49 protein-coding genes are annotated in these 56,594 nt (G+C 72.5%); 22 read left to right on the top strand and 27 right to left on the bottom strand.

Going from position 1 to position 56,594, the window contains the following annotated elements; all coding sequences use genetic code 11:
- Window positions 1–142 precede the first annotated feature (142 nt).
- The 6 genes from ACIF8S_RS32280 to ACIF8S_RS32255 all read right to left on the bottom strand — a co-directional run bounded on the left by ACIF8S_RS32280 (window position 143) and on the right by ACIF8S_RS32255 (window position 8,678).
- Window positions 143–1,243, bottom strand: a complete 1,101-nt coding sequence (locus ACIF8S_RS32280; RefSeq protein ID WP_400003976.1) for a calcium:proton antiporter — start codon at window positions 1,241–1,243, stop codon at window positions 143–145.
- A 308-nt stretch (window positions 1,244–1,551) separates the two neighbouring features.
- Window positions 1,552–2,553 (bottom strand): TerC/Alx family metal homeostasis membrane protein, encoded by a 1,002-nt coding sequence (locus ACIF8S_RS32275; RefSeq protein ID WP_400003974.1) that lies wholly within the window; start codon window positions 2,551–2,553, stop codon window positions 1,552–1,554.
- Window positions 2,554–2,837: 284 nt separating this feature from the next.
- Window positions 2,838–4,832, bottom strand: coding sequence for a TerD family protein (locus ACIF8S_RS32270; RefSeq protein ID WP_400003972.1), 1,995 nt, complete (start codon window positions 4,830–4,832; stop codon window positions 2,838–2,840).
- An 82-nt stretch (window positions 4,833–4,914) separates the two neighbouring features.
- Window positions 4,915–5,493, bottom strand: coding sequence for a TerD family protein (locus ACIF8S_RS32265; RefSeq protein WP_024882439.1), 579 nt, complete (start codon window positions 5,491–5,493; stop codon window positions 4,915–4,917).
- A gap of 133 nt (window positions 5,494–5,626) precedes the next feature.
- Window positions 5,627–7,774: an excinuclease ABC subunit UvrB gene (uvrB, locus tag ACIF8S_RS32260; protein ID WP_400003970.1), complete on the bottom strand. Its 2,148-nt coding sequence runs from the start codon at window positions 7,772–7,774 to the stop codon at window positions 5,627–5,629.
- A gap of 40 nt (window positions 7,775–7,814) precedes the next feature.
- Window positions 7,815–8,678, bottom strand: coding sequence for an MHYT domain-containing protein (locus ACIF8S_RS32255; RefSeq protein ID WP_400003968.1), 864 nt, complete (start codon window positions 8,676–8,678; stop codon window positions 7,815–7,817).
- A 279-nt stretch (window positions 8,679–8,957) separates the two neighbouring features.
- On the opposite strand from ACIF8S_RS32255, the gene ACIF8S_RS32250 reads away from it, so the two are divergent.
- Window positions 8,958–9,833, top strand: a complete 876-nt coding sequence (locus ACIF8S_RS32250; protein ID WP_400003966.1) for a glycerophosphodiester phosphodiesterase — start codon at window positions 8,958–8,960, stop codon at window positions 9,831–9,833.
- A 64-nt stretch (window positions 9,834–9,897) separates the two neighbouring features.
- Window positions 9,898–10,452 carry a methylated-DNA--[protein]-cysteine S-methyltransferase gene (locus ACIF8S_RS32245; protein ID WP_400003964.1) on the top strand — a complete coding sequence of 185 codons (555 nt, stop codon included), beginning with the start codon at window positions 9,898–9,900 and terminating at the stop codon, window positions 10,450–10,452.
- A 133-nt stretch (window positions 10,453–10,585) separates the two neighbouring features.
- Here ACIF8S_RS32245 and ACIF8S_RS32240 read toward each other — a convergent pair whose 3' ends face one another.
- On the bottom strand, window positions 10,586–11,014 hold the full coding sequence (locus tag ACIF8S_RS32240; RefSeq protein WP_349793749.1) for a VOC family protein: 429 nt from the start codon (window positions 11,012–11,014) through the stop codon (window positions 10,586–10,588).
- 99 nt (window positions 11,015–11,113) lie between these two features.
- Between ACIF8S_RS32240 and ACIF8S_RS32235 the strand changes: the two genes are divergently transcribed.
- The 3 genes from ACIF8S_RS32235 (at window position 11,114) to ACIF8S_RS32225 (ending at window position 14,426) form a co-directional block, all read left to right on the top strand.
- Window positions 11,114–12,025 carry a pseudouridine-5'-phosphate glycosidase gene (locus ACIF8S_RS32235; protein WP_400003962.1) on the top strand — a complete coding sequence of 304 codons (912 nt, stop codon included), beginning with the start codon at window positions 11,114–11,116 and terminating at the stop codon, window positions 12,023–12,025.
- Window positions 12,007–12,939: a carbohydrate kinase family protein gene (locus tag ACIF8S_RS32230; protein ID WP_400004006.1), complete on the top strand. Its 933-nt coding sequence runs from the start codon at window positions 12,007–12,009 to the stop codon at window positions 12,937–12,939. The genes ACIF8S_RS32235 and ACIF8S_RS32230 overlap by 19 nt, the downstream gene beginning before the upstream one ends.
- Window positions 12,940–13,307: 368 nt before the next feature.
- The gene (locus ACIF8S_RS32225) at window positions 13,308–14,426 is read left to right on the top strand and encodes a magnesium and cobalt transport protein CorA (RefSeq protein ID WP_400003960.1); all 1,119 of its coding nucleotides are present in this window, start codon (window positions 13,308–13,310) and stop codon (window positions 14,424–14,426) included.
- A 42-nt stretch (window positions 14,427–14,468) separates the two neighbouring features.
- Here ACIF8S_RS32225 and ACIF8S_RS32220 read toward each other — a convergent pair whose 3' ends face one another.
- Window positions 14,469–14,897 carry a CBS domain-containing protein gene (locus tag ACIF8S_RS32220; protein ID WP_400003958.1) on the bottom strand — a complete coding sequence of 143 codons (429 nt, stop codon included), beginning with the start codon at window positions 14,895–14,897 and terminating at the stop codon, window positions 14,469–14,471.
- Between the two features lie 225 nt (window positions 14,898–15,122).
- Window positions 15,123–15,755 (bottom strand): uridine kinase, encoded by a 633-nt coding sequence (locus ACIF8S_RS32215; RefSeq protein ID WP_400003956.1) that lies wholly within the window; start codon window positions 15,753–15,755, stop codon window positions 15,123–15,125.
- 218 nt (window positions 15,756–15,973) lie between these two features.
- Here ACIF8S_RS32215 and ACIF8S_RS32210 point away from each other — a divergent pair, with 218 nt between their 5' ends.
- Window positions 15,974–16,456 carry a DUF1772 domain-containing protein gene (locus ACIF8S_RS32210; protein WP_400003954.1) on the top strand — a complete coding sequence of 161 codons (483 nt, stop codon included), beginning with the start codon at window positions 15,974–15,976 and terminating at the stop codon, window positions 16,454–16,456.
- A gap of 166 nt (window positions 16,457–16,622) precedes the next feature.
- On the top strand, window positions 16,623–18,113 hold the full coding sequence (locus tag ACIF8S_RS32205; RefSeq protein ID WP_400003952.1) for a glutamate synthase subunit beta: 1,491 nt from the start codon (window positions 16,623–16,625) through the stop codon (window positions 18,111–18,113).
- A gap of 120 nt (window positions 18,114–18,233) precedes the next feature.
- On the opposite strand, the gene ACIF8S_RS32200 is transcribed toward ACIF8S_RS32205, so the two are convergent.
- The 3 genes from ACIF8S_RS32200 to ACIF8S_RS32190 form a co-directional block, all read right to left on the bottom strand.
- The gene (locus tag ACIF8S_RS32200) at window positions 18,234–19,037 is read right to left on the bottom strand and encodes an SAM-dependent methyltransferase (RefSeq protein WP_400003950.1); all 804 of its coding nucleotides are present in this window, start codon (window positions 19,035–19,037) and stop codon (window positions 18,234–18,236) included.
- A 153-nt stretch (window positions 19,038–19,190) separates the two neighbouring features.
- Window positions 19,191–19,475, bottom strand: a complete 285-nt coding sequence (locus ACIF8S_RS32195) for a DUF397 domain-containing protein (protein ID WP_093766710.1) — start codon at window positions 19,473–19,475, stop codon at window positions 19,191–19,193.
- Entirely contained in the window at window positions 19,476–20,336 is an 861-nt protein-coding gene (locus ACIF8S_RS32190; protein ID WP_400003948.1) for a helix-turn-helix transcriptional regulator, read from the bottom strand. It abuts the gene before it with no gap.
- Between the two features lie 223 nt (window positions 20,337–20,559).
- Between ACIF8S_RS32190 and ACIF8S_RS32185 the strand changes: the two genes are divergently transcribed.
- Together ACIF8S_RS32185 and ACIF8S_RS32180 are read left to right on the top strand one after the other, a co-directional pair.
- The gene (locus ACIF8S_RS32185; RefSeq protein WP_400003946.1) at window positions 20,560–21,237 is read left to right on the top strand and encodes an ATP-binding protein; all 678 of its coding nucleotides are present in this window, start codon (window positions 20,560–20,562) and stop codon (window positions 21,235–21,237) included.
- On the top strand, window positions 21,234–21,686 hold the full coding sequence (locus tag ACIF8S_RS32180) for a hypothetical protein (protein ID WP_400003945.1): 453 nt from the start codon (window positions 21,234–21,236) through the stop codon (window positions 21,684–21,686). The genes ACIF8S_RS32185 and ACIF8S_RS32180 overlap by 4 nt, the downstream gene beginning before the upstream one ends.
- A 29-nt stretch (window positions 21,687–21,715) precedes the next feature.
- Here the strand turns inward: ACIF8S_RS32180 and ACIF8S_RS32175 are convergent, their stop codons facing one another.
- From ACIF8S_RS32175 to ACIF8S_RS32165, 3 genes are all read right to left on the bottom strand, one after another.
- Window positions 21,716–21,901: a hypothetical protein gene (locus ACIF8S_RS32175; protein ID WP_024882458.1), complete on the bottom strand. Its 186-nt coding sequence runs from the start codon at window positions 21,899–21,901 to the stop codon at window positions 21,716–21,718.
- Between the two features lie 156 nt (window positions 21,902–22,057).
- Window positions 22,058–22,747 (bottom strand): DUF899 domain-containing protein, encoded by a 690-nt coding sequence (locus tag ACIF8S_RS32170; RefSeq protein WP_400003943.1) that lies wholly within the window; start codon window positions 22,745–22,747, stop codon window positions 22,058–22,060.
- A gap of 130 nt (window positions 22,748–22,877) precedes the next feature.
- Window positions 22,878–24,242, bottom strand: coding sequence for an amidohydrolase (locus tag ACIF8S_RS32165; protein ID WP_400003941.1), 1,365 nt, complete (start codon window positions 24,240–24,242; stop codon window positions 22,878–22,880).
- A gap of 135 nt (window positions 24,243–24,377) precedes the next feature.
- On the opposite strand from ACIF8S_RS32165, the gene ACIF8S_RS32160 reads away from it, so the two are divergent.
- A complete protein-coding gene (locus ACIF8S_RS32160; RefSeq protein ID WP_400003939.1) occupies window positions 24,378–25,328 on the top strand; it encodes an endonuclease/exonuclease/phosphatase family protein in 951 nt (316 codons plus the stop codon).
- A 131-nt stretch (window positions 25,329–25,459) separates the two neighbouring features.
- Here ACIF8S_RS32160 and ACIF8S_RS32155 read toward each other — a convergent pair whose 3' ends face one another.
- Window positions 25,460–27,553: an FUSC family protein gene (locus tag ACIF8S_RS32155; RefSeq protein ID WP_400003937.1), complete on the bottom strand. Its 2,094-nt coding sequence runs from the start codon at window positions 27,551–27,553 to the stop codon at window positions 25,460–25,462.
- Window positions 27,554–27,902: 349 nt separating this feature from the next.
- Between ACIF8S_RS32155 and ACIF8S_RS32150 the strand changes: the two genes are divergently transcribed.
- Entirely contained in the window at window positions 27,903–28,805 is a 903-nt protein-coding gene (locus ACIF8S_RS32150) for an MIP family channel protein (protein WP_349793722.1), read from the top strand.
- Between the two features lie 39 nt (window positions 28,806–28,844).
- Window positions 28,845–30,362 carry a glycerol kinase GlpK gene (glpK, locus tag ACIF8S_RS32145; protein ID WP_400003935.1) on the top strand — a complete coding sequence of 506 codons (1,518 nt, stop codon included), beginning with the start codon at window positions 28,845–28,847 and terminating at the stop codon, window positions 30,360–30,362.
- An 83-nt stretch (window positions 30,363–30,445) separates the two neighbouring features.
- On the opposite strand, the gene ACIF8S_RS32140 is transcribed toward glpK, so the two are convergent.
- Window positions 30,446–30,637, bottom strand: a complete 192-nt coding sequence (locus tag ACIF8S_RS32140) for a hypothetical protein (protein WP_024882465.1) — start codon at window positions 30,635–30,637, stop codon at window positions 30,446–30,448.
- Window positions 30,638–30,830: 193 nt separating this feature from the next.
- Here ACIF8S_RS32140 and ACIF8S_RS32135 point away from each other — a divergent pair, with 193 nt between their 5' ends.
- Complete coding sequence (locus ACIF8S_RS32135; protein ID WP_400003933.1) at window positions 30,831–31,967, top strand: glutathione-independent formaldehyde dehydrogenase; 1,137 nt, start codon at window positions 30,831–30,833, stop codon at window positions 31,965–31,967.
- A gap of 16 nt (window positions 31,968–31,983) precedes the next feature.
- Here the strand turns inward: ACIF8S_RS32135 and pip are convergent, their stop codons facing one another.
- On the bottom strand, window positions 31,984–32,949 hold the full coding sequence (pip, locus tag ACIF8S_RS32130; RefSeq protein ID WP_400003931.1) for a prolyl aminopeptidase: 966 nt from the start codon (window positions 32,947–32,949) through the stop codon (window positions 31,984–31,986).
- A gap of 32 nt (window positions 32,950–32,981) precedes the next feature.
- On the bottom strand, window positions 32,982–33,704 hold the full coding sequence (locus ACIF8S_RS32125; RefSeq protein WP_400003929.1) for a uracil-DNA glycosylase: 723 nt from the start codon (window positions 33,702–33,704) through the stop codon (window positions 32,982–32,984).
- Window positions 33,705–33,826: 122 nt separating this feature from the next.
- On the opposite strand from ACIF8S_RS32125, the gene ACIF8S_RS32120 reads away from it, so the two are divergent.
- On the top strand, window positions 33,827–34,519 hold the full coding sequence (locus tag ACIF8S_RS32120; RefSeq protein ID WP_400003927.1) for an RNA-binding S4 domain-containing protein: 693 nt from the start codon (window positions 33,827–33,829) through the stop codon (window positions 34,517–34,519).
- A gap of 16 nt (window positions 34,520–34,535) precedes the next feature.
- Here the strand turns inward: ACIF8S_RS32120 and ACIF8S_RS32115 are convergent, their stop codons facing one another.
- The gene (locus ACIF8S_RS32115) at window positions 34,536–35,222 is read right to left on the bottom strand and encodes a class I SAM-dependent methyltransferase (RefSeq protein WP_400003925.1); all 687 of its coding nucleotides are present in this window, start codon (window positions 35,220–35,222) and stop codon (window positions 34,536–34,538) included.
- 150 nt (window positions 35,223–35,372) lie between these two features.
- Here ACIF8S_RS32115 and ACIF8S_RS32110 point away from each other — a divergent pair, with 150 nt between their 5' ends.
- Complete coding sequence (locus ACIF8S_RS32110; protein WP_349793710.1) at window positions 35,373–35,636, top strand: DUF6343 family protein; 264 nt, start codon at window positions 35,373–35,375, stop codon at window positions 35,634–35,636.
- A 62-nt stretch (window positions 35,637–35,698) separates the two neighbouring features.
- On the opposite strand, the gene ACIF8S_RS32105 is transcribed toward ACIF8S_RS32110, so the two are convergent.
- The 4 genes from ACIF8S_RS32105 to rpsA all read right to left on the bottom strand — a co-directional run bounded on the left by ACIF8S_RS32105 (window position 35,699) and on the right by rpsA (window position 39,450).
- Window positions 35,699–36,079 (bottom strand): M48 family metallopeptidase, encoded by a 381-nt coding sequence (locus ACIF8S_RS32105; RefSeq protein WP_145825220.1) that lies wholly within the window; start codon window positions 36,077–36,079, stop codon window positions 35,699–35,701.
- A 50-nt stretch (window positions 36,080–36,129) separates the two neighbouring features.
- Window positions 36,130–36,741, bottom strand: coding sequence for a dephospho-CoA kinase (gene coaE / locus ACIF8S_RS32100; protein WP_400003922.1), 612 nt, complete (start codon window positions 36,739–36,741; stop codon window positions 36,130–36,132).
- A 45-nt stretch (window positions 36,742–36,786) separates the two neighbouring features.
- Complete coding sequence (locus ACIF8S_RS32095) at window positions 36,787–37,725, bottom strand: PAC2 family protein (protein ID WP_400003920.1); 939 nt, start codon at window positions 37,723–37,725, stop codon at window positions 36,787–36,789.
- A gap of 225 nt (window positions 37,726–37,950) precedes the next feature.
- Window positions 37,951–39,450, bottom strand: coding sequence for a 30S ribosomal protein S1 (rpsA, locus tag ACIF8S_RS32090; protein WP_145825223.1), 1,500 nt, complete (start codon window positions 39,448–39,450; stop codon window positions 37,951–37,953).
- A gap of 363 nt (window positions 39,451–39,813) precedes the next feature.
- Here rpsA and ACIF8S_RS32085 point away from each other — a divergent pair, with 363 nt between their 5' ends.
- Together ACIF8S_RS32085 and ACIF8S_RS32080 are read left to right on the top strand one after the other, a co-directional pair.
- Window positions 39,814–40,626 carry a class I SAM-dependent methyltransferase gene (locus ACIF8S_RS32085; protein ID WP_400004004.1) on the top strand — a complete coding sequence of 271 codons (813 nt, stop codon included), beginning with the start codon at window positions 39,814–39,816 and terminating at the stop codon, window positions 40,624–40,626.
- 4 nt (window positions 40,627–40,630) lie between these two features.
- Window positions 40,631–43,228, top strand: a complete 2,598-nt coding sequence (locus ACIF8S_RS32080) for an ATP-dependent RNA helicase (RefSeq protein ID WP_400003918.1) — start codon at window positions 40,631–40,633, stop codon at window positions 43,226–43,228.
- Window positions 43,229–43,301: 73 nt separating this feature from the next.
- Here the strand turns inward: ACIF8S_RS32080 and ACIF8S_RS32075 are convergent, their stop codons facing one another.
- Window positions 43,302–45,095: a lytic transglycosylase domain-containing protein gene (locus ACIF8S_RS32075; RefSeq protein WP_400003916.1), complete on the bottom strand. Its 1,794-nt coding sequence runs from the start codon at window positions 45,093–45,095 to the stop codon at window positions 43,302–43,304.
- Between the two features lie 322 nt (window positions 45,096–45,417).
- Between ACIF8S_RS32075 and ACIF8S_RS32070 the strand changes: the two genes are divergently transcribed.
- Window positions 45,418–46,281, top strand: a complete 864-nt coding sequence (locus tag ACIF8S_RS32070; protein WP_400003914.1) for a DUF4184 family protein — start codon at window positions 45,418–45,420, stop codon at window positions 46,279–46,281.
- Here the strand turns inward: ACIF8S_RS32070 and ACIF8S_RS32065 are convergent.
- A complete protein-coding gene (locus tag ACIF8S_RS32065; protein WP_400003912.1) occupies window positions 46,199–46,624 on the bottom strand; it encodes a hypothetical protein in 426 nt (141 codons plus the stop codon). The genes ACIF8S_RS32070 and ACIF8S_RS32065 overlap by 83 nt on opposite strands.
- 607 nt (window positions 46,625–47,231) lie before the next feature.
- Window positions 47,232–49,958: a DNA polymerase I gene (gene polA / locus ACIF8S_RS32060; RefSeq protein WP_400003910.1), complete on the bottom strand. Its 2,727-nt coding sequence runs from the start codon at window positions 49,956–49,958 to the stop codon at window positions 47,232–47,234.
- Between the two features lie 798 nt (window positions 49,959–50,756).
- On the opposite strand from polA, the gene ACIF8S_RS32055 reads away from it, so the two are divergent.
- The 4 genes from ACIF8S_RS32055 (at window position 50,757) to ACIF8S_RS32040 (ending at window position 56,440) form a co-directional block, all read left to right on the top strand.
- A complete protein-coding gene (locus ACIF8S_RS32055; RefSeq protein ID WP_400003908.1) occupies window positions 50,757–53,036 on the top strand; it encodes an FdhF/YdeP family oxidoreductase in 2,280 nt (759 codons plus the stop codon).
- 60 nt (window positions 53,037–53,096) lie between these two features.
- Complete coding sequence (locus ACIF8S_RS32050) at window positions 53,097–53,579, top strand: PaaI family thioesterase (RefSeq protein ID WP_400003906.1); 483 nt, start codon at window positions 53,097–53,099, stop codon at window positions 53,577–53,579.
- A gap of 307 nt (window positions 53,580–53,886) precedes the next feature.
- Window positions 53,887–54,312 carry a hypothetical protein gene (locus ACIF8S_RS32045; RefSeq protein WP_400003904.1) on the top strand — a complete coding sequence of 142 codons (426 nt, stop codon included), beginning with the start codon at window positions 53,887–53,889 and terminating at the stop codon, window positions 54,310–54,312.
- A gap of 892 nt (window positions 54,313–55,204) precedes the next feature.
- Window positions 55,205–56,440 (top strand): branched-chain amino acid ABC transporter substrate-binding protein, encoded by a 1,236-nt coding sequence (locus ACIF8S_RS32040; RefSeq protein WP_400003902.1) that lies wholly within the window; start codon window positions 55,205–55,207, stop codon window positions 56,438–56,440.
- Window positions 56,441–56,594 lie beyond the last annotated feature (154 nt).

Below are 56,594 nucleotides of genomic sequence, written 5' to 3'. Positions count from 1 at the left end.
CGGTCTATCACGCCGCGCCGAGGTGGCGTACGCGCTGCCGCCCCCGCCGACTCCCGCCCACCGCGGGCGCCCGGGCCTCCCGGCGGCATGGTCGTCCGGGCGGCCCGGGCACTGTCACGGGCGGGCGCGGCTCGTGCCGCCGTCAGGGGTTGATCGCGAGTTCCAGATAGGCGGCGAGCAGCACCAGGTGCACGCCGCCCTGGAGCGGTGTGGCCCGGCCCGGGACCACCGTCAGCGCGCTCACCACCACGGTCAGGGCCAGCAGCACCATGTGGGTGCTGCCGAGGCCGAGGATCAGCGCGCCGGGCAGCCAGAGGGTGGCCACCGCGACGGCGGGGATGGTCAGGCCGATGCTGGCCATGGCCGACCCCAGCGCCAGGTTCATGCTGGTCTGCACCTGGTTGCGGTGTGCCGCCCGCACGGCGGCGATGGTTTCCGGCAGCAGCACCAGCAGGGCGATGATCACACCGACGACGCCGTGGCCGAGACCGGCCGCCTCCACCCCGGACTCGATCGTCGGTGAGACGCCTTTGGCCAGACCGACGACACCGACCAGGGCCAGGAGCAGCATCCCCAGGCTGATCAGCGCGGTGCGCGTGGAGGGGGCCTCGGCGTGCGCCTCGGGAGAGGGCTTCTCCCCTTGCTTCACCACCGGCAGGAAGTAGTCCCGGTGCCGCACGGTCTGGGTGGCGACGAACAGTCCGTAGAGGGCCAGCGACGCGACGGCGGCGAAGGTCAGCTGGACGGTGGAGAACTCGGCACCCGTCTTGCTCGTGGTGAAGGTCGGTATCACGAGGCTGAGCGTCGCCAGCGTGGTCACGGTGGCGAGGGCGGCCCCGGTGCCCTCCGAGTTGAAGACGGCCGTCTTGTGCCGCAGCGAGCCGACGAGCAGGCTCAGTCCGAGGATGCCGTTGCAGGTGATCATCACGGCGGCGAACACGGTGTCCCGGGCGAGCGTCGCGCTCTTGTCGCCGCCGTCGAGCATCAGGGTGACGATGAGCGCCACCTCGATGACCGTGACGGCGACCGCCAGGACCAGGGAGCCGAACGGCTCACCTACCCGGTGGGCGACCACCTCGGCATGGTGCACGGCCGCCAGCACCGCCCCCGCCAGGACCACGGTCACCACCACGACGATCCCGCCGGGCAGGTCCCTTCCCCAGGTTAGGGCGAGCAGTACGACAGCGAGCACCGGAACGGCGAGTGTCCATCGTGCGGCCATGGACTTGATCCGATCCGTCATGCGGCGATCGTCCCCGGCATGAGGGAGCGCGGCATTTCGAGGACTTTCGACCACCGGGCGATCGTGGAGGGCGTCGGATGTGTCACCGCCGTGCGGCGACCCCTTCCGCTCCGCGATCCTGATCGTCTCGGGGTCATCATGGTCACGCATGGCCTCCTTCTAAGAGTCGAGTGCGGTCTGCGCCGCCCGCGGACGGCGCGGTGAACATGCGGGCCCGGGAGCGTCGGCCGGCGACGTGCTGTCCTGCGCTCCCGGTACCCGGTGTTCCTGATGTGCGGTGCCCCGATGTCGGACGGTCGTCCGACGGATCAGGCGTCGACGTCGGTCTTCGCCGAACTCTCGCCCCGGTCCGTGGCCGCCTCGGCCTCCGCCTTCTTGCGGGACGCCCGGAGGCTGGTGATCGTGGTGACGATCAGGACCGAACAGATCACGCCCAGCGAAACCGGAATGCTGATCTCGGGCACGTGCACCCCGGACTCGTGCAGGGCGTGCAGCACCAGCTTCACGCCGATGAAGCCCAGGATGATCGACAGCCCGTACGACAGGTGGACCAGCTTCCTGAGCAGTCCGCCGATGAGGAAGTACAGCTGCCGCAGACCCATCAGCGCGAACGCGTTGGCCGTGAACACGATGTACGGGTCCTGGGTGAGACCGAAGATCGCCGGGATCGAGTCCAGTGCGAACAGGACGTCGGTGGTGCCGATGGCGAGCATCACGACGAGCATCGGGGTCATGACCCGCTTGCCGTTCTGCTGGATCCACAGCTTGGTGCCGTGGTACCGGTCGGCCACGCCGAAGCGACGCTCGGCCGCCTTGAGGAGCTTGTTCTCCTCGAACTCCTCGTCCTCCTCGTCGGCCCTGGCCTCCTGGATGAGCTTCCAGGCGGTGTAGATCAGGAACGCGCCGAAGATGTAGAACACCCAGGAGAAGCTGGCGATGATGGCGGCACCGGCGGCGATGAATATCGCGCGCAGAACCAGGGCGATGAGCACGCCTACCAGCAGCACGCGCTGCTGGTACTGCGAGGGCACCGCGAACTTCGCCATGATCAGCACGAAGACGAAGAGGTTGTCGACGCTCAGCGACTTCTCGGTGATGTAGCCGGCGAAGAACTCGCCCGCCGGCTGGCCGCCTCCGAAGACCAGCAGCCCGAGCCCGAAGAGCCCGGCCAGGACGATCCAGACGACGGTCCAGATCCCGGCCTCCTTGACGGACACGTCATGAGGTTTGCGGCCGATGAAGAAATCGACAGCGATCAGGGCGCACAGGCCCACGATCGTCAAGACCCACAGGGTCAGGGAAACATCCACTGCGCCTCCGGCAGATACGTCACACGGCAAATGTCAGCGTCGTCGCTGCCGGAGGTCTCTTCCACCCAGACCTGGACGCTTGCTGCGCCCGGACGGTCGTTGGGCCGACGCCCCGGGATCTGGCCTGATCCGTATTGACGGGGTCGCCGCACAGACAGGGAGTACTCCCCTCCGTGCGGCCAAGACTACCCAATCACCAAGGATTGGTAAAGGGAACGGTAAAGAAAGACACAAAGCCCCTGGTCAGATGGCTTTACACGTCCTTGGTCAAAGAAGTTGCAGGCTCACCTGTTCCACGTCCGGCGGGCCTGTACGACCTGGGTGAGCACGTGACTCAGCACCTGGCTGCCCGGTGGCACGACCGGCGGCTCGTAGGTCCAGGCGTGCCCCACCCACGGGTCGGCGAGGTGATCGTCCGGCACCGCGGTCAGTCGCAGCAGCGAACGCCACAGCGGGTCGAGCAGCGGCCCGTACCCCGCGGACTCCTCGCGGTCCGCGACCATCATGAGGTGGACGCCGACCGACGGCCCCTCGTCGACGAGGTAGCGCAGCTGGTTCACGGCACGGTCGTCGAAGCCGTGCGGGAAGTCGTTGACGATCAGCAACTGCTGCGAGGTGTCGAACCCGGGCGGCAGCGCGTCGGGTGCGCCGCCGCGCAGCGCCATCTGGACCAGGTCGACGCGCTGCGTCAGCCGGGCCAGTACCTCCGTCACACCCGCGGCGCCCTGGGCGGGCGGGGCGGCGAGGACGCCGGTCCGGGTCAGGGGCGCGAGCGCCTGGGCCCCGGATCCGGCCGGATCGATGACGTGCACGGTGAACTCGCCCGCAGGGTAGACGGCGAGCAGCCGGGCCGCGTGCGCCACCGCGGTCTCCATGGCCAGGCGTCGCATGTCGTGGGAGTCCGTGAACGACCCGTCCAGGGCGTCGGTGGGCCCGCTGTCGATCCACAGCCCGCGCTCCAGCGGCAGCCTGAGCAGCATGGGAATGCGGATCGACTCGGCCTCGGGAAGCCGGAGGTCGCCCAGACGCAGCGCCATGGGTATCTCCATCGGCACCCGGTAGGCGTGCCAGCAGGGGTTGTCCCAGCGGGCGAAGGCCGGGGGCAGGGCCGGCTCGACGACCTCGGCCTCGGCCACGAGCTGGGCGACGTCCCGGTCGAGGGACGCCCGCGCCTGGTCGACGAGTTGCGCGTACCGGGTACGGGCCGCCTCCCGGGCGGCGTCACCCTGTCCGCCGATGCGGCTGCGCGGGTCGGACAGGGCCTGCTCCAGCTCCTTGTCCATCCGCGACTCGGCGAAGTCCACCGCGCTGCGGTACGCGGCGGTGGTGCGGGCCAGGTCCTCGAACATGCCCCAGACCTGGTTGTAGAGCCGCTCCTCCATGGACCAGCCGGTCGCGTCGCCGGCCACCGGCCGCGCGGGCTGTCCGGGCTGCGCCGGAAGTGCCGCGGGCGGGGGCGGAGGCGGGGCGGAGGTCTGCCTGCGGGGGTGGCTGTAGTTGACGGGACCGCCGCCGGTGGTGGCGTGCGGGTCCGCGGTGCCGTAGGCGGGCTGCGGCCCGCCCTCGGCCTGGCCGCCGACCGGCTGTCCGCCGAACGACGGCACGGGGCCGGGGGCACCCTGCGGCGCGGCGCCCTGGTCGGGGCCGACCGCGGGGGCGGCCGCCTGCCGGGAGCGGTCTCCGTCGGCCGGACGGGGCGGGGGCGCCTGGACGGAGCGGGCGAGGCCCCGGGCGACCGCCTCGTCGATGCCGGCCGCGAGCTGCGCCGCCTCGGGCAGCCCTTGGTCGGCGAAGAGTTCGGCCAGTCCGCCCGCGTAGCCCTGGCCCACGGCGCGCACCTTCCACGCGCCCTGACGCCGGTAGAGCTCCAGCGCGACGACGGCGGTCTCGGCCTCCAGGCCGGTGATGGTGTAGCTGGCGACCTCGGTGCCGTCGAGTCCCGTGACGGCGACGAAGGGGGCCGCCACGGCCCCGAAGCGGGCGGGCCCCGCGCCGCCGTTCGCGGCGGGCAGGGCGAGCAGCACGCTGACACGGTGGACCGCGTCGGTCATGGCGTCGAGGTCCACCGCGAGACGGTGGTCGGCGGCCGCCTGGCGCGACACCTCCAGACCGGGCTGCACGGGTGCGCCGGGGTGGGCCACCCACTCCGTGCCGTGGATACGCCCGTTCTCGTCACTGAGCGCGGCGGCTGCCGCGACCGGTGTGCCGGCCGAGATCCGGACTTCCAGACGGGACTGGGACAGCGGGTGGTTCTGCCCCCGCACCAGCTCGGCCGTCATCGCCTTGGTCCCCCTGCGTCGCGTTGATGTGTCGGGTGGCCGCGAACCGGCCCCGGGCGGGGGCCGGTTCACCTCCGGGTACTCAGAGGACCGGCAGGATGGCCGGCATCAGGTCCTGGAAGGTGCGGCCGTTGGCCGGGTTGCCGAGGGCCGTCATCGACCAGCCCGATCCGACGCGGTGCACCTTGGCCATGATCTGGGCGGTGAAGGCGCCTCCGCCGGCGAGCGTGTAGCGGGCGAGCTCCTGGCCGTTGGTCTCGTCGACCAGGCGGCAGAAGGCGTTCTGCACCTCCTGGAACGTCTGGCCCGTGAAGGAGTTCACGGTGAAGACGATCTGGTCGATGTGGACCGGGACGCGCGACAGGTCGACGAGGATCGCCTCGTCGTCGCCGCCCTGGCCGACACCGCCGACGAGGTTGTCACCGGTGTGGCGCACGGAGCCGTCGTCGCTCACCAGGTGGCGGAAGAAGACGACGTCGACCGGCTGCTTGTCGGCGAACAGGACGGCGGAGGCGTCCAGGTCGATCTCCCGGGTGCGCGAGCCGAACAGGCCGCGACGGGGAGCCGCCTGCCAGCCGAGACCCATGCGCACCGCGGTCAGGCTGCCGCCGTCGTTCTTCTGCAGACTGATGGCCTGACCCTTGGTCATGTTGACGGTCACGCGCTGATTCCCCTCTCGGACGTCCCCTGTTGCCGCGAAGACCGCGGTTGCCGAGAACCCTACGCAGGTGCACTGACAGTGACGTACCCCGGTCCACACTTTGTGTCGGTCTTGCAACACATGCCGGTGGACGTCAGGACAGGCCCGCCTCCTGCATCTGCCGCAGTTCCTTCTTCATCTCCGACACCTCGTCGCGCAGCCGTGCCGCGATCTCGAACTGCAGGTCGGCGGCGGCGGCCCGCATCCGTGTGGTGAGCTCCTCGATCTGCCCGGCGAGCTCGGCCGCGGGTCGGTCGGTGGGCACGGTCTCGGCGGCCTTGGCCTTGGCACCCTTGGCGTTCTTCGCGCCCTTGGCCGCCTTGCCGAGGGCCGGCACGGGCGTCCTGGTGCCGCCACCGTCCTTCTTGGCCTGGCGATAGCCCGACCCGAGCAGCTGCTCGGTGTCGATGTCCTCGCGGGCGATCTGCGCGACGATGTCGTTGATCTTCTTGCGCAGGGGCTGCGGGTCGATGCCGTTCGCCTTGTTGTAGGCGATCTGCTTCTCCCGGCGGCGGTTGGTCTCCTCGATGGCCCGCTCCATCGCCGGCGTGATCTTGTCGGCGTACATGTGGACCTGTCCGGAGACGTTGCGCGCCGCGCGGCCGATGGTCTGGATCAGCGACGTACCGGACCGCAGGAAGCCCTCCTTGTCGGCGTCGAGGATCGCCACCAGGGAGACCTCGGGCAGGTCGAGCCCCTCGCGCAGCAGGTTGATGCCGACGAGGACGTCGTACTCGCCGCTGCGCAGCTCGCGCAGGAGCTCCACGCGGCGCAGGGTGTCGACGTCGCTGTGCAGATAGCGCACCTGGATGCCGAGCTCGAGGAAGTAGTCCGTGAGGTCCTCGGCCATCTTCTTGGTGAGCGTGGTGACCAGGACGCGCTCGTCCTTCTCGACGCGGGTGCGGATCTCGTGGACCAGGTCGTCGATCTGGCCCTCGGTGGGCTTGACGACGACCTCGGGGTCGACGAGGCCGGTCGGGCGGATGATCTGCTCGACGAAGCCGTCGGAGCGGGAGAGCTCGTACTGCCCGGGGGTGGCCGACAGGTAGACGGTCTGGCCGACGCGCTCCTGGAACTCCTCCCACTTCAGCGGGCGGTTGTCCAGGGCGGAGGGCAGCCGGAAGCCGTGGTCGACGAGGGTGCGCTTACGGGAGGCGTCGCCCTCGTACATGGCGCCGATCTGCGGGACGGTGACGTGCGACTCGTCGATGACGAGCAGGAAGTCGTCCGGGAAGTAGTCCAGCAGGGTGTTGGGCGGGGAGCCCGGGGAGCGGCCGTCGAAGTGCATCGAGTAGTTCTCCACGCCGGAGCAGGATCCGATCTGGCGGAGCATCTCGATGTCGTAGGTGGTCCGCATGCGCAGCCGCTGGGCCTCCAGCAGCTTGCCCTGCTTCTCCAGCTCCGTGAGGCGCTCGACGAGCTCCTTCTCGATGTCGTTGACCGCGCGCTCCAGGCGCTCGGGGCCGGCGACGTAGTGGGAGGCGGGGAAGACGTAGAGCTGCTGGTCGTCGCTGATGATCTCGCCGGTGAGCGGGTGCAGCGTGGACAGCGCCTCGATCTCGTCGCCGAACATCTCGATGCGGACGGCGAGCTCCTCGTAGACCGGGAAGATCTCGATGGTGTCGCCCCGGACGCGGAAGGTGCCTCGGGTGAAGGCCATGTCGTTGCGCGTGTACTGGATGTCCACGAAGCGGCGCAGCAGCTCGTCGCGGTCGAACTCGTCGCCGACACGGAGGGGCACCATGCGGTCCACGTACTCCTGCGGCGTGCCCAGGCCGTAGATGCAGGAGACGGAGGCGACCACGACGACGTCGCGGCGGGTGAGCAGCGAGTTGGTCGCCGAGTGCCGCAGTCGCTCGACCTCCTCGTTGATCGAGGAGTCCTTCTCGATGTAGGTGTCCGACTGGGGGACGTACGCCTCGGGCTGGTAGTAGTCGTAGTACGAGACGAAGTACTCGACCGCGTTGTTCGGCAGCAGTTCGCGGAACTCGTTGGCCAGCTGGGCGGCCAGGGTCTTGTTCGGTGCCATGACCAGGGTGGGGCGCTGGAGCTTCTCGATCATCCACGCGGTGGTGGCGGACTTTCCGGTGCCGGTGGCGCCGAGCAGGACGACGTCCTGCTCGCCCGCCTCGATGCGCCGGGCGAGCTCGGCGATGGCCGCGGGCTGGTCGCCGTTGGGCTGGTAGGGGCTGACGACCTCGAAAGGCGCCACCGTGCGTTCGATCTTGGAAACGGGCCGCATGCCATCCACGGTACGACCCCCCACTGACAACGGGTCCGGGTCAGCGCCGCTGGGGCGTGCGGGAGCGGTGTTCCACGGGCCCGCGGGCGCTCAGCCAGGCGCGCGGTGAGGGGTGGTGGGCCGGGGAGTGGGCGGGGATGCCGGGGCGGGGGTCGGTGGCGGGCGCCGGGGGCCGGCCCATGACCACCAGCGGGTCGAAGATGACCACGATGCCCGCGAGGACGAGGACGGCGAGCGGGCCGACCATCATGGGGCCGAGCAGCGCGGCCGCGGACTCTCCCGTCTCGGGCGCAGCCGTGCCGTGCACGTGGACGTCGACGGCGGCCATGCCGAGGTAGTGCATCCCGGTGACCGCGAGACCCATGACCAGGCTCGCGCCCACGCTCCACAGGAAGCCCCGGGCCTGGCCCGCCGCCCACAGGGCGGCGCTGGCGGCGGCCATGGCCACGGCCACGGAGGCGGCGACGGTGAGGGTGTTGTACTCCAGTTGTCCGTCAAGGCTCATGCCGGCCATGCCGAGGTAGTGCATGGAGGCCATGCCGAGACCGGTGACGGTCCCCCCGGTGAACAGGGCCGTCCCGGTGGCCCCCTTGTAGCCGACGATGAAGATGCCGATGCCCACCATGACGACGGCGACGGCCAGACTCGCATAGGTCATCGCGCGGTCGTAGCGGATCGGCGTCCCCTCGACGGTGAAGCCCATCATCGCGATGAAGTGCATCGTCCAGATGCCCGCGCCGATGGACGCCGCGCCCAGGGCGAGCCAGCCGGGACGCCAGGAGCGGGGCGCCAGCCCGGCCCGGGCGGTGCAGCGCAGCCCGAGCGCTCCACCGAGGCAGGCCATGAGATAGGCCACCAAGGGTGTGACCATGCCGTAACTGAATCCGTCGACCGTGCCTTGCATGCGCGGCTGCCCTTCCCGCCCTGTACGTCCCGCGTTGACCCGTTGTGCGCCCCCTCCCAGGACCGCATCGGCGGCCAGGGTGTCGCAGAGAGTATGACCCCCACCGGAATGGTCGAACGACTATCCGGCAAAGAAACACGTCCTTGCCCCAGGTGTGTGGCACCGGTGTGCGGGGTCGGGGCGCCGGCGTCCCGTTTGTGGCCGTTCCGCGCCCGTCTCGCGTTGACCCTCTGCTGTCACAGTGGTTCTGACCGTGACCGTTCGACGCGAGGAGTCCGCATGCACCTACGTGCTGTCGCCGCATCGACCACCGCGCTCCTGGGAACCGCCGCCTTCCTGCTCCCGCTCTCCCCCGCCCGGGCCGCCGACGGCACCGCCACCGCTCCGGTCGTCGTCGCCCATCGTGGCGCCTCCGGGTACGCCCCGGAGAACACGCTGGCGGCCGTCGACAAGGCGGCCGCCCTGGGCACCGCCTGGGTGGAGAACGACGTCCAGCGCACCAAGGACGGTGAGCTCGTCGTCGTCCACGACGACAGCCTCCAGCGCACCACCGACGTCGAGGAGGTCTTCCCCGACCGGGCGCCGTGGAAGGTGAAGGACTTCACCGCCGCCGAGATCGCCCGCCTGGACGCCGGCGGCTGGTTCGACCCCGCGTACGCGGGCGCGCGCGTGCCGACGCTGAAGCAGTTCGTGCACCGGGTCGACCACCACCGGCAGAAGCTGCTGCTGGAGATCAAGAATCCGGAGCTGTACCCCGGCATCGAGCGGGACATCCTCAAGGTCCTCGACAACGAGGGGTGGCTCGACCGCGCGCACGTGCAGCAGCGGCTGATCGTGCAGAGCTTCAGCGCGGACAGCGTACGTACGGTCCACGAGCTGAAGCCCGACGTGAAGACCGGCTTCCTCGGGACGCCGCCGGTCGCCGACCTGCCCGTGTACGCGGCCTTCGCCGACCAGATCAACCCGTCGCACAGCTCCCTCACCGCCGCCTACGTCAGCGCGGTGCACGGCTTCGAGGGCGCGCACGGCAAGCGGCTGGAGACGTTCACCTGGACGGTGAACGACGCGGCCGCCGCCCGGCGGGTGGCCGGGTTCGGGGTGGACGGGATCATCACCAACCGTCCCGACGTGGTGCGCGACGCAGTGGGGGGCTGAGCTTCCGGCCCTGGGTCCGCCCGGCCCCGGGGCGTTGTCGGTGACGGGCCGTACGGTGGGGCGCATGGACAGCGATGGGCGGTACGAGCAGCGGGTCGTGTGGGCCGTCGTGGACAGCGCCATCGGCCCGCTGCTGCTGGCCGCGACTCCCGAAGGCCTGGTCAACGTCGTGTTCCACGCCACCGACGAGGTGCGCGACAGGACGCTGGAGCGGCTGGCGTCCCGGCTCGGCCGCCAGCCCGTGGAGGAACCCGGCTCACCCCTGTTGGCCGAGGCGATACGCCAGTTCCGCGCCTACTTCGCGGGTGAGCGGAACTCCTTCGAGCTGCCGCTGGACTGGTCGCTGATCTCGGGATTCAACCGCGAGGTGCTGCGGGAGCTGGCCACGGGGGTGCCGTTCGGCACGGTGGTGGGGTACGGCGACCTGGCGGGGCGGGTCGGCCAGCCCGGCGCCGCGCAGGCCGTGGGCATGGCGATGGGCGCCAATCCGCTGCCGGTGGTCGTGCCCTGTCACCGGGTCGTGGAGAGCGGGGGCGGCATCGGCGGTTTCGGGGGCGGGCTCGAGACGAAGAGGCGGCTGCTCGCTCTGGAGGGTGTGCTGCCCGAGCCGCTGTTCTGACGGCGGCGCGACGACCGCGAGGCGGGCGGGCGCTGCCACCCGCCCGCCCGCCTGCCGTCGTTCGTCGCCGCGCGTGCTCGTTGCTGCCGTGCCCGCGTCCTCGTGGCGCGCCTCAGTCTCGGTGCGGGGCCTCTCAGTCGTAGTGCCGGGCCTCGAAGACGTTGCCGTCGGGGTCACGGAAGTAGAAGCTGCGCTTGGCCGGGCCGCGCGCCCCGAAGGAGTCGTGCGAGACGTCCGACACCGGCACTGACCGCTCCCGCAGGCGGTCGAGGAGCGTGTCGAAGGCGGCCGCGGTCAGGGACAGGCAGACGTGGTTGACGGGGTGGCCGGAGCTCTCGGCGGCCCCGGGGAGCATCGCCATGCGGTCCGCCTTGGACCGCGGCATGAGGTCGAGGATCGTCTCCCCGTTGACGCGTACCGAGGGGAAGGGCGCCTCTCCGGCCGAGAAGGCGTCGAGCCTGACCGGCTCCAGCCCCACGGCCTCCTCGTAGAAGTGCGCGGCGGCGATGGGATCGCTCACCCACAGGACGACATGGTCGAGCCGGGTCTCGTGGTCCGTCATGGTGACAGCCTCCGTGACCCCTGTGACGGGCCGCAAGGGTTTGGCCCGGTGTGGCGCTCGCCAGAGATGGAGGGAGAGGCGGCAGACGGGAGGCAGCGCGTGGTGCTCATGGTGTCGGAAGAGGTACAGGAGGCGCTCGCGGCGGGCAGGCCGGTGGTGGCTCTGGAGTCCACGATCATCGCCCACGGACTCCCGCGACCACGCAATCTCCAGGTGGCGCGGGAGCTGGAGGCCGTGGTGCGACGGGAGGGCGCGGTGCCGGCGACGATCGCCGTGCTGGACGGGAAGCCACGGGTCGGCCTGGACAAGGAGCAGCTGGAGCGGGTCGCGAACGAGGACGGCATCCGCAAGCTGGGCCACCGTGATCTGCCGCTCGCGGTGGCCGCGGGGGCGAGCGGGGCGACGACGGTGTCGGCGACCGCGATGCTCGCGGCGCTCGCGGGCGTCCGGGTGTTCGCCACCGGTGGGCTCGGGGGTGTGCACCGGGAGTGGACCGTCACCCAGGACGAGTCGGCCGACCTGGGGCTGCTGGCACGCACCCGGATCACCGTGGTGTGCGCGGGGGTGAAGTCGATCCTGGACGTGCCGGCCACCCTGCAGCGGCTGGAGACGCTGGGAGTGGCGGTCGCCGGGTACGGCACGGACCGCTTCCCCGGCTTCTACCTGTCGGACTCGGGGCATCCCGTGGACTGGCGGCTGGACAGCCCGGAGCAGGTGGCCCGGGTCATGCGGGCGCAGGACGCGGTGGGCGGACCGGAATCGGCGCTGATCGTGGCCAACCCGGTGCCGGAGGAGGAGCAGCTGGATCCGGGGGTGCACGCGCGGGTGCTCGGCGAGGCGCTGCGGGCGTGCGAGGAGGCCCGGGTGACCGGGCAGGGGGTCACCCCGTTCCTGCTGGACCACCTGGTGCGGCACACCGACGGCGCCTCCCTGGAGGCCAATCTGGCGGCGGTGCGGGGCAACGTACGGCTGGCGGCCCGGGTGGCGGCGGCCTGGACCGCCGCGGAGTGACCGGGAGGGCGCGGAGCGGGGCGCTACTGGTCGTCGGGGACGTGATCACGGACGTGGTCGCGCGGCACCCGGGCCCGCTCGCTCCGGGCACGGACACCGCAGCCGTGATCCGCACGGTGCCGGGCGGGGCGGGCGCCAACGTCGCCTGCTGGGCCGCGCACCGGGGTGGCTGCGAGGTACGCCTGCTGGGTCGGGTGGGCTCGGACGCGGCGGCGTGGCACGAGCGGGAGCTGATCGCCGGCGGCGTGCGCCCGCGGCTGGTCGTGGACGACGAGGTGCCGACGGGGACGGTCGTCTGCCTGGTCGACGGGCAGGCGGAGGCCGAGCGGACCTTCCTCACGGACAGTGGGGCGTCGCTGCGGCTCGGTCCCGAGGACTGGTCGGACATGCTGCTGGAGGGGGTGGCGCGGCTGCACCTGTCGGGCTATCTGCTGTTCGGCGACAGCAGCCGCGCCCTCGTGGCGGCGGCGCTGAAGGCGGCAGCGGCGCGCGGGATTCCGGTGAGTACGGACCCGGCGTCGGCCGGGTTCCTCGCCCGGCTGGGCCCGGACCGCTTCCTGTCGCTGGTGGAGGGCGTGGACGTCCTGCTGCCCAGCCGGGACGAGGCGTGCCTGCTGGCGGGTCGCTCCGACGTGGCGGAGGCGGCGGCGCGACTGAGCCGGCGGATCCCGCTGGTGGTGGTCAAGCAAGGCGCGGAGGGTGCGCTGCTGGCGCGGTCCGGCGAGGTGTGGGCCCGTGTGCCGGCCGTGCCGGTGACGCCCCGGGACACCACCGGTGCCGGAGACGCCTTCACGGGAGCCTTCCTCGCGGCTCTGCTCGCGGGCACGCTGCCCGAGAAGGCGGCGGAGGAGGGGTGCCGGGCCGGAGCTCGGGCGGTGGAGCGGACCGGAGCGCGGCCGCCGGCACGGGGCTGAGCGGGCAGCGGTATGCGCTGGGCGGCGGGGCGGTACTGGATCGTCCGGCTCTCGGCCCACGACCGGCCGCCCGCTCCGTCGACCCACGACCGGCCGCCGCTCCGTCGACCCACGACCGGCCGCCGCTGCGTCGACCCAGGACCGACCGCCGCTTCGGGACCGGCCGTCGGCCTGCGCGGCACCCCTCGACGGCATGCGCGGCACCGGCCGTGCCGGTCGACGGGGGAGCCGTCGCCCTGTTGTCCACAGGCGGGAACCAAGCGGAAGTTGACGTTTCCACAGGCCCGGACGAGGACGGCCGGTGGCTGGCAGACTGGCGCGGCAGGGCCGACGAGCAGGTCGGTAGGGGATCAGGCAAGGGGGACCGAATGTCGATGGCGGGGAATCTGCGGAAGGTCAGGGGTCTTGGCCGGGTCGGCAGGCTGCGCAGGCTGGCGCGCCGCCGTCCCCGGGTCGATCTGAGCCACCCCGCCCGGTCCCCACTGGGCTCCTCGGTGGTCAACTGCGTGACCTACCGGGACGGTCACCGGGTTTCCGTGCCCGGGGAGGCGGCCGACGCCGTCAAGTGGGTCCGCGAGAGCGGGGAGGGGTTCGTCTGGCTGGGGCTGCACGAGCCGACGAGCCGGGAGTTCGCCGGCATCGCCGAGCTGTTCGACCTGCATCCGCTGGCGGTGGAGGACGCCGTCGAGGCCCACCAGCGGCCCAAGCTGGAGCGGTACGGCGAGACCCTGTTCGCCGTGTTCAAGACGGTCTGCTACGTCGAGCACGAGGAACTGACCGCGAACAGCGAGGTCGTGGACACGGGCGAGATCATGGTCTTCGTCGGCCCCGACTTCGTGGTGACCGTGCGGCACGGGCGGCACGGCTCACTGGGGCCGCTGCGCGAAGGGCTGGAGTCCGATCCCGGGCGGCTGGTCCAGGGGCCGTCCGCGGTGCTGCACGCCGTCGCGGACCAGGTGGTCGACGACTATCTGAGCGTGACCGACTCGGTCCAGGAGGACATGGACCAGGTCGAGACGGACGTTTTCGCGGAGCACGGCGCCCGGGTCGATCCGGGCCGCATCTACCAGCTCAAGCGCGAACTGCTGGAGCTGAAGCGGGCGGTGGTGCCGCTCGGCCGGCCGCTGGAGGAGCTGGCCACGCGGCCGAGCCGGGTGATCGCCCCGGACATACAGGCGTACTTCCGCGACGTCGCCGACCATCTGCAGCGGGCGACCGAACAGATAGCGGGATTCGACGAGTTGATCAACTCGATCCTCCAGGCCCACCTGGCGCGGGTCACGGTCGCCCAGAACGAGGACATGCGCAAGATCACCGCCTGGGCGGCGATCGTCGCGGTGCCGACCATGGTGTGCGGGGTGTACGGCATGAACTTCGACCACATGCCGGAGCTGCACTGGCGGTACGGCTACGGCATGGTCCTCGCGGTGATATCGGTGGCCTGCGTGCTGCTCCACCGGGCGTTCCGGCGCAGCGGCTGGCTGTGACGTCCGCCGGTCCGCCGGCCACGCCACCGGCGGGCGGCGGGGTCAGCCCGAGGCGGACCGGGCGTAGACGCTCTCGGCGAAGGCGGCGATCTGTTCGTCCGTCAGGTGCCGGGCCAGGTCGGCCTCGCTGATCATGCCGACGAGGCGCTTGTCGTCGATGACGGGCAGGCGGCGGATCTGGTGGGTCCGCATCTCGTTGAGCACGTCGTCGACGTCGGCGTCGGACGCGATCCAGCGTGGTGTGCCCTTGGCCATCTCGCCCGCGGTGACCCGGGCGGGGTCGTGGCCCATGGCGACGCAGCCGACGACGATGTCGCGGTCGGTGAGGATGCCGCAGAGCCGCTCGTTCTCGTCGCTGATGGGCAGCGCGCCGACGTTCAGCTCGCGCATCAACTGTGCCGCGCGGTCGAGGGTTTCGTGCGCGGGGATCCACTGGGCGCCGCGGTGCATGATGTCTCCGGCGGTGGTCATGAGGTACCTCCCGGTGCCGGACGGCCGGCGCGGCGCGGGGGCGCGCCGCGAGTCCCGACGCCCTTCATTGTCGCCGGGTCGTCGGCGGACGGCACCCGCAGCGGACGGCTCCGCGAGCGGCGCAACCTGGCCCGCGAACGACGCCCCTGGTCTGCGAACGGCGCACCAAGTCCGCGAGCGGGGCCCCTCGGGCCGCCCAGGTCCGCGACCGGTGCCCGCGCGGTCTCAGTCGCGCCAGGCCGGACGGCGGGGGTCGTCGGCCCGTACCAGCACGTCGGCCGTGGCGGCCGGGTCGGTCTCCTCCTCGTAGCGCTCGAAGGCGGGGAGTGTCCAGTGCTCGGTCTCGGGGGTCCGGCGGCGCAGCGCACCGGGCGAGAGGAGGACGTGGACACTCAGATCGAAGGGGAACCAGTGACGCAGCAGAAGCGGTCCGTGCAGCAGCAGCACGCCGCCGGGTGGCAGCTGGACGTAAGGGCTGCGCGTGGCGCGGTCGGTGGCCGGGTCCCAGAGGTCGGGCAGCACCCGGCCGCTGCCGCCGGGCCCGAGCGGGTCGAACACCTCGCGCCACAGGGCGCCGTTGTCGTACCAGCCGTCGTAGTAGGACTCCAGGTCCTGGTGGCCGTACTCCAGCCGGACGGAGGCGGGGCGCAGGAAACCGTCCGTGCCCACGACCAGGCTGGGGCGGCCCCGCGTGCGCAGTGCCTCGGCGAGGAGTTCGGCGAGGTCACCCGGGCGGGCGGCCGGGGCGCCGTCGAGGGCGACGCGGGGCCAGGGGGAGCCGTCGGCCGTCCCGAGCTCCAGCAGACGCTCGGCGAGCGTGTCGACGAGCCGGTCCCAGGTGATCGCTTCGAGTCGCACAGGGCCATGATGCGTCACGTCCCCGGCGGCTTCCGAGGCGCCGGGAGAGTCAGGGCCCGGCACCCGTGGTGCCCAGGGGCGGGCGCGGATCGTGGACGTTCCCGCATGGCCGTGCGCTGCTCGGCCATGGCCCGCGGTGTGTGGGGCGCGTTGACTGGTGCTGACGGCAGCCGGGAGGGAGTTCCGGTCCGAGGGACGAGGGACGGGGGTGACCGCACATGGGCGACGGGCCGTATCTGGTGCTGACGATGCTGGGTGTGCTCGGGACCGGGGTGGTGGCCGGGGTGTTCTGCGCGTTCTCGACGTTCGTCATGCGGGGGCTCGCTGCGCTGCCGCCGGCGCGGGGCGTGGCCGCGATGCAGGCGATCAACGTGGCGGCGCTGCGGCCGCCGTTCATGCTGGTGTTCCTCGGCTCGACGGTGCTGTGCGCGCTGCTGACCGCGGTGACGTGCGTGGTGTGGCCGGGCGAGGGCGCGGTCGCGTCGCTGGTGGGCGGTGCGCTGTACCTGTGCGGGTCGTTCGGGCCGACCGTGGTGGCGAACATACCCCGCAACGACCGGCTGGCCCGGCCGGCGGCGGACAGCGCGGAGGCGGCCGCGTACTGGCCGGTGTACGTGCGCGGCTGGACGCGGTGGAACCACGTCCGCGCCCTTGCCTCGGCCGGTGCGGCGCTGGCGTACCTCCTCGCCCTGACCGGCTGACGTACCGGCGCCCGCACCGGGTCCCACCTGCACCGCGCGGGTCGGCAGGGTGTCGGGCGGACGCCGTCGGGCGCGCTGCGGGCGGGTGTGGGCGGACGTATCGTGTGCGCAGGAGTGCCGCCCGACGGCGCACGGCCTGTCACCCGCCCACGCAAGGAACACGGCCATGGCCGATCCCAAGGGTTTCCTCACCACACCCCGCCAGGACTGGCCGCGCCGGCCTGTGGAGGAGCGGGTCCGCGACTGGGACGAGGTGTACGTCCCCGGGGGGCTGCTGCCGATCGTCAGCACGCAGGCGGACCGGTGCATGGACTGCGGTGTGCCGTTCTGCCACGAGGCCTGTCCGCTGGGCAATCTCATCCCGGAGTGGAACGACCTGGTCTCACGGGAGGACTGGCGGGCGGCGGCCGAGCGGCTGCACGCCACCAACAACTTCCCCGAGTTCACGGGGAGGCTGTGTCCGGCTCCGTGCGAGGCGGGCTGTGTGCTCGCCATCAACCAGCCGGCGGTCACCATCAAGAACGTCGAGTGCGCGATCGCCGACCGGGCCTGGGAGGAGGGTTTCGCGGCACCGGCCCCGCCGGACCGTCTCTCCGGCCGTACGGTCGCGGTCATCGGCTCGGGTCCCACCGGACTGGCCGCGGCCCAGCAGCTGACCCGGGCCGGGCACACGGTCGCCGTGTACGAGCGGGACGACCGGATCGGCGGGCTGATGCGCTACGGCATCCCCGAGTTCAAGATGGAGAAGCATCATCTGGAGCGGCGGGTGGAGCAGATGCGGGCCGAGGGGACGAGGTTCCGCACATCCGTCACGGTGGGCCGGGACGTGGACGCGGCGGAGCTGCGGAGCCGTTACGACGCGGTGGTGATCGCCACGGGGGCGACGGCGTGGCGGGAGCTCGCGGTGCCGGGACGTGAGCTCGCGGGAATCCATCAGGCCATGGAGTACCTGCCGCTGACGAACCGGGTGCGCGAGGGTGACCTGGAGACGTCGCCGCTGTCCGCGGAGGGCCGGCACGTCGTCATCGTCGGGGGCGGCGACACGGGCGCCGACTGTCTGGGCACGGCGGTACGGGAGCGGGCCGCGTCGGTCACCCAGCTCGACATCTACCACCGGCCGGGCGCCGAACGCGACGAGGAGGCCGAGCCCTGGCCGACCTATCCGAAGCTGTACCGGCTGTCGGCGGCGCACGAGGAGGCGGGCGCGCTGCGGACGGCACCGGCGGCGGACGCGGACGCGCGGCTGTTCGCGGCGTCGACGCTGCGTTTCGACGGGGACGCGGCGGGGCGCGTGAGCGCGCTGCGTCTGGTGGAGGTGGACGCGGGTCGTCGTCCCGTGCCGGGCACGGAGCGGGCGCTGCCCGCCGACATGGTGCTGCTCGCGCTCGGTTTCTCCGGGCCCGACCAGCGGGACGGGCTGACGGCCCAGCTCGGCGTGACGCTGGAGGCCCGCGGCACCGTGGCGCGCGGGGCGGACTTCGCCACGAACGTGCCGGGGGTCTTCGTGGCGGGGGACGCCGCAAGGGGGCAGTCGCTGATCGTGTGGGCCATCGCGGAGGGCCGGGCCGTGGCGGCGGCGGTGGACGGCTACCTGACGGGCGGCACATCCCGCTTGCCGGCACCGATCGGCCCGTACGACCGGCCGATGACGGCCTGACGGATCCCCGGAAACCGCCACCTCCCCCTCTTCGGCAGCCGGCCCCGCCGACACCCGCACGCACGCCGACGCCCCCGTCCTCCCGGGGTGGACCGGGCGTACGGGGGCGGGCGCGCGGGACTACGGCTTGCGGGCCACCGCCCCGTAGCCGGGGATGACCCCGTCCTCCTGGCCGGGGACCGGGTCGCCCAGTTCGGGGTGCCACAGGTGCGGCACCTCGACGCCCGGCTCCACGAGGTCCAGGCCGTCGAAGAAGCTCGTGAACTCCTCGCGGCTGCGCAGCGCCAGCGTGACGCCCGCGGCCTTGAGCTTCGCGACGGCCGCCTCCGACTCCTCGGGCGTGAAGTCGGCCGTGGCGTGGCTGATCACCAGGTGGCTGCCCGAGGGCATCGCGTCCAGCAGCCGCCGCACCAGCTCGTGCGCGCCGTCCTCGTCGGGGACGAAGTGCAGCAGGGCGATGAGCGAGAGACCGATCGGCTCGTCGAAGTCGAGGATCTTGCGCGCGCCCTCCAGGATCGTGTCCGGGTCCCTGACGTCGGCCTGGAGGTAGTCGGTGACCCCCTCGTCGGTGCCGCGCAGCAGTGCCGCCGCGTGGGCCAGCACGATGGGGTCGTTGTCGCAGTACACGACGCGGGCGTCCGGCGCGATGCGCTGGGCCACCTGGTGCAGGTTCGGTTCGGTGGGTATGCCCGTGCCGACGTCCAGGAACTGACGCACGCCCTGCCCGGCGAGCCAGCGCGTGGCCCGCTGCATGAACGCGCGGTTCACGCGTGCCATGACCGGCACCCGCGGGTCCAGGGCCAGCATCTGCCGGCCCATGGCCTCGTCGACCGGGTAGTTGTCCTTGCCGCCGAGGTACCAGTCGTACATCCGCGCGGGATGCGGCCTGGTGGTGTCGATGTCCACAGGGTGCTGCCCGGTCATGACAAGCTCCGTAACTGTCCGCAAACCTTAGTGATCAATTCAGTGCCAAGTGCTGAGTGATGACTGCTGAGTGCCAAGTGCCAAGTGCCAGATGCTGAGCGCGAAGTGCCACGTGCCAAAGGGGAAGAAGCAAAGTAGTGCGGCAAGCGGGGGTCAGGACAGCAGGAAATCCGCCTCTCCGGCCTTGGCCCCCTCGATGAAGGCCGTCATCTCGGCGGAGGTGTAGATGAGCGCCGGCCCGTCCGGGTCGGTGGACTGGCGGACGGCGATGCGGCCGTCGTCGAGCTTCATCGCCTCCAGGCAGTTGCCGCCGTTGCCGCCGCTCCAGGGCTTGTGCCAGCCCTCGCTGCCCAGCTCCCGCGCGGGCATGCCGTTGTAGATCCTCCCGGCGTGCGCCCGCGCACGCGGCTGGGTCTTCGGGGGCTTGATGAGTTCCATTCACAGCTCCTTGCGGAGATCCCGGAGGATCTCCTTCGTGCGATGTGCCGTGGCGGCCTGGGCCGCCATGCGGTCCATGACCTCGAGGTGGGTCGCCACCTCGGTGCGCGCGTCCAGGTAGACGGCGCCGGTCAGGTACTCGCTGTAGACCATGTCCGGCAGTTCGGGCATGGCGAATCGGAACAGCACGAACGGCCCGTACGTGCCGGGGTGCGGCCCGCTGTCGAAGGTCGCGACCTGCAGCGTCACATTGGGCAGCGCCGCCGCTTCGAGCAGCTTGTCGATCTGTGCACGCATCACCTCCGGGCCGCCGACCCGGCGGCGGAGCACGGTCTCGTCCATGACGACCCACAGCCGGGGCGCGTCCTCACGGGTGAGCAGTTCCTGCCGTTGCATGCGCAGGTCGACGTGGCGCTCTATGTCCTCGGGCCGGGTCTGCCCTATGGCACCGGAGCGCAGCACGCCGTGCGCGTAGTCCTCGGTCTGCAGCAGTCCGGGGACGAAGTGGGGTTCGTAGCTGCGGATGAGGGAGGCCGCGCCCTCCAGGCTGACGTACATGGAGAACCAGCCGGGCAGGATGTCGTGGAAGCGCTGCCACCAGCCGGGCCTGTTGGCGTCCTCCGCCAGCTGCACGAAGGCGTCGGCCTCCTCGTCGGAGACGCCGTAGGCCTTCAGCAGCAGCTGGAGGTACGGGATCTTGAGCGCGACCTCGGCCATCTCCATGCGGCGTACGGTGGCGGGGGCGACGCGCAGGATGCGGGCGGCCTCCTCCCGCTTGAGACCGGCGCGCTCGCGCAGGTCCAGCAGGCGGCGCCCGAGGACGACCTGCCCCACCGTCGGCGCGGACCGGGGTTCACTCACGCTCCACCTCCCTCGAACAAATCCTGACAGCTCGGCGGCGCCATTCGATGACCAGCCACGAAGACCATTCGAACCGAACACACATTCGAATCAATCTCCGGCGATCCCAACTGGCGCCGCGCGAGGTCCTGTTGCGAGCAGTGTGCCACGCCAGTCCAGACCGTCACACAGCACTCTGCATTTTTCAGAGTGACACTTGCCAAGTGTTCACGGCGGGGCGATAGTGGCAAGCGTGATTCCGTCCGCGCCCTTAGGAACAGACGCCGCCGCGGCCTCCGTCGGCCTTGGCGCCGCCCCGGCCACCACCCCTTCGGGGGGCGACGCCGCGCGCCGGTTCCGTTTCGAACTGGCCGCCCACCCGGGTTCCCCTGCCCGGGCCAGACGGCTGACCCGGGCCCGGCTGTCCGGCTGGGCGGTGTGCGAGGACACCTGCGACACGGCGGCCCTGGTCGTCACCGAACTGGTCACCAACGCCATCGTGCACACCGCGAGCAGCAGCGTCGTCTGCGAGCTGCACGACGGTGACGACCTGGTGCGCATAGCCGTGCGGGACGAGGGCTGCGCCCCGGACCGGCCCCGGGCGAACACCCGGCAGCGGCCGGAGGAGGAGCACGGGAGGGGACTGCTGCTCGTCGACGCCCTGTGCCACGCGTGGGGCGCCCACGAGCACGGTCCCGGCCTGCTGGTCTGGGCGGAACTCCCGCGCCGGGCGGACACCCCGCACGAACCCGCCGAACCCGGCAACGACCTCGGCTGGGGCGCCCGGCCCAAGCCCGGCCCGGCCGGCGGCTCGGGGGACGGCGACAGCGACGGTGACGAGAGCACCCGTTCGCATCCGGCGGAGAAGAGCCTCGGCATACCCGCGGAGCGGCATCCCGGCCGGGACGGAGGACGCGCGTGACGGGCGCCGGCGGTACACGCGTGCTCAGTCTGGACTCACTGGTCCGTTTGCAGCGCGGACGGACGGCCCCGGACGCGCCCCGGCGCCTTCCGGTCCCCGACGGCATGACCGCCCCGATGGGCTGCGACGCGGTGGCGGTGCCTGCCCGCCTCGGCCCGCTGGTCCTGCCCCGGCTGCCCCGCGTGGGGTGCGTCTACGCCGATGAGGCGCACTGGTGGTGGCTGGTCCCGTCCGACTCCGACTACGCCCTGGACTGGCCCGCCCCCGCGCACTACGCGGCCGGCGCGATTCTCCCCGACGGTCCGGCCGCCACGGGCGACGCCGGCCTCCCGGGCCTCATACACCGCCCGGACGGCACGCTCCCCTACACGCCGCCGATACCGCTCTACCTGGCCCTGTGCCGGCTCACGGGGACCACCCCCGACTGGTCACGCCCCGTCACCGCCTGACGGCCTCCGACGGCCCCTCGCGGGACCGCTCACGCCACCGCCTCACCGCCGGCGCGCTCGCCGCGGACGATCACCAGGAACATGTCGGTCGCGAGGTCCATGACAACCTCGGCGGGCAGGCCCTCCAGGCGCCGCGCGTGCGCGAACTCCTCCGCGGGCCATGAGCCGCGCGGTCCACCTGCGGGAAAGCGTTCGAGCACTGTTCGCCCGTTCACCCTGCCACCTCCATGTAGCGCTGTACTCGTAGAGTTAAACGCCAACCATGGGGCGAACGCCTCGTCCGGTGACGGTACTGAGACGTAGTTGACACCCGTTCACTGCCAAGTGTGAGCGCGCTCTCAGCTTTTCGGAGTAATCCGTCACCGTCCGTGTCAGAGGTCGTACTCGTCGTGGTAGCGGAGGTGCTCCTGTGCCACGGGTGCTCCGACGGCCCACGCGCGCCCCTCGGGTTCCTCCCACGGCTCCTGCCTGCCGAGCGCGGTGAGGTCCAGCAGGCTGGTGGTGGAGCCCAGCCCCTCCAGACCGCGCCCGTAGGCCGAGTAGGTGTGGAAGACGCGGTCGCCCTCACGCAGGAAGCAGCTCACGCCGGGCCGCTGGACGGGCGTCCCGCCCTCTTCGGAGAACACCTCGAAATCCGCGTCGAAGTCACCGGGGTACGACGAGTACCAGGGCACCGTCCACCCCATCCGCGCCTTGAACGGCAGGATCCTGGTGAACGGCGCCCGCGAAACGGCCACGAACGTGGTGCGCCGGGCCTGGAGGTGCGCCAGGTGCCCGATCTGGTCCAGGAACGCCGAGCAGCAGCGGCACCCGGTCTCCCACTCCGGGGCGAACTCGAAGTGGTGCACGACGAGCTGCTGCCGGCCCTGGAAGAGGTCGAGCAGCGTGGCCTTGCCGTCGCCGCCCGCGAAGACGTATTCGCGGTCGACCGGGACCATCGGCAGCCGGCGCCGTTCGGCGCGGAGGGCGTCGAGCGCGCGGGTGACGGCCTTCTCCTTGTCCAGCAGTTCTTCGCGCGCCGCGCGCCACTCGGCGCGCGAGACGATCTCCGGAAGCGACATGGTTCCTCCTGTGCGACGGTCCCGTTGCGAGGGGTGACCGGGCGGCCGCTCGGAACTCATCGTTCGCATCCAAGATCTTTCGCGCCGGGGCCCGTCCGCGCCGGCCGCGCGAGGGCGGTCGCCCGCCGGTTCAGGTGTCGTACCGCTGGACGCGGCGGCCATGGCTCCGGTCGGTCAGGGCGGGCAGGCGCTCCCCCAGCGCGCGTACGGTCTCGGGGACGTCGACGGTGAGCAGGCGCCGGTCACGCATGAGGATCCGGCCGTCCACCACGGTCGTACGGACGTCGGCGGCGCGGGCGCTGTGCACCAGGGTCGCCGCCAGGTCGTGCACCGGCTGGGTGTGCGGGCCCGTGAGGTCCACGAGGACGATGTCGGCGCGGTGGCCGGGCGCGATCCGGCCCACGCTCCCCTCCAGGCCGACCGCGCGGGCGCTCTGCAGGGTGGCGTGGTGCAGCGCCTGACGGGAGGTCAGCCACCGCGGGTCACCCTCCACCGACTTCTGGATCAGGGAGGTGAGCGTCATCGACTCCCACACGTCCAGGGAGTTGTTGGAGGCGGCGCCGTCCGTGGCGAGGCCGACCGGCACGCCGATGTCCCGCAGCGCCCGCACGGGCGTGGTGCTGGGCCAGGCGAACTTGAGATACCCGCGGGGCGCGGTCGCCACCGCCGTACGGCCGTCCGCCCGTTCCAGCAGCGGCAGGTCGCTCTCGACGATGCCGGTGCCGTGGGCGATGAGCACGTCGGTGTCCAGGACGCCGGTGCGGGAGAGGACCTCGACAGGGGTGACACCGTGCCGGGCGAGGGAGACCTCGGTCTGGTCGCGGTTCTCGGCGGCGTGCAGATGGACGGGCAGGCCGTGCGCGCGGGCCAGCTCGGCGGTGGCGGCGAGGTCGGCGTCGCCCACGGTGTAGGGGGCGTGCGGGGCGAGCGCGGTGGTGATCCGTCCGCCGGCGCCCCCCTGATGCCCGAGCGCGAACTCCAGGGACCGCTCGCGCCCGCCGGGGCCCTGGGAGGAGAAGTACGCCTCCCCCAGCAGCGCCCGCATCCCGCTCTCGGCGACCACCCCGGCGACCGCGCCCATGCCGAAGTAGTGGTCGGCGAAGCAGGTGACGCCGGCCCGGATCATCTCCGCGCAGGCGAGCCGCGCCCCGAGGGTGACGTCCCGCTCGGTGAGGCTGGACTCCACCGGCCAGACGACGTCGTTGAACCACTCCTCGGTCGGCAGGTCCTCGGCGAGTCCGCGCAGCGCCACCATGGGGGCGTGGGTGTGACAGTTGATCAGGCCGGGCAGCGCGACCTGCCCGCGCGCGTCGATCCACTCGTCGGCCGCCCGCCCGGCGACGGCCCCGGCGTCCGTCACCTCCGCCACGGCCCCGTCGCGCACCACGACGGCGGCGTTCTCACGGAAACCGACGCGCTCTTGATCGTCGTGCGTGAGGACGGTGCATCCGGTGATGATGAGCCCGGCGGGACTCTCCACGGCAGAAGGCGTCATCACGTCAACGTACGACGGGACCCTGACCCGGGGTGAGCCGAACCGCGACATCCCGTCGCGGCACTGTCGCGGGGCGGGCCGGGCGCGCACCCTGGCTCCGACCACGAGCCCGCCCACGGCTGAAAGGGGCCCGCCTTGCTCCTCGGCACCTGGAACCTGGAGAACCTGTACCGGCCCGGTGGCCCGTTCGGGCCCGACGACGAGGCCGCGTACACGTCGAAACTGGCCGCGCTCGCCGCGGTGATCACGGAACTGGATCCGGGGCTGCTCGGCGTGCAGGAGGTGGGCGACCCCGGCGCGCTGGAGGATCTCGCCGGACTGCTGGACGACGGCTGGCACGTCGCGCTGTCCGAACACGCCGAGAGCCGGGGCATACGGGTGGGGTTCCTCAGCCGTACGGAGATGACGGTGGTCGCCGACACGGCGGTGTTCCCGGCGCGGGTCCTGCCGGTGCAGGCGGACGACACGGGACTGACCGCCGGCCGGGCCGGGCGGGGGTTCCTCGCGGTGGAGGTCGCGGGCGAGCGGGGGCCGTTGCGGGTGGCGGTCTGCCATCTGAAGTCGAAGCTGCTGTCGTACCCCGACGGCCGTTTCCAGCCGCGCGACGAGGGTGAACGGGCCCGGTACGCCGCCTACGCGCTGTACCGGCGGGCGTCCGAGGCGGCGGCGCTGCGCGCGCTGGCGGACGAGTTGCTGGAGGGTGACGGGCGGGAGCGGGACGTGGCCGTGGTCGGCGACCTCAACGACGAGGTGCGGGCGGCCACGACGCAGATACTGCTCGGGCCGCCCGGCTCGGAGATCGGCACCCCCGGGTACGACCGTCCTGACCGGGGGGACGGGTTCCGGCTGTGGGACGTGGCCCCGCTCATCCCCGCGGCGGAGCGGTACTCGCGGGTGGACTCCGGGCGCCGGGAGCTGATCGACCATGTGCTGCTCAGTCACCGGCTGGTGCGGAGGGTGTCGGTGGCGGGGACGGGGCTTCCGGGGGACGGGCCGCCCCGTCTGCCGTCCGTGGGGACGGATCCCGGGGAGCGGCGGGGGGTGGCGGGGTCGGATCATGCGCCGGTGTGGGTGCGGGTGGGGTGAACGCGGGGCGTTCTTCGTTGGGGGCTGGCCCCTGCGGGGGGCTGCGCGAGATTGCGGGTGCCGGTTCGCTCGGGCTGGTCGCGCAGTTCCCCGCGCCCCTTGAGGGGTCTGGAGCGGGCGGCGGTGGACGGTCACCCCCGTGATGAGCGACCGGGCGCCGTGTCCGCTGGTGCAGGTGGGTGGGGGCTGGTCGCGCAGTTCCCCGCGCCCCTTGAGGGGTCTGGAGCGGGCGGCGGTGGACGGTCACCCCCGTGATGAGCGACCGGGCGCCGTGTCCGCTGGTGCAGGTGGGTGGGGGCTGGTCGCGCAGTTCCCCGCGCCCCTTGAGGGCTCAGCGGGCGGTGATGTGGCGTCGGCGTTGGTGAGTTGGCTCGGACGGCGTGGGACGAATGGCCGGGCTGTGTGTGCTCGGGGGCGAGGTTGTTCTGGAGGGTGGTGAGGCGGTGCAGGTGGTGGGGGTCGAGGTGGCCGGTGTCGTCCAGGTGGACGGCGCAGGCGGTGGTGGTGTCGACGAGCAGTTCGAGGGTCATGGCGATCTCGTCGGCGCCGTCCGCGTGCCGGGCGAGCGGCGGGAGTTCGGCTGAGGCGAGGGCGATGGCGGCGCGGGCCTCCGCGAGGGTGCGGTAGGCCTCGCGGCGCAGCGCCCAGCGGGCCTCGCGGTCCTCGGACTCCCCCAGTACGTGGCCGAGGTACTCCTGCGCGGCCCCGCTCGCCTCGGTGAGCCGGGCCCGGATGGCGTCGCCGCGCCGGCCCGGTGTCGGCAGGTGTCCGACGACCAGCACGATGGCGCAGGCGAGCAGGGTCTCGCCGATCCGGGCGAAGGACGCCTGCGGTTCGCCTCCCGCCATGACCAGGGCCAGCACGAGCACGGTAACGACGGCGGTCTGCGCGGCGAAGTGCCGGGTGGCGAGGGGGATCAGTGCCCCGCAGACGGTGACGACGGCGACGAGCCCCTCCGGCCGGGGCAGCACCGCGGCGAGCCCGGCGAACAGCAGGGCCCCTAGGACCGTTCCGGCGGCGCGGGACAGCACCCGGGAGGCGAGCGGCCCGAGGTCGGGCTTGACGAGGAAGACGGCGGTGGCGGGCAGCCAGTACCAGTGCTCGTGCTGCCCGTACCAGCGGGCGTGATACAGCGCCTGGGCGACGGCGGCGCTCACCCCGAAGCAGAGGGCCACCCGCATCCCGTACTCCCGGCCGCGCGCCCCGAGGACGGTCCGCAGGACGGCGGCCCGGGACCGCCTGCGGCCGTGCAGCCGCCCGCCGTCGGCGCGGTCGAACGCCTCGGCCGCGTACAGGAGGGCGTCGTCCAGGGCGCGCAGACCCGGCGCGTGGCGGGAGGGGGCGGGCAGCGGGCCGGTGGGGGCGCCGTTGCGTACGGCCGCGGCCAGGCGGCGCGGTCCCTCGGAGGCACGGTCCGGCACCTCCTCCCCCGCCCAGGCCAGCGCGGTCGCGGCCTCGGCGAGGGGCAGGGCCGCGGCGTACCGGGCGTGCAGCCGGCGCTCGGCCGCGGAGGAGGGCCGACGGCGCAGCCGGGGTCCGGCGAGCGCGTCCTGTGCCTGGTCGAGGGCCGCGGTGAGCGCGGCCCGCCGTACGGTCGCCCGGCTTGAGCCCGTGGCGTCGAGGAGTGCGGCGATCGCCTCGTAGACCCCGGCGACGGCGGCGCGTTCCCCGTCGAAGCGCAGGCCGGACCGGAGGTCCCCGGCGAGCGAGTGGGAGGTGGGCAGTACGAGCCGCAGCAGGAGCAGCCAGCCCGCGCCCGCGACGAAGGCGAACGCCCGCAGCCATCCCGGCTCGGGCAGCGGCATGCCCGCCCCGACGGCGGCGCCGACCAGCAGCTGGGTGCCGACGGAGGAGCCGACGGGTCCCAGCGCGCTGATCCCGCCGGCGAGCAGGCCGAGGGCGGTGAGGAGCAGGGTGAGCGGCACGGCGGGGGCGTGGTCCCCGGCGAGGGTGCCGGTGAGCAGTCCGGCCGCGCCCGCGAGGGCGGGGGTCCCGATGCGTGCGACGGAGGCGCGGCGGCTGCCGGGCCGGTCGTTGATCCCGGCGAACATGGCGCCGATCGCGGCGACCACCCCGAGGGCGGGCCGCCCGGCGAGGACGGCGGCCAGCAGCAGCGGCCCGCCGCTCAGCGCCCCGCGCAGCAGCGCACTCCAGGAGACCGGCCCGCGCTGGGACCGCAGGGCGTGGGCGAGCCACGGAGGTACGGCGGGGGCGGTGCGGGTCACGGGGCTCCAGTCGTCCGGTCGAGGCGAAGTGGGCCTTCGGGCGACGGTGGCCGAGCGGATTGCCTGCCCCCACGGTAGGCCGTCCCGTGGGACGGAAGCGCACGGGTGTGTTTCCGGCGTGTGACATCACGGGCGGACGGCCCGCCGACGCCCCGGCCGGTCGCGTCCGTACCCCAAGGGCCCGGCATCCCGCGCGACCCCGCAGTATTCGCCGCGGACGCCCCGGCCGCTCCTCGAATTGGGCTGTTGGTGGGAAAGCCCGCTCTCCGCGCGCCCGGCCACCCCGTTGCACCTACGCTGCCGACATGGGGAGGGCAAAGTCCGCGCCATTTCAGTTCGAGGAGAGCCGATGGCTGAACGCATTGCACCTGCGCGCCGACGCGGTTATCGCGAGGGCCTCGGCGGTGAGATGCTCGCTGAATTCCTGGGGACTTTCGTCCTGATTCTGCTGGGTATCGGATCCGTCGCCGTCGCACTCGTGGGTCTGCCCGGTTCCGGGCGCCAGTTCGTGGACTTCGGCCCGGCGAACTGGCTCATCATCTGCTGGGGCTGGGGCTTCGGCGTCATCTTCGGCGTCTACGTGGCGGGCGGCATCAGCGGCGCCCACCTCAACCCGGCGGTGACCCTGGCCTTCACCGTACGCAGGGACTTCCCCCTGAAGAAGGTGCCGGCCTACTGGCTGGCCCAGCTTCTCGGTGCCTTCGTGGCCGCCGCGCTCGTCTACGCCTGCTACCACTGGGCGATCGACGCCGCCGACGCGAAGGCGGGTCTCGCCCGCGACCAGTCGTTGGGCACCTATTCCATCTTCGCCACTTTCCCCGCGGAATACTTCGGGGATTCCTGGTGGGGCCCGCTGCTCGACCAGATCGTGGGTACGGCAATTCTGCTGCTGCTGATCTGCGCGCTCATCGACATGCGCAACACGGCGCCCCTGGCGAATCTCCACCCGTTCCTCATCGGCCTGGTGGTCGTCGCCATCGGTATGACCTTCGGCACGAACGCCGGTTACGCCATCAATCCCGCGCGTGATTTCGGCCCCCGGCTGTTCACCTACTTCGAGGGCTGGGGCGACATCGCCTTGCCGGGCACGTTCGGGTGGTTCAGCGGCTACTGGTGGATCCCCATCGTCGGCCCGCTGATCGGCGCTGTCATCGGCGTGCTGGTGTACGACCTGATCATCAAGCCGGTGATCAACGCCCGGGCCCGGGCGATGGAGGAGCAGGAGGAAGGCCCGGCCACCGAGGAGGTCTAGGCCCCCGGGATCCGTCGTCACTCAGGAAAGGTTTCAGCGATGCCCGAATTCGTCGGCGCGGTGGACCAGGGGACCACCAGCACCCGCTTCATGATCTTCGATCATGCCGGAAACGAGGTGGCCAAGCACCAGCTGGAGCACCAGCAGATCCTGCCCCGTTCCGGCTGGGTCGAGCACGACCCGGTGGAGATCTGGGAGCGCACCAACACGGTGATCCAGAACGCGCTGCGCGACGGCGGCCTGTCGGCCTCCGACCTGCGGGCCATCGGCATCACCAACCAGCGTGAGACGACCGTCGTGTGGGATCCGCGCACCGGCCGTCCGTACTACAACGCGATCGTCTGGCAGGACACCCGCACCGACAGCATCGCCGCCGCCCTCGAACGCGACGGCCACGGGCACACGATCCGCCACAAGGCGGGGCTGCCGCCGGCCACCTACTTCTCCGGCGGCAAGATCAAGTGGCTGCTGGACAACGTGGACGGGCTGCGCGAGGCGGCCGAGGCGGGCAACGCCCTGTTCGGCAACACGGACGCCTGGGTGCTGTGGAACCTCACCGGCGGCCCCAACGGCGGCATCCACGCCACGGACGTCACCAACGCCAGCCGCACCATGCTGATGAACCTGGAGACCCTCGACTGGGACGACGAGCTGCTCGGCATCTTCGGCATCCCGCGGTCGATGCTCCCGGCCATCCACCCCTCGTCGGACGCCGAGGCGTACGGCCAGGCCCGCACCTCCCGCCCGCTGGGCGCCGCCGTGCCGATCACCGGCGTCCTCGGCGACCAGCACGCGGCCACCGTGGGGCAGGTCTGCTTCTCCCCCGGCGAGGCCAAGAACACCTACGGCACCGGCAACTTCCTGGTGCTGAACACCGGCACCGAGCTGGTCCGCTCGCAGAACGGGCTGCTGACGACGGTGGCCTACCAGTTCGCCGGCAGCCCGGCGGTCTACGCGCTGGAGGGTTCCATCGCGGTGACCGGCGCGGCGGTGCAGTGGCTGCGCGACCAGCTGAAGATCATCGGGAGCGCCCCGGACAGCGAGCAGCTGGCGCGGTCGGTGGAGGACAACGGCGGCATGTACTTCGTGCCGGCCTTCTCGGGCCTGTTCGCCCCCTACTGGCGTTCCGACGCCCGGGGCGCCATCGTCGGCCTGTCCCGGTACAACACCGGGGCGCACATCGCGCGGGCCACACTGGAGGCGATCTGCTACCAGAGCCGTGACGTGGTCGAGGCGATGGAGCAGGACTCCGGGGTGCACCTGGACGTGCTCAAGGTGGACGGCGGCGTCACCGCCAACGACCTGTGCATGCAGATCCAGGCGGATGTGCTCGGGGTGCCGGTCAGCCGGCCCGTGGTCGCGGAGACCACCGCGCTGGGCGCCGCGTACGCGGCGGGTCTCGCCACCGGTTTCTGGAGCGACACCGACGAGCTGCGCTCGCACTGGCAGGAGTCGAAGCGCTGGGAGCCGCAGTGGAGCGAGGACCGGCGCCAGCAGGGGTTCCAGGACTGGAAGCGGGCCGTCGAGCGCACCCTGGACTGGGTCACGGTCGACTGAGCCGGCGGCCGGCGCTGCGCGGCCGGCGGGCCGGCGGCCGGCGGATCAGCGATCAGCGGGCCAGCGGTCGGCGGGTCGACGGGTCAGCGGTCGGCTATGTCCTCGCGGAGACCGTCGGAGAACTCCCACCACGACAGCGGGAGCCAGTCGCCGTTGACGAAGGCGTCGACGGAGGCGCCGCGGCCGCGCACGGTCACGGTCGTGCCCGGGGGGTACAGGGTGCCGGACAGCCCGGGCACGGCCACGAGCAGGGTTCCCAGCCTCTGAGCTGCCATTTCCGCTTGTTCCCCTTTCGTCGGGATGCCGGTCGCGGCGCCACGGAAGGGGGTCGGGCGTCGCTCGATATTCGTCGGATATTACCGGCTTGCCCCGGTCGCAAGACCGGAGAATCATGAGATATCGGTCACGCGGACCATCGGGAGGGGCGTCACTGCGGGACACGCACACCAACCGAACGGAGAACGCATCATGAAGGCCGTCGTGTACAAGGGACCGTTCGAGGTCGCCGTCGAGGACGTGGACAACCCCACGATCCAGCATCCGAACGACGTGATCGTCCGGGTCACCTCGACCGCCATCTGCGGCTCCGACCTGCACATGTACGAGGGCCGCACGGCCGCCGAGCCCGGCATCACCTTCGGCCACGAGAACATGGGCACCATCGCCGAGGTCGGCCCGGGCGTCACCTCGCTCAAGGAGGGCGACCGTGTGGTCATGCCCTTCAACGTCGCCTGCGGCTTCTGCCGTAACTGCGTCGAGGGCTTCACCGGCTACTGCCTCACCGTGAACCCGGGCTTCCCGGGCGGCGCCTACGGCTATGTCGCCATGGGCCCCTGGAAGGGCGGACAGGCGGAGTACCTGCGGGTGCCCTACGCCGACTTCAACTGCCTGAAGCTGCCGCCGGGCACCGAGCACGAGAAGGACTTCGTGCTGCTGGCGGACATCTTCCCCACCGGCTACCACGGCTGTGAACTCGCCCAGGTACGCCCCGGTGAGAGCGTCACGGTGTACGGCGCCGGTCCGGTCGGGCTGATGGCCGCGTACTCGGCGCTGCTGCGCGGCGCGAAGAAGGTGTTCGTGGTCGACCGGGTGGCCGAGCGGCTGCAGAAGGCCGAGGAGATCGGCGCCGTGCCGATCAACTTCGCCGAGGGCGACCCGGTCGAGCAGATCCAGGACCAGACCGAGGGCATGGGCACCGACAAGGGCATCGACGCCGTCGGATACCAGGCCTCGGCGGGCGGCGGCACGGACCGCGAGGAGCCGGCGACCGTGCTGAACTCGCTGGTGCGGACGGTCCGCGCCACCGGCATGCTCGGCATCCCCGGGCTGTACGTCCCGTCCGACCCGGGCGCCCCGGACGAGCAGTCCAAGCAAGGCATGCTGCTGGTCGCGGTCGGCAAGCTCTTCGAGAAGGGCCTGAGGCTCGGCACCGGCCAGTGCAACGTCAAGCGCTACAACCGGCAGCTCCGCGACATGATCATCGAGGGCCGGGCCAAGCCCAGCTTCGTGGTCTCGCACGAACTGCCGCTGGACCAGGCGCCGTCGGCGTACGACAAGTTCGACAAGCGCATCGAGGGCTACACCAAGGTGGTGCTGCACCCGTAACGGGCCGACGGGTCCGTCAGGCCGGGCGGCGGGCGTACCGGTCCGTCGCCGCCACCAGTGCGTCGTCGCCGGTCGCGCCCGCGTCGTGGCCGGCGTCGTCGACGACGATCAGCTCGCTGTCCGGCCAGGCGTGGTGCAGCCGCCAGACGATGCCGAGAAGGTTGCCGAAGTCGAGGCTGCCCTGCACCAGGGTGCCGGGGATGCCCTTGAGGAGGTGGGCGTCGCGCAGGACGACGCCCTCCTCTCCCCCGTCGCCGAAGAAGTGGTCGTTGCCCCAGTAGTGGGTGACGGTGCGGGCGAAGCGCAGACGGTACGCGGGATCGCGGAACCGCTCGACGGAACCGGGGGGCGCGGGGATGATCGCCGTCTCCCAGTCCGTCCACGCCTGGGCGGCCCGGGCCCTGACCTCCGGGTCGGGTGATTCCAGCAGCCTGTTGTACGCGGCGGCCAGGTTGCCGTCCCGCTGGTCCTCGGGCAGTCCGGCGAGGAAACGCGCGTGGGCCTCCGGGAAGATCTGGCCGAGGCCCCGCGTCAGCAGGCCGACCTCCGCCGGCGAACCGGTGGCCACGCCGGTCAGGACGAGCTCGGACACCACGCCCGGGTGTGTCTGCGCGTACCGCAGGCCCAGGGCCGAGCCGAAGGACACGCCCCACACCAGCCACCGCTCGATGCCCAGGTGAGCGCGGAGCCGCTCCAGGTCGGCCATGAGGTGCGGGGCCGTGTTGACGCCCATGTCGGTGGCCGGGTCGGCGGCCGAGGGCTCCGACCGCCCCGCGCCGCGCTGGTGGAACAGCACGATGCGGTAGGCGGCGGGGTCGAAGTAGCGCCGCAGACCGGCGCCGGCGCCCGAACCGGGGCCGCCGTGCAGCACCACCGCGGGCTTGCCGCGCGGGTTGCCGCTGGTCTCCCAGTAGAGGCGGTTGCCGTCGCCGACGTCGAGCATGCCGTGGTCGTACGGTTCGATCTCGGGATACCTGGCCATCGGGGCACCGTACCGCCGTCGCGCGGGCCGTCTCATCCCCTTTCCGTGGGGCTCAGTCCGGCCGCTTCGGCCGCCGTGCGCAGGACGTCCCGGAGCATCTCGGGGGTGAGCTTGCCGGTGAAGGTGTTGCGCTGGCTGACGTGGAAGCAGCCGAACAGGCCGAGCGGCGGCCCGTCGGCGGCGTCCAGCACCACGCGGGTGCCGTGTCCGAAGGCGGGCCGGGGCCGGGGCACGGTCCAGCCGGCCTCGGCGAACGCGGGCAGCGCCGCCTGCCAGCCGAAGGCACCGAGGACGACCGCCGCCCGGACCGTCGGCCGCAGCAGGTGCAGTTCCTGCACCAGCCAGGGGCGGCAGGCGTCCCGTTCCGCCGGGGTGGGCTTGTTGGCGGGCGGGGCGCAGTGTACGGGCGCGGTGACACGGACGCCGTACAGCTCCAGTCCGTCGTCGGCGTGCGTGGCGGTGGGCCGGGAGGCGAGCCCCACGTCGTACAGCGCCTGGTAGAGCACGTCACCGGAGCGGTCGCCGGTGAACATCCGGCCGGTGCGGTTGCCACCGTGGGCGGCGGGGGCGAGGCCGATGATCATCAGGCGCGCGTCCGGCGGCCCGAAGCCGGGCACCGGCCTGCCCCAGTACGTCCAGTCCGCGAACGCGGCCCGCTTGGTACGGGCGACCTCCTCGCGCCAGTCGACCAGCCGGGGGCAGGCACGGCAGCCGCTGATGCGCCGGTCCAGCCGGCTCAGGCCACGGGGATCCATGGCTCCACGGTAGGCGGCGGACGGGTCGCACACGGGCGCGGGTGCTTCTCCCTGGCCCGGGGCATCGGGCCCGCGTGGATATCCCGCACGGCCCGCGGACCGCTGGGGCTAAGGTCGGAAGCATGGTTGCGGAGGGTGCGCAGGACGACAAGGTGGCCGGTGCGGCCGGTGACGCGGCGGCGGACGGGCCCGCCGACGGCGCGGGGACGACGCCCGAGCCGACGGATCCGAAGATCGCCGCGGCGGTGGCGGCCGCCGAGGCGGCCGGACCGCAGAACGGCGAGAGTGTGCGGATCGACAGCTGGATCTGGGCGGTACGGCTGGTGAAGACCCGGTCCATGGGGGCAGCCGCCTGCAAGGGCGGGCACGTCCGGGTGAACGGCGAGCGCGTGAAGCCCTCGCACTCCGTGCGCGTCGGTGACGAGGTACGCGTGCGGGTCGAGACACGCGAGCGGGTCGTCTTCGTGAAGCGGCTGATCCGCAAGCGGGTGGGCGCCCCGGTGGCCGTCCAGTGCTACATCGACAACTCGCCGCCGCCCCCGCCCCGCGAGGCCGTCGCCCCCGCCGGTGTCCGCGACCGCGGCGCGGGCCGCCCGACCAAGCGCGACCGCCGGGAGATGGAGCGGCTGCGGGCGCTGGGCGGCCCCGGCCCGTTCGGCGGGTTCGCGGGTCCGGCCGCTCCCGCCACCCCGTCCGCCGGACCCGGCGGAACCGGTGGAACCGGCGGCACCGGCGGATCTGCCGGACCCGGCGGGCGAGGCAAGACCGCGGGCCGCGGCACGGGCGGTGGCAGCCGCCGGGGCCGGAACAGGTGAGCCCGGTGTCCCGCGGTCAGCCGCGGGACACCGGCACCGCCCTCACCCACATCCGGTCCTCGGTGAGGTACCGGTCCACCTTCAGCCCCTCCTCCGCGAGTGCCGCCTCGAACTGCTCCCTGGTCAGCGGGCGCGCCCGGAACGTCTGTGTCCAGGTCGCGTCCGGGAACACGTACTCCGCGCGCACGGAGTCGACGCCGTCACCCACCGGCTCCACCGACGCGATCCGCACCGTGAAGCCCGCCGGGTCGGCCCGCTCGCGCGGCACGTCGGTGTGGTAGTCCTCGCCCTCCCGCTGGATCAGCACGCACCCGTCCTCCGCGAGGTGCCGCACGCAGGTGCGCAGCATGCCCCGCCGTACCTCCGTGTCCCCCGTGTGTACGAGGAACGAGGCGAGCAGCACCACGTCGAACGTCTCACCGAGGTCGAGCCGCTCCACGCGGCCGCATATCGTCCGCGCGCCGCGGACGCGCCGCAGCATCTCGGCGGACTCGTCCACCGCCGTCACCTCGAAGCCGCGCTCCACCAGGGCGTGGGTCATCCGCCCGACACCGCTGCCCAGCTCCAGGATCCGCGCCCCGGCCGGCACCGCGGCGGCGATGATGTCCGGCTCCCTCCCCACGGGCAGCCGCTCGTACAGCTCGACCGCGCAGCCGTCCGGGGTGATCACCCCGGGCCCCGTCCCCTCATGGCCTTCACGCATCGTCGGTTTCATGTCTGTCGAACGGCCCGCGCCCGCACGCCCGTTCCCCTCCCCTCCGATGCCACCCGATCGAGTGAACGTGTGGTCCGGGGGCGATTCCGGGAAGCCGTGAGGAGAGGGACCGCCGGCGTGGACGGAGTGGGGATCACGATGCGTACGGGCAGTGAACCGACGACCGCGCGGAGTCCGCTGCGGATGCGGTTCTGGCTCAGCGTGTGGGGCGTCCTCTGGACGGTGGCCGGGACGGTGGCGTTCGCGCTCGCGGGGTATCCGGGCTGGGCGCTGGCCTGCGGGATGCTGTTCCTGCTCGTCACGGCCGACCTGCTCTTCGTCCTGCGGCACATCCGCCAGGGCCCGCACTACCAGCCGGGCCGGGACGTCCCGCCGTACGAGCCGCCGGCGGGCCGGCGCTGAGCTCTCACGGCGAGGCGATGTCGCCTGACCCGTGCGACGGCGCAGCCAAGATCAGCCGTCCATCAGCCGTCGAAGCGGGCCGCCTTCAGGTACTCGGGGTTGGGGTCCAGCGCGGCCGCCAGCCGGAAGTGGCGCTTGGCCGGGTGGGGGCGGCCCTGCCGCTGGTAGGTGCGGGCCAGCGCGAAGTGCGCGAAGGCGTTGTCCGGCTCCCGCTCCAGGACGAGGGAGAACTCCAGCTCGGCGGGCCGCAGCTGGGCCGCCGCGAAGAAGGCGCGCGCCCGCAGCAGCCGGGCGGCGGTGTTCTCGGGGTGGACGTCGATGACGCCGTCGAGCAGCTTCACCGCGCCTCGCGGGTCCCGGGAGGCGAGCAGGTGCTCGGCGGCACGGAAGTCGATGACGTGCGTCTCCGGCGTACGTCCGGGCGCACCACTGGTCTCGGGCACGGCGGAATCCTTCCCTCGCTGAACGGGATCAACGCCCCGAGCGGTGCCGGCTATTCCGACGGGGACTCTTGCGCGCGCCGGACCAGCTCGGCCCACACCTCCTCGACGCGCCGCCGCAGGGCGTCGAGGGGCACGTCGTTGTCGACGACGATGTCGGCGATCTCCCGGCGCTGCTCGCGGCCTGCCTGGGCGGCCATGCGGGCCCTGGCGTCCTCCTCGCTCATGCCGCGCAGCCGTACCAGCCGGTCGAGCTGGGTCTCGGGGCTCGCGTCGACGACGATCACGAGGTCGTAGAGCGGGGCGAGGCCGTTCTCGGTGAGGAGGGGGACGTCGTGCACCACGACGGCGTCCTCGGGCGCGGCCTCCTCCAGCTCCCGCGAGCGGGCGCCCACCAGGGGGTGCACGATCGCGTTAAGCCGGGCCAGCTTCTCCGGGTCGCCGAAGACGAGGGCGCCGAGGCGGGGCCGGTCCAGGCTGCCGTCCTCGGCGAGGATCTCCTCGCCGAAGGCCTCCACGACGGAGGCGAGGCCCGGGGTGCCCGGTTCGACGACCTCGCGTGCGATGCGGTCGGCGTCGATCAGCACGGCCCCGCACTCCACGAGCAGCCGCGACACCTCGCTCTTGCCGGCTCCGATACCGCCGGTCAGCCCCACTGTCAGCATGGGCAGCAGCCTAGGCCCTGACGCCGGCCGGCGGTCCGGCGGGCGTCAGTTGTCGCCCTCCCGCTCGGCCAGGAACTTCTCGAACTCGCGGCCGATCTCGTCCGCCGACGGGATGTCCACCGGCTCGGCCAGCATGTTGCCCCGGGTCGCGGCGCCCGCCGCGGCGTCGTACTGGTGCTCCAGCCCCTGGACGAGGGCGGTGAGCTCGTCGTCGCCCTCCCGGATCTGGCGGTCGATCTCGGTCTGGGTGCGCTGGGCGTCGGTGCGCAGCGCGTGCGCGACGCCGGGCAGCACCAGTCCGGTGGCGGCCGTGACGGCCTCGAGCGCGGTCAGGGCCGCGTCCGGGTACGGGGAGCGTGCGATGTAGTGCGGCACGTGCGTCGCGACGCCCAGGACGTCGTGTCCGGCCTGCATGAGCCGGTACTCGACCAGGGCCTCGGCGCTGCCGGGGACCTGCGCCTCGTCGAAGGGGCTGCTGCTCACCGGGACGAGGTCGGTGCGGTTGCCGTGCGGGGTGATGCCGACGGGGCGGGTGTGCGGGACGCCCATGGGGATGCCGTGGAAGTTCACCGAGAGGCGCACCCCGAGGCGTTCCACGATCTGGCGCACGGCGGCGGCGAAGCGCTCCCACTCCACGTCCGGTTCGGGGCCGGAGAGCAGCAGGAACGGCGCGCCGGTGGCGTCCTGGACGAGCCGCACGGTGATGTCCGGCTCCTCGTAGTCGGTCCACCGGTCGCGGGTGAAGGTGAGCAGGGGGCGACGCGCCCGGTAGTCGACGAGCCGGTCGTGGTCGAACCGGGCGACGACCTGGTGGGGCAGCGAGTCGAGCAGCCGGTCGACGATCTGGTCCCCGGTCTCCCCCGCGTCGATGTATCCGTCGAAGTGGTAGAGCATGACAAGTCCGGCCGACTCCTGGGCCAGCGCCATGTCGACGACGCTCAGACCCTTCGGCTCCCAGGCGTACAAATCCTGCGGATCAAGCACAGTGACCGCTCCTCCTCGTGTTCCCACCACGACAACGTGGCACGAAGCACAGGCATTCCCAGCAGCGCGGCTGCCCTGAGGGGTACGCCCTGAAGCGGCACGGGGGACTGCCCGCCCCCCCACGGCGCCACAGCCGGCAACGCGCCGCACGGGGGAACGCCTGAGGGGCCGCACCTCGAAAGGTACGGCCCCTCAGTTCAACCACTACGCCTCAGCGGCGAGCGTTCAGCTCTGGCCACCCGCCAGCTTCTCGCGAAGCGCGGCCAGCGCCTCGTCCGAAGCCAGGGCGCCGGACTGGTCGCCACCCTCGGAGGAGTACGAACCGCCGCCACCGCCGGACGCGACCGGAGCGGCAGCCTCGCCACCCTCGGCAGCGGCCTTCTCGTCCGCCTCGCGGGACTTGATGACCTGCGCCTGGTGCTGCTCGAAGCGCTGCTGCGCCTCGGCGTACTGGCGCTCCCACTCCTCGCGCTGCTTCTCGTAGCCCTCGAGCCAGTCGTTGGTCTCGGGGTCGAAGCCCTCGGGGTAGATGTAGTTGCCCTGGTCGTCGTAGGACGCGGCCATGCCGTACAGGGTCGGGTCGAACTCGACCGTCGACGGGTCGGCACCGAAGGCCTCGTTGGCCTGCTTCAGCGAGAGGCTGATGCGACGGCGCTCGAGGTCGATGTCGATGACCTTGACGAAGATCTCGTCGTTGACCTGGACGACCTGCTCCGGGATCTCCACGTGGCGCTCGGCCAGCTCGGAGATGTGGACCAGACCCTCGATGCCCTCGTCCACGCGGACGAACGCACCGAACGGAACCAGCTTCGTGACCTTGCCGGGCACGACCTGGCCGATCTGGTGGGTGCGGGCGAACTGCTGCCACGGGTCTTCCTGGGTCGCCTTCAGCGACAGGGAGACGCGCTCGCGGTCCATGTCGACGTCCAGGACCTCGACCGTGACCTCCTGGCCGACCTCGACGACCTCGGAGGGGTGGTCGATGTGCTTCCAGGACAGTTCGGAGACGTGGACCAGACCGTCGACGCCACCCAGGTCCACGAAGGCACCGAAGTTGACGATCGAGGAGACGACGCCGGAACGGACCTGACCCTTCTGCAGGGTGGTGAGGAACGTCTGACGGACCTCGGACTGGGTCTGCTCCAGCCAGGCACGACGGGACAGGACCACGTTGTTGCGGTTCTTGTCCAGCTCGATGATCTTGGCCTCGAGCTCCTTGCCCACGTAGGGCTGGAGGTCGCGGACACGGCGCATCTCCACGAGGGAGGCCGGAAGGAAGCCACGGAGGCCGATGTCGAGGATGAGACCACCCTTGACGACCTCGATGACGGTACCGGTGACGATCCCGTCCTCTTCCTTGATCTTCTCGATGGTGCCCCAGGCACGCTCGTACTGGGCGCGCTTCTTCGAGAGGATCAGGCGGCCTTCCTTGTCCTCCTTCTGGAGAACAAGGGCCTCGATCTCGTCACCGACGGCGACGACCTCGTTGGGGTCGACGTCGTGCTTGATCGAGAGCTCGCGGCTCGGGATAACGCCTTCGGTCTTGTAACCGATGTCGAGCAGGACCTCGTCCCGGTCGACCTTCACGATGACGCCGTCGACGATGTCGCCGTCGTTGAAGTACTTGATCGTCTCGTCGATCGCGGCGAGGAAGGCTTCCTCGTTACCGATGTCGTTGACCGCTACCTGCGGGGTGGTGGCGGTGGTCTCGGTGCTGCTCGTCATGTGGGAAAGGGCTCCGGTACGGACATTGAAGTCGTAGGTACTGCTACGCCGGAGCCCGTTTCGCTCTGCAGAAGCCGGACAGCCAAGGAAGCGCCACGAGAAACCGGTGACGCCTCGACAACCGAGGGGACATACATACAGATGCGAGCGCAGCCTGCTACGTCTGAGGTGCGCAGGCCCGCAGCGCAACTTGTAGCATACGGGGACGGCCGGGCAGGGTCAATGCGCGAAGCCGCCCACCCGGGGCGGATCGCCGCATAACCGGCACAACTGCCGTCTCCCGAGGCCACGCAGGGGTGAAGAAGACCCCCTCGGCGACACACCGGGGACCCGGCTGGACGGAAGAGTACGACGAGGGAGCCCATCATCCAAGAGCCCGAAGTCCCCGAACCCGAGGCGACCCGGCGGCAGGCCGGGGTCACGGAGAGCTCCCGGGCCAACCGGGGCTGGTGGGACCGCAACGCCGACGAGTACCAGAGCGATCACGGCACCTTCCTCGGCGACGACCGTTTCGTGTGGGGCCCCGAGGGCCTGGACGAGGTGGAGGCGGAGCTGCTCGGCCCGCCGGAGGAGCTGAAGGGGCGCGACGTCCTGGAGCTGGGTGCCGGCGCGGCACAGTGCTCCCGCTGGCTGGCCGCGCAGGGCGCCCGTCCCGTCGCCCTGGACATCTCGCACCGCCAGCTCCAGCACGCGCTGCGCATCGGCGGGGCGTTCCCCCTGGTGTGCGCGGACGCGGTCGCCCTGCCCTTCGCCGACGGCTCCTTCGACCTGGCCTGCTCGGCGTACGGCGCGCTGCCCTTCGTGGCCGATCCGCGGCTGGTGCTGCGTGAGGTGCACCGGGTGCTGCGGCCGGGCGGGCGGCTGGTGTTCTCCGTGACCCATCCGATCCGCTGGGCGTTCCCCGACGAGCCGGGCCCGGAGGGGCTGAGCGTGTCCGGGTCGTACTTCGACCGCACGCCGTACGTCGAGCAGGACGACAGCGGGAACGCGGTGTACGTGGAGCACCACAGGACGCTCGGGGACCGGGTGCGTGACGTGGTCGCCTCCGGTTTCCGGCTGGTGGACCTGGTGGAGCCGGAGTGGCCGGCCTGGAACACCTCCGAGTGGGGCGGCTGGTCGCCGCTGCGGGGCAACCTGATCCCCGGTACGGCGATCTTCGTGTGCGCGCGGGACTGAGCGCGTGATCCGTCAGGACGCCCTGGAGTCCCTTCCCGTCCGCGAGGCCCTGCCCGGGCTCGCCGGCGCCCTCGACGCGCACGGCACGTCCGTGCTGGTCGCCCCGCCGGGCACCGGCAAGACGACCCTGGTGCCGCTGGTGCTGGCCGGTCTGTGGGGCGCTGGCCCCGCGCGGCGGGTGCTGGTCGCCGAGCCGCGGCGGATCGCGGCCCGCGCGGCGGCGCGGCGCATGGCGTGGCTGCTGGGCGAGCGGGCCGGCGGGCCGGTCGGCTTCACGGTGCGCGGGGAGCGGGTCGTGGGCCCGGACACGCGCGTGGAGGTCGTCACCACGGGTGTGCTGCTCCAGCGGCTGCAGCGCGACCAGGAGCTGGCCGGGGTGGACGTCGTGATGCTCGACGAGTGCCACGAGCGGCACCTGGACGCGGACACGGCGGCGGCGTTCCTGTGGGACGTGCGCGAGACGCTGCGGCCCGACCTGCGGCTGGTGGCCGCGTCGGCGACGACGGACGCGCAGGGGTGGGCCCGGCTGCTGGGCGACGCGCCCGTGGTCGAGGCGCGGGGTACCGCGCACCCCGTGGACGTGGTGTGGGCGCCGCCCCCGCGCGCGGTACGGCCGCCGCACGGCATGCGGGTGGACCCGGCGCTGCTCACGCACGTGGCGGCGGTGGTGCGCCGGGCGCTGGCGGAGCGGGACGGCGACGTGCTGGTGTTCCTGCCGGGGGTCGGGGAGATCGCCCGCGTGGCCGGACTGCTGGGCGGCCTGCCCGGGGTGGACGTCCTCCAGGTGCACGGCAGGGCGCCGGCCGCCGTGCAGGACGCGGTGCTGTCGCCCGGGGAGCGGCGCCGGGTGGTGCTGGCGACGTCCGTCGCCGAGTCGTCGCTGACGGTGCCCGGTGTGCGGGTGGTCGTGGACTCGGGCCTCGCCCGTGAGCCCCGTGTCGACCACGCGCGCGGGCTGAGCGCCCTGGCGACGGTACGGGCCTCGCGGGCTGCGGGGCGGCAGCGGGCGGGCCGCGCCGGACGTGAGGCCCCGGGCGCGGTGTACCGCTGCTGGGCGGAGGCGGAGGACGGGCGGCTGCCGTCGTTCCCCTCCCCCGAGATCAGGGTGGCCGACCTGACGGCGTTCGCGCTGCAGGCGGCCTGCTGGGGCGATCCGGACGCCTCGGGGCTGGCGCTGCTGGACGCCCCGCCGGGCGGTGCGATGGCGGCGGCCCGGGACGTCCTGGCGGCGATCGGCGCCGTACGTCCGGACGGGCGCCCCACGGAGCGCGGCACCCGTCTGACCCGCCTCGGCCTGCATCCGCGTCTGGGGCGCGCCCTGATGGACGCCGCGCCCCGGGTGGGTCCCGGTCTCGCGGCCGAGGTCGTCGCCCTGCTCTCCGAGGAGCCCCCGCGGGACTACGGCGACGACCTGGCCGCCGCGCTGCGCGCCGCGCGCCGTGGCGGTGACGGGTACGCGGCCCGCTGGCGCACGGAGGTGCGCCGGCTGCGCCGGGCGGCGTCCGAGGCGGGCGGGACGCCCGGGGACGCCGCGGAAGGCGGCAGGGAGGCATCCGCGTCCGCGGGCGTGGGTGCGGGTGTGGGCGGGGGAAGCGGTGCGGTGCTTGCCGCCGGGGCCGGGGCCGGGGCGGAGGAGCGTGCGGCCGGTGTCGTCGTGGCGCTCGCCTTCCCCGAGCGGGTGGCGCGGGCGGAGGGCGGGTCGTACCTGATGACGGGTGGAACCCGTGCCGAGGTGGGGGCGGCGTCCGCGTTGCGCGGGACCGAGTGGATCGCCGTCGCCGTGGCCGACCGTCCCGTGGGACGCGGGCACGCGCGCGTACTGCTGGGGGCCGCCGTGGACGAGGACGTGGCCCGCTGGGCGGCGGGGGCGCTGACGGAGCGGCGCGAGGAGGTGCACTGGGCCGACGGGGACGTGGTGGCGCGGCGCGTCGAACGGCTCGGGGCGGTGGAGCTGACCGCGCGGCCGCTCACGGACCCCGACCCGTCGCTGGTGCGCGCCGCGCTGCTGGACGGGCTGCGGCGGGAGGGCTTCGGCTTGCTGCGGTGGCCGGCCGGGGCGGACGTCCTGCGGCAGCGTCTGGCGTTCCTGCACGCGCGACGGGGCGCGCCCTGGCCCGACGTGTCCGACGAGGCGCTCCACGCGCGCGTGGACGAGTGGCTGGAACCGGAGCTGAGCCGGGCGCGGCGCCGGGCGGACCTCGCCCGGATCGACGCCGGGCAGGCGCTGGGGCGGCTGCTGCCGTGGGCCTCCGGGGACGCGGCGCGCCTCGACGAGCTGGCGCCCGAGCGGATCACGGTGCCCAGCGGGTCGGCGATACGGATCGACTGGTCCGACCCGGAGCGGCCGGTGCTGGCCGTGAAGCTGCAGGAGATGTTCGGGCTGCAGGAGTCGCCCACGGTCGCCGGGGTGCCGCTGCTGGTCCACCTGCTGTCCCCGGCCGGACGGCCCGCCGCGGTGACCGCCGACCTCGCGTCCTTCTGGCGGGAGGGCTACCAGCAGGTACGCGCCGAACTGCGCGGCCGCTACCCCCGCCATCCCTGGCCCGAGGATCCGACGTCGGCCCCGCCGACCCGCCACACGAACACACGGCTGCGCCGCTGAGAGCCCGCTCAGGTGCGGGGCGGTGAGGGGGGCCGCCACCCCCCGCTCACCTCGGTGAGCGGGCGTCAGGGCGTCAGGGCGTCGGGCTTCCCGTAGGGGCCGGGTCCGGGTCGGCAGAGGAGTCCGGGTCCGGGTCGGAGGAAGGGTCCGGGTCCGGGGACGGGGTGTCGGCCGGGGCCACGGTCAGTTCCACCGTGAGGGTCGCACCGCCCGCCGTGGTGAGGCGGAGCAGGAACGTGCCGGCGGTGTCGTCCGCGTACAGCTTCGGCAGGGTCAGCCGGCCGTCCGCGTCCGTCCTCAGCCCCGTCAGGGTGCGGACCGCCTTGCCGTCGGCGTCCTTGAAGAACGGGCCCTTGTCGTTCTCGGTGAGATCGTCGGCCGAGGTGACGAGGGTGGCGGCGACGGCGACCTTGCCCGCGGCCTCGCCCCGGTAGGTCGCCCTGACCTCGACCGGCTCGGCGAACTCGCCGCCCGGCACGCACGTGAGCGCCTTCTCGCCGGTGCGGACGAGCGCGTCGGCGGCCCGCTCGGTGACCGTGGCCTTGTAGGCGACCCCCTTGACGGAGCGCCCCACGACGGCGGCCTGGACGGCGAACGCGCCGGTCCTCTCCCCCGCCAGCAGCGCGGGCGCCACGGCGACACCCGACGCGTCGGTGACGACGGTCGCCACGCTCTCCCCGCCGGCGAAGGCGGTGTCGGTGTCCCCGACGATCGTGAAGCGGATCCGCACCTTGGCCACCGCCTTGCCCGCGTCGGTCTCCGCGCGGGTACTGATGCGCTCGGCGAAGGTGTGACCCGCCATGGCGGTCAGGCTCGCCGTGCCGGCGTCCTCCAGACGGCCGACCGTGTCGGTGGGCGTCGGAGGGGTGGTCGCCGGCGGCGTGGTGGGCGGCGCGCTCGGGCCGCCGGGGGCGGGCGAGGTGGGGGTGGGCCGGGAACCGGAGGGCTTGCCGGGGCGGGTGCCGGGCCTGGCCGGCGGGGTGGTGCCCGGGGCCGACGGGGTGATGCCGGGGCGCACGCCGTCGTCGCTGCGGTCCACCGGCAGGCTGCCGCTGCCGTCCGGGATCTCGTGCGTGCCCTTGCGGTAGAACTCCAGCCACGACAGGACGGTGTTCAGGTAGTCCGTGGAGTTGTTGTAGCTGAGGATCGCCTTCCTCAGGTCCTTCGGCTCGGACAGGTCCCAGTCGAAGCGGCACAGGTAGTGACCGGCTGCGAGGGCGGCGTCGTAGACGTTGTTGGGGTCCTTGCGGCCGTCGCCGTTGCCGTCGCGGCCCGCCCACTCCCAGGTGGAAGGGATGAACTGCATGGGACCGACGGCCTGGTCGTAGGTGGCGTTTCCGTCGTAGGCGCCGTTGTCGGTGTCCTTGATGAGGGCGAAGCCGTTGCCGTCGAGCTGGGGGCCGAGGATCGGCGAGACGGTGGTGCCGTCGGCAGTGACCCGGCCGCCCCGGGCCTGACCGGACTCCACCTTGCCGATGGCGGCGAGGAGTTGCCAGGGCAGGTTGCAGCCGGGCTTCTTCTCGCGCAGCGCGGCCTCGGCCTTCTTGTAGGCGTCGAGGACGGTCGCGGGTATGCCGGCCTCCGTGGTGCCCCGGGCTCCGGTGCCGGTCTCCGAGCCCGCGGAGGGCGACGGGTTGGGGCTGCTGAGCGGAGGGAGGTCCGTGTAGTACGGCGAGTTGCCGGTGGCGCTGTCGTCGCCGTCGACGGTCGCGTCGGGCGCGGAGGTGGCGTCGCCGGTGTTCTGTCTGCCCTGGTCGTCGACCGTCACGCCGGGAGCCTGGGACGCGGACAGGGCCGCCACCGCTGCCGCGGCCACGGCGGTGGTTGCCGCTCCCTTGCGCAGCCTCCTGCCGAATTGCGCCGCCATAGAGTGAACCCCTCCCGTGGGCGCTGTCGGCGCCCGTCACCGTGTGCTGTGCCCGCCCTGTTGTGACGATCCGTGCGCCCCGCCGGTTGCCCTGTTGTGCGGCACCGGCTCGGCGACCCTCGCGACCCTACGACAACTTGCTTTGCGCGGACACCCGTTGCTGCCCGATATTCACCGGTTGGCCATCTCTTCGACAGGCAGGTCCTCGGGGTGACGGCCGGCGGCGGCGCGTTCTGCCGAATACTGGGTGCGCCGATCACCGGGGCCGCCGGCCGACGCGCCTGTCGGCCGTCCCGGCCAACCCCTGCCGCGAGGAGTCCCGTTGCCGTTCACACTCAGCCACGCGGCGGCGGTCCTGCCCGCCGTCCGCACCGACGGTGGCGGACGCGGCCCGCTGGTCCCGGCCGTGCTGGTCGCGGGCAGCTTCGCGCCCGACATGACCTACTACGCGGCAAGTGTGGTGTCCGGGGCCATGGAGTTCGGTGACGTGACGCACGCGGCCTGGGGCGTGTTCACCGTCGACGTCGTCATCGCCTGGCTGCTGGTGGGGTTGTGGCTGCTGGTGCGGGAGCCGCTGGTGGCGCTGCTGCCGCGGACGGGTCGGGGGCGGGTGGCGGCGCTGACGCGGTGCGGCGCGCCGCGGGCGCGCGTACGGCCCTCCCTGGTGGCGCGCTGGTACGTGTCGGCGGTGCTGGGGGTCGCGACGCACGTGGTCTGGGACGCGTTCACCCATCACGACCGGTGGGGGACGCGGCTCGTCCCGGTGCTGGGCGAGGAGATCGGCGGGTCGCCGGTGTACTGGTACGCGCAGTACGGGAGTTCGGCGGTGGCCGCGGTGGTGGTCGCGCTGTTCGTGGCGCGGGCGGTGCGCCGCGCGGTCCCCGGGGCCGCGGGGCCCTCGGGGGTGCCGGTGCTGTCCGCGGGCGACCGGTGGTGGGCGCTCGCGCTGATCGGCGGCTGCGCGCTGGTGGCGGCGGCGCTGAGGGCTTCGCGGTGGTGGGCCTACTGGGGCTCCGTCGCGAAGCCCTACGAGCTGATTCCGACCGTGTGCTTCGGCGCGGGCGCGGGGCTGGTCCTCGCGCTGCCGGTGTACGCCGTGGCCGTCAGGGTGTGGCGTCCGGTCCCGCCCACGGAGGACCTTGCGGGCGTGGATACGCGGCGGCCGGACCGTACGGCCGCACGCTGAGCGTCTCGCTCGCGGCGACGAACACGGTGACCGTGCGGACCGGGCGGGGCCGCGGCAGCAGGGTGAGGACGAGGGCGAGGTAGGCGCGGGCCAGCTCGGCCCACAGCCGCCACGGCGGCTGCTCGGTCCCCTGGCCGGGGGCGGTGGGGGTGCGGCCGGTTCTCCACCGGCCGTCGGTGAGGCGGCGGCCGAGGCGTGCGGCGGCGTCACGGAGTCCGGTGGTGAGTTCGGCGGGGATGCGGGCGGTACTTGCGGCGGCCGCGAAGACCGGGACCGGCGGAAACGTCTTGGGGATGGGTCCGTCGGATCCGGCCCGCGGGGGTGCCGCTCTGCGGTGAAGCATGCGTATACCCATGCATGGCATGCTGTCCGCCCACCTCACCGACGGCCCCCCTGCGGGGGCCACGCGGGTGAACCACCCCCGTGCCCGGTATACGCCCCGCCGCCCCCACGGAAGCCCTTCCGGCCGGCCGCCCCACGCGGCGGACCAAGCCACACGGTGCCTCTCAGGAGCACGCCCGGAGCAGGCACCCGCCGCCCGCCGGAGAGTCCCGCGCGGTCCCGCCCGGCCGGAGGCCCCGACGCCCACACGGCGCCTCTCAGGACCCCGCCCGGCTCAGGCACCCGCCGCCCGCCGCCCGCCGCCCGCCGGAGAGTCCCGCGCATTCCGCCCGACGACGCCCGCGACGCGCGGCGTCCGAGACGCGAGGTGCTCTGTCGGACCGTCGGTGGCGGCCCCACCGGTCGGACACCCCTCAGCCGCAACGCGCGGCACCCGCAGGCGGCCGACGGCGCACCACTGCCGCCGCGGGCCGAAGCCCGGCGCCCCACCGAAGCCGCTGCGGCCCATGCACAGCCGTCCCCGCGCACCGCACCCCGCGCACCGGCGAGGTGAGCCGATCGGACGTCCGCCCGATCGGGTCACGCTCTCCGCGGCCACGCGGCCGGCCTCAGTGTGCCGCCGACTCCCAGTCCGGGCCGACGCCGACCGAGACGCCCAGGGGGACCCGCAGCTCGACGGCGGACGCCATCTCGCGGCGGACCAGGTCCTCGACCTGCTCACGCTCGCCGGGGGCCAGTTCCAGGACGATTTCGTCGTGGACCTGGAGGAGCATGCGGGAGCGCAGGTCCGCCTCGCGCAGCGCGCGGTCCACGTTCAGCATGGCGATCTTCACGATGTCCGCCGCCGTGCCCTGGATCGGTGCGTTGAGCGCCATCCGCTCCGCCGCCTCGCGGCGCTGACGGTTGTCGCTGTTGAGGTCCGGCAGGTAGCGGCGGCGGCCGAAGAGGGTCGCCGTGTAGCCCGTCGCCCGCGCCTCGTCCACGACGCGGCGCAGGTAGTCCCGTACGCCGCCGAAGCGCTCGAAGTACGCGTCCATCAGCTGGCGCGCCTCCGCCGCCTCGATGTTCAGCTGCTGGGAGAGGCCGAACGCGGACAGTCCGTAGGCCAGGCCGTAGGACATCGCCTTGATCTTGCGGCGCATCTCCGCGTCCACCGCGGACTGCTCGACCGAGAACACCTGGGCCGCGGCGGTGGTGTGCAGGTCCTCGCCGGAGGTGAACGCCTCGGTCAGGCCGGCGTCCTCGGAGAGGTGCGCCATCACGCGCAGCTCGATCTGGCTGTAGTCGGCGGTGAGCAGGGACTCGAAGCCCTCGCCGACCACGAAGCCGCGGCGGATCGCGCGGCCCTCGTCCGTGCGGACCGGGATGTTCTGCAGGTTGGGGTCGGTGGAGGACAGCCGGCCCGTCGCGGCGACGGTCTGGTTGAACGTGGTGTGGATCCGGCCGTCGGCGGCGATCGTCTTGATCAGGCCCTCGACGGTGACCCGCAGCTTCGCCTGCTCACGATGCCGGAGCATGATCACCGGGAGTTCGTTGTCCGTCTGGCCGGCCAGCCAGGCCAGGGCGTCGGCGTCCGTGGTGTAGCCGGTCTTGGTCTTCTTCGTCTTGGGCAGGGCCAGCTCGCCGAAGAGGACCTCCTGGAGCTGCTTGGGCGAGCCCAGGTTGAACTCGTGTCCCGCCGCCGCGTGCGCCTCCTTCACCGCCTGCTGCACCGCACCGGCGAACATCTGCTCCATGGCCTCCAGATGCGCCCGGTCGGCCGCGATGCCGTGCCGCTCCATGCGGGCGAGCAGGGCGGAGGTGGGCAGCTCCATGTCGCGCATCAGGTCGGAGGCGCCCACGTCCGCCAGGTGGCCCTCGAAGGTCTCGCCCAGGTCGAGGATGGCGCGCGCCTGCACCATCAGCGACTGCGCCTGCGCGCCGTCGTCGGCGCCGAAGGCCAGCTGCCCGTCGGGGGCGGCGGCGGGCGCCAGCTCCCGGTGCAGGTACTCCAGGGACAGCGCGTCCAGGTCGAAGGAACGGCGGCCCGGCTTGACCAGGTACGCCGCGAGCGCGGTGTCCATGGTGACGCCCTCGATCTCCCAGCCGTGCTCGGCGAAGACCCGCATGGCGCGCTTGGCGTTGTGGAACACCTTGGGCCGGGCGGCGTCGCCGAGCCAGGCACGCAGCGTCTGCTCGTCGGCCTCGTCCAGCTCGGACGGGTCGAACCAGGCGGCCGGTCCGTCCGCCGTGGCCAGCGCGATCTCGGCGACGGAGCCGGTGCCGAGCGCCCAGGTGTCGACGGCGGCGACGCCGAGGGGGCCGGTGCCGTGCTCCGTCAGCCAGCCGGCCAGCTCGCCGGTGCCCAGGACGGTTCCGTCGACCTCCACGCCGTCCGTGACGACCGGGGTGGTGTCGGCCTCCTCGGCGCCCGGGTCGACGCCGAACAGGCGCTCGCGCAGCGACGGGTTCCTGATCTCCAGGGTGTCGAGGATCATCGCCACGGCCTTGCGGTCGTAGGCGGTGCGCTCCAGGTCGAGTACGCCCTTCGGCAGCTCCACCCGGCGCTCCAGCTCGGTGAGGCGGCGGTTGAGCTTGACGGCCTCCAGGTGGTCGCGGAGGTTCTGTCCGGCCTTGCCCTTGACCTCCTCGACCCGCTCGACCAGCTCGGCGAAGGAACCGAACTGGTTGATCCACTTCGCGGCGGTCTTCTCGCCCACGCCGGGGATGCCGGGCAGGTTGTCCGACGGGTCGCCGCGCAGCGCGGCGAAGTCCGGGTACTGCGCGGGCGTGAGGCCGTACTTCTCGAAGACCTTCTCCGGGGTGAAGCGGGTCAGCTCGGAGACGCCCTTGGTCGGGTACAGCACCGTGACGTGGTCGGAGACCAGCTGGAAGGAGTCCCGGTCGCCGGTGACGATCAGCACGTCGAAGCCCTCGGCCTCGGCCTGGGTGGCGAGGGTGGCGATGACGTCGTCCGCCTCGAAGCCCTCGACGGCGAAGCGCGGCGCGTTCATCGCGTCGAGCAGCTCGCCGATCAGCTCGACCTGGCCCTTGAACTCGTCCGGGGTCTTGGAGCGGTTCGCCTTGTACTCGGTGAACTCCTGGGACCGCCATGTCTTGCGGGACACGTCGAAGGCGACCGCGAAGTGCGTGGGCTCCTCGTCACGCAGGGTGTTGGCGAGCATCGACGCGAAGCCGTAGATCGCGTTCGTCGGCTGGCCCGTCGCGGTGGTGAAGTTCTCCGCGGGCAGCGCGAAGAACGCGCGGTACGCCAGTGAGTGCCCGTCCATGAGCATCAGGCGCGGGCGGCTTCCGCCGGGGGTCTGGTCGGTCTTCTTCGATGCTGTGTCTGCCACGCCTCCGATCCTGCCACGCCGCACTGACACCGAGCCCCGCCCCCGCCCACGGGACAACGAAGCGCCGGTGCCGGTGTGGGCCGGGCGGTGTTCACGCAGCCCGGCGCTTCCGGGGCGCCACCGCGCCCACCCGTGCCGCCCCAGGCGGCACGACTGCCCACAGTTGGCGACACCTGCGCCCACCGCCCGCGTCCTCGCCCACGGGGCAACGGGCGCCGGGTGCCGGTGTGGGCCGGGCGGTGTTCACGCAGCCCGGCGCTTCCGGGGCGCCGCCGCGCCCACCCGTGCCGCCCCAGGCGGCACGACTGCCCACAGTTGGCGACACCTGCGCCCACCGCCCGCCCCCGCCACCGGAGTCGGTGTCGGTGTCGGTGTAGCCGCGTACGGCGGGGAGGGGACGGGGTGGGGGTGGGCGCCCGCAGCGGCTGGCGCGTCCGCGCCCTGTGCCTCCCGGGACGCACTCTCGCGCCAGACCGAGGACGACCGCCCCCCCCCCCGCCCCCCCCCCCCCCCCCCCCCGGGGCGCGACCCCCCCCCCCCCCCCCCCCCCCCCCCCCCCCCCCCCCCCCCCCCCCCCCCGGCCCCGCACCACCCACCGCCCGTGGGCGCTACGCCCGCCCCCACCACACCGCAACCCTGCGCCGCAGGCACGCGACCTCCGCCCCCACCGGACCGCACGACCCTGCGCCGCAGGCACGCGACCCCAGCCCCCACCGGACCGCACCGTAGGCCCGTCCCTCCCCCCGTGCGAGGATCGAAGAGATCCACCTCACACATGTGCGTGAACAGGAGTGCGCGATGGCAACGAAGCCACCCCAGGGTGACCCGGTTCAGGACGCGCCGCAGGTGGCCGAGCGGAAACGGGCGGCCGCCGGACTTCCCGCGGTCGGCCACTCGCTGCGCATGGCCCACCAGCAGATGGGTGTGAGGCGCACGGCGCTGACGCTGCTCAGCGTCAACCAGAAGGACGGCTTCGACTGCCCGGGCTGCGCCTGGCCCGAGCCGGAGCACCGGCACAAGGCGGAGTTCTGCGAGAACGGCGCCAAGGCGGTGGCCGAGGAGGCCACACTCCGCCGGGTCACCCCGGACTTCTTCACCGCGCACCCCGTCTCCGACCTGGCCCGCCGCAGCGGTTACTGGCTGGGGCAGCAGGGCCGGCTGACCCACCCCATGTACCTCCCGGAGGGCGCCGACCACTACGAGCCGGTCAGCTGGGAGCGCGCCTTCGACATCGTCGCCGAGGAACTGACCGCGCTGTCGTCCCCCGACGAGGCCGTCTTCTACACCTCGGGCCGGACCAGCAACGAGGCCGCGTTCCTCTACCAGCTCTTCGCCCGCAAGCTCGGCACCAACAATCTGCCCGACTGCTCCAACATGTGCCACGAGTCGTCCGGCTCGGCCCTGTCGGAGACGATCGGCGTCGGCAAGGGCAGCGTCCTGCTGGAGGACCTGTACCAGGCCGACCTCATCGTCGTCGCCGGACAGAACCCGGGCACCAACCACCCCCGCATGCTGTCGGCCCTGGAGAAAGCCAAGCGGAACGGCGCGCGCGTGGTGAGCGTCAACCCGCTGCCCGAGGCGGGCCTGGAGCGCTTCAAGAACCCGCAGACGCCCAAGGGCCTGACCGCCGGCACCACGCTGACCGACCTGTTCCTGCAGATCCGCATCGGCGGCGACCAGGCCCTCTTCCGTCTCCTCAACAAGCTGATCCTGGACACCCCGGGCGCGGTCGACGAGGAGTTCGTCCGCGATCACACCCACGGTTTCCACGCGTTCGCCGAGGCCGCCCGCGCCGCCGACTGGGACGAGACGCTCACCGCGACCGGCCTGGCACGCGAGGACGTCGAACGCTTCCTGCGCATGGTGCTGGACTCGGAACGCATCGTCGTCTGCTGGGCGATGGGCCTGACCCAGCACAAGCACTCGGTGCCGATGATCCGCGAGATCGTCAACTTCCTGCTGCTGCGCGGCAACATCGGCCGTCCGGGCGCGGGCGTGTGCCCGGTGCGCGGTCACTCCAACGTGCAGGGCGACCGCACGATGGGCATCTTCGAGCGGCCCGCGCCGGCGTTCCTGGACGCCCTGGAGCGGGAGTTCGGCTTCGCGCCACCCCGTGCGCACGGCTACGACGTCGTACGGGCGATCCGCGCGCTGCGTGACGGCGAGGCGAAGGTGTTCTTCGCGATGGGCGGCAACTTCGTCTCCGCCTCCCCCGACACGGAGGTCACCGAGGCCGCGATGCGCCGGGCGCGGCTGACCGTGCACGTGTCGACGAAGCTGAACCGCTCGCACGCGGTCACGGGCGCGCGCGCCCTGATCCTGCCGACGCTGGGCCGCACCGAGCGCGATGTGCAGGCGAGCGGCGAGCAGTTCGTGACGGTGGAGGACTCGATGGGGATGGTGCACGCCTCGCGCGGGCGCCTGGATCCGGCGAGCTCGCACCTGCTGTCGGAGCCGGCCATCGTGTGCCGGCTGGCCCGCCGGGTCCTGGGCCCGCAGGACGACGTGCCGTGGGAGGAGTTCGAGAAGGACTACGCGACGGTCCGCGACCGCATCGCGCGCGTGGTGCCCGGCTTCGAGGACTTCAACGCGCGCGTGGCGCGTCCCGGCGGCTTCGCCCTGCCGCACGCCCCGCGCGACGAGCGCCGCTTCCCCACCGCCACGGGCAAGGCCAACTTCACCGCGGCGCCGGTGGAGTACCCGCACCTGCCCGAGGGGCGGCTGCTGCTGCAGACGCTGCGCTCGCACGACCAGTACAACACCACGATCTACGGTCTGGACGACCGTTACCGGGGCATCAGGAACGGCCGCCGGGTGGTGCTGGTCAACCCGGAGGACGCGCGGGAGCTGAAGCTGGCGGACGGCGCCTACGTCGACCTGGTCGGCGAGTGGAAGGACGGTGTGGAGCGCAGGGCGCCCGGTTTCCGCGTCGTGCACTACCCGACGGCCCGGGGCTGTGCCGCCGCGTACTACCCCGAGACCAACGTGCTGGTGCCGCTGGACGCCACCGCGGACACCTCCAACACCCCGGCCAGCAAGTCGGTCGTGGTGCGTCTGGAACAATCGGCGACCGACTGAGCGTTCGCTCAGCACACAGACGTACCGACGTACCGACGCACGACGATTGGAGCCGGGCCCATGGGAGAGTCGCAGCAGGTGAGGTTCCCGCAGGAGGTCATCGACGAGTACGCCGCGCTCGGTGTGGACCTGCGGGCGCTGTTCTCGGCGGGCCACCTGGGCACGCGGATGGGCGTGCAGATCACGGAGGCGTCGGCGGAGCGCGTCGTCGGGACGATGCCGGTGGAGGGCAACACCCAGCCCTACGGCCTGCTGCACGGCGGCGCGTCCGCCGTGCTGGCGGAGACGCTGGGCTCCGTCGGCTCGATGCTGCACGGCGGCGTGCACAAGATCGCGGTCGGGGTGGACCTCAACTGCACGCACCACCGCGGGGCGCGCTCCGGCCTCGTCACCGGCGTCGCCACCCCGGTGCACCGGGGGCGTTCCACGGCGACGTACGAGATCGTGATCACCGACGAGGCGGACAAGCGGGTGTGCACCGCCCGGCTGACCTGCCTGCTGCGGGACGCGCGGCCCGGCGACGCGGAGAAGGCCGCGGGCTGACGACGGTTGGCGGTGCGGGGAGCGCAGCGCCCCGCACCGCGCCCTCTGTCACCACGCGCCCCCCCTTGACCACCCCCACCGCCCTGCACCCCCCGGACCACCCCCACCGCCCTGCGCCCCTGATCGCCCCGCATCCCCGCACTCCCGACCGCCCCGTACCGCTCGCGCGCCCCCCGCGCCCCGCCCGGGCCACCTCGACACACCGCCTCCGGGCCGCCGCGCGCGCACCACTCCCCCGTTTCCCCGGCGACACCGTGCCCGTCACCGCCATTGCCTGCGGTCCGCAGGCGCCTTAGCGTTTCGGGGCATGGGACGGGGCAGCACCTCTTGGCCGGGGGCGTTCGGTGTGCCTCTGCTGGCCGCGCTCGCGGCGGGCCTGACGGTGACCGTGGCCGGGTGCGGCGCGGTCGGTTCGGGCCAGGCGCGCGGCGCCCCCTCGACGACGCCTGTCCCCGCGTCACCGTCACCCCGGGTGACCTCCGACGTGGACCTGTGCGTGAGCATCGTCGGCCACTGGTCGCGTGAGGTGCTCGACGGGCGCGGGTACGGCGACTACCAGTCCATGGGGATGTCCGGCGGCCAGTACGAGATCCTGCGTGAGGTGGTGGACGCCGCCCGGGCCGCCCGACGCCAAGGGAAGTACGACGTCGACACGTTGATCGACCGTCAGGCGCGCGAGGGGTGCGAGGCGTGGTACCGGGGCGGCGGGCCCGGAGAGGGGCCCTGGCGATGAGCGGGGGCGGGGTCGGTCCGGTGGAGCCGGAGGGGGACACGCACGTCCAGGACACGGACCCCGCCCCCGGCCCCCGGCGCGCGCTCCTCCCACAGTGGTCGCCCCGCCGTCGCAGGACCGCGGCCGGCGCCCTTGTCGCCGTGGCCGTCCTGGCCGGCGGCGCGTCCCTGTACCTCACACGGCCCCGCCCTGAACCACCTCCCGAGCCTCCGTTCCCGAGCCAGGTGACCGCCTTCGCGTACCTGGACATGCAGGTCAGAGGCTCACAAGGGGCTTTGCGAACTTTTGAATTCACAATACAAGCATTTATGGAATCCGGCCCTCCGGTGACCGTTCTGCACATTTCCCAGCCCTACGCGGGCCTGTCCCTCACCTCCACCCCAGCCGTCCCTTTCGGGGTGAAAAGCGGATCGCCACGCAAGATCACCGTGACTGCAGAGGTGACGGAATGCGGGAAAGTGCCACGGAACGCCGGGCTCCCTTTCCTGGATGTAACACTGCGTAACACGCGTGCAAAGGAGGTGCACAGCTTCATCCTGGGAGCCCGGTACGCACAAGACCTGTCGCAGGCCCTGCAGGTAGCCTGCAGCAACGAATTCCGGTAATCAGCAAAACGCCTGATACACCTGAACCACCCCCGCCGAGTCCTGCGGTTTCTCACGATGCGGACAGGGCAAAACGGCGGGAATTCTGCTCTTCCCCCCACTCAGTACCGCTCTGCAATACGTCGTGTCATAACAAGAGCGTCACAGCCTTGGCCAGAGTCTCCTCCGCATTCCCCACACACGCTTAGAGTCACGGCCAGTCACCGCGCCGCCTGATTCTCACTCGGCCCAGCGCTCGACTCGGCCGTCTCCACCGGGAAACGGCTGTCAGGGGAAAGGACTGGATCGTGCGTCAACGTTCGCTCATCGCCATCACCGCCGCCCTGGCGGCGGGTGCACTCACCCTCACCGCCTGCGGCTCACGCGACGACGACGGCGGCGGCAGCTCGGACTCCGGCAACGGTGGCACCACCGTGATCATCGGCGTCGACGCGCCGCTGACCGGCGACCTCTCCGCGCTCGGCCTCGGCATCAAGAACTCCGTGGACCTCGCCGCGAAGACCGCCAACAAGGAGAAGTACGTCGAGGGCGTCACCTTCAAGATCGAGGCCCTCGACGACCAGGGCCAGGCCTCCGTCGGCCAGCAGAACGCCACCAAGCTCGTCGCCAACAAGGACGTGCTCGGTGTCGTCGGCCCGCTGAACTCCTCCGTCGGCGAGGCGATGCAGAAGGTCTTCGACACCGCCAAGCTCGTCGAGGTCTCCCCGGCCAACACCAACCCCGCCCTCACCCAGGGCGTCAACTGGGCCAAGGAGAAGGTCCGGCCGTACAAGTCGTACTTCCGTACCGCGACCACGGACGCCATCCAGGGCCCGTTCGCCGCGCAGTACGTCTACAACGACGCCAAGAAGAAGAAGGTCTTCGTCATCGACGACAAGAAGACCTACGGCGCCGGTCTGGCCGCCACCTTCACCGAGGAGTTCAAGAAGCTCGGCGGCCAGGTGGTCGGCACCGAGCACATCAACCCGGAGAGCAAGGACTTCAGCGCGGTCGCGACGAAGGTCAAGAACTCCGGCGCCGACGTCGTCTACTACGGCGGCGAATACCCGCAGGCCGGCCCGCTGAGCAAGCAGATCAAGGAAGCCGGCGCCAAGATCCCGCTGGTCGGCGGTGACGGCATCTACAGCGCCGACTTCATCAAGCTGTCCGGCGCCTCGGGCGTCGGCGACCTCGCCACCTCCGTCGGCGCGCCCGTCGAGACACTGCCGTCCGCCAAGGAGTTCGTCGCGAACTACAAGGCCGAGGGCTACAAGGAGGCCTTCGAGGCCTACGGCGGCTACTCCTACGACTCCGCCTGGGCGATCATCGAGGCCGTCAAGAAGGTCGTCGAGGACAACGACGGCAAGCTCCCCGACGACGCCCGCTCCAAGGTCGTCGACACCATGCAGAACGTCTCCTTCGACGGCGTGACCGGCAAGGTCTCCTTCGACGAGTTCGGTGACGCGACCAACAAGCAGCTCACCGTCTACACCGTCAAGGGCGGCGACTGGGCCACGGTCAAGTCCGGCACCTTCACCGGCTGATCACCCCCGTACCACTCACACGGGCCGCGCGGGGCGCTGTTCCACTGGCGCCCCGCGCGGACCCGGGGCCGGGCCCACCCGCGCACATTACCCAAGGCAGGGAGGCCCATCGGTGTACGAAAAGCCGCCCCCGCTGGGGCAACGCCGGCTACAG

The organism is Streptomyces sp. NPDC085937, from assembly GCF_044540535.1.
Classification (GTDB): Bacteria; Actinomycetota; Actinomycetes; order Streptomycetales; family Streptomycetaceae; genus Streptomyces.
Note: the sequence above shows the minus strand (reverse complement) of the source record. Positions and strands in the feature narration are given on the sequence as shown.

Bases quoted from the DNA above. Each gene is read 5' to 3' on its own strand.
- ACIF8S_RS32280 (WP_400003976.1), bottom strand. From the start codon at position 1,243: ATGACGGATCGGATCAAGTCCATGGCCGCACGATGGACACTCGCCGTT.
- ACIF8S_RS32270 (WP_400003972.1), bottom strand. From the start codon at position 4,832: ATGACGGCCGAGCTGGTGCGGGGGCAGAACCACCCGCTGTCCCAGTCC.
- uvrB (WP_400003970.1), bottom strand. From the start codon at position 7,774: ATGCGGCCCGTTTCCAAGATCGAACGCACGGTGGCGCCTTTCGAGGTC.
- ACIF8S_RS32255 (WP_400003968.1), bottom strand. From the start codon at position 8,678: ATGCAAGGCACGGTCGACGGATTCAGTTACGGCATGGTCACACCCTTG.
- ACIF8S_RS32250 (WP_400003966.1), top strand. From the start codon at position 8,958: ATGCACCTACGTGCTGTCGCCGCATCGACCACCGCGCTCCTGGGAACC.
- ACIF8S_RS32245 (WP_400003964.1), top strand. From the start codon at position 9,898: ATGGACAGCGATGGGCGGTACGAGCAGCGGGTCGTGTGGGCCGTCGTG.
- ACIF8S_RS32240 (WP_349793749.1), bottom strand. From the start codon at position 11,014: ATGACGGACCACGAGACCCGGCTCGACCATGTCGTCCTGTGGGTGAGC.
- ACIF8S_RS32225 (WP_400003960.1), top strand. From the start codon at position 13,308: ATGTCGATGGCGGGGAATCTGCGGAAGGTCAGGGGTCTTGGCCGGGTC.
- ACIF8S_RS32220 (WP_400003958.1), bottom strand. From the start codon at position 14,897: ATGACCACCGCCGGAGACATCATGCACCGCGGCGCCCAGTGGATCCCC.
- ACIF8S_RS32210 (WP_400003954.1), top strand. From the start codon at position 15,974: ATGGGCGACGGGCCGTATCTGGTGCTGACGATGCTGGGTGTGCTCGGG.
- ACIF8S_RS32205 (WP_400003952.1), top strand. From the start codon at position 16,623: ATGGCCGATCCCAAGGGTTTCCTCACCACACCCCGCCAGGACTGGCCG.
- ACIF8S_RS32200 (WP_400003950.1), bottom strand. From the start codon at position 19,037: ATGACCGGGCAGCACCCTGTGGACATCGACACCACCAGGCCGCATCCC.
- ACIF8S_RS32195 (WP_093766710.1), bottom strand. From the start codon at position 19,475: ATGGAACTCATCAAGCCCCCGAAGACCCAGCCGCGTGCGCGGGCGCAC.
- ACIF8S_RS32170 (WP_400003943.1), bottom strand. From the start codon at position 22,747: ATGTCGCTTCCGGAGATCGTCTCGCGCGCCGAGTGGCGCGCGGCGCGC.
- ACIF8S_RS32165 (WP_400003941.1), bottom strand. From the start codon at position 24,242: ATGACGCCTTCTGCCGTGGAGAGTCCCGCCGGGCTCATCATCACCGGA.
- ACIF8S_RS32150 (WP_349793722.1), top strand. From the start codon at position 27,903: ATGGCTGAACGCATTGCACCTGCGCGCCGACGCGGTTATCGCGAGGGC.
- glpK (WP_400003935.1), top strand. From the start codon at position 28,845: ATGCCCGAATTCGTCGGCGCGGTGGACCAGGGGACCACCAGCACCCGC.
- ACIF8S_RS32140 (WP_024882465.1), bottom strand. From the start codon at position 30,637: ATGGCAGCTCAGAGGCTGGGAACCCTGCTCGTGGCCGTGCCCGGGCTG.
- ACIF8S_RS32135 (WP_400003933.1), top strand. From the start codon at position 30,831: ATGAAGGCCGTCGTGTACAAGGGACCGTTCGAGGTCGCCGTCGAGGAC.
- pip (WP_400003931.1), bottom strand. From the start codon at position 32,949: ATGGCCAGGTATCCCGAGATCGAACCGTACGACCACGGCATGCTCGAC.
- ACIF8S_RS32125 (WP_400003929.1), bottom strand. From the start codon at position 33,704: ATGGATCCCCGTGGCCTGAGCCGGCTGGACCGGCGCATCAGCGGCTGC.
- ACIF8S_RS32120 (WP_400003927.1), top strand. From the start codon at position 33,827: ATGGTTGCGGAGGGTGCGCAGGACGACAAGGTGGCCGGTGCGGCCGGT.
- ACIF8S_RS32115 (WP_400003925.1), bottom strand. From the start codon at position 35,222: ATGCGTGAAGGCCATGAGGGGACGGGGCCCGGGGTGATCACCCCGGAC.
- ACIF8S_RS32110 (WP_349793710.1), top strand. From the start codon at position 35,373: ATGCGTACGGGCAGTGAACCGACGACCGCGCGGAGTCCGCTGCGGATG.
- coaE (WP_400003922.1), bottom strand. From the start codon at position 36,741: ATGCTGACAGTGGGGCTGACCGGCGGTATCGGAGCCGGCAAGAGCGAG.
- rpsA (WP_145825223.1), bottom strand. From the start codon at position 39,450: ATGACGAGCAGCACCGAGACCACCGCCACCACCCCGCAGGTAGCGGTC.
- ACIF8S_RS32075 (WP_400003916.1), bottom strand. From the start codon at position 45,095: ATGGCGGCGCAATTCGGCAGGAGGCTGCGCAAGGGAGCGGCAACCACC.
- ACIF8S_RS32065 (WP_400003912.1), bottom strand. From the start codon at position 46,624: ATGCTTCACCGCAGAGCGGCACCCCCGCGGGCCGGATCCGACGGACCC.
- ACIF8S_RS32055 (WP_400003908.1), top strand. From the start codon at position 50,757: ATGGCAACGAAGCCACCCCAGGGTGACCCGGTTCAGGACGCGCCGCAG.
- ACIF8S_RS32050 (WP_400003906.1), top strand. From the start codon at position 53,097: ATGGGAGAGTCGCAGCAGGTGAGGTTCCCGCAGGAGGTCATCGACGAG.
- ACIF8S_RS32045 (WP_400003904.1), top strand. From the start codon at position 53,887: ATGGGACGGGGCAGCACCTCTTGGCCGGGGGCGTTCGGTGTGCCTCTG.